We start from the raw sequence: 55498 nt of genomic DNA, 5'->3' as shown, positions 1-55498 counted from the left end.
CTGGTGACCTTGCCCGTGGCGATGTCGTGCAGGTCGGCGCCGCCCTTGCCGCCGACGTAGACCTGCCGGCCGTCGGAGTGCACCGACATCGGCTCCTCCGGGGCCGCCTTGAGGCCGCGCTGGACGAGGTTGACGTAGTCGAGCGAGCCGGTCGCCGGGTCGTAGACGAAGACCGAGCTGTCCTGGATGCCGTAGATGCGGCCCTCGTGCGCGAGCAGACGGTGGGTGAGCGCCTCGAAGTAGGGGACGCCGAGCACCTCCAGCTCGTCCGTGGCCAGGCTGTAGCGGTAGAACGTGCCGGAGGGCCGGCCCGCGAAGTAGACGTAGCCGTCGTGGATCAGGACGGAGACGATGTACTTCTCGCCGGGCGCGGTGGCCTTGACGACCTTGTAGTTCTGCGGCGCGGCCTTCTCCAGGACGATCATTTCGCCGAGCGAGTTCATGCCGCCGGCCACGTGGGTGTCCGAGATGTTCATGCTGGAGACCCAGTCGCGGTCGGCCACCTCCGGCGGCAGGAGCTCCCGCTTCTCCCCGGTCGTCCGGTCGATCGCGATCAGGTGGGCGTTGGAGCCGATGCCGGCGTAGATGTGGGTGTCGTCGGCCTGGATGCTGCGGACGTACGCCTCGCCGGGGGCGGGCTCGCCCAGGTCGCGGCTCGTGCCCGTGGCCGGGTCGTACTCCCAGACGCGGCCGGGCTCCGAGGTGCCCATGTAGACCTTGCCGTCGGGGGAGGCGGCCATGGTCCAGATGTAGTGGTCGGGGTACGCGGCGATCTTGGTGACCTGGCCGGCGACGGTGTCGATCTTGTACAGGTCGGACTTGGCATGGGTGGCGACGTAGACGTCGGTGCCGACCCGGCACATCGCCCAGATGCCGACACCGGTCGGGATGTCGAAATGGGCCGTGACCGCATCCGTCGTCAGGTCGTACGCGCCCACCACGTTGGGTGAGAGGCCGCGTGAGCCGGCGTACAGCACGTTGCCGACGAACTCACCGTTGCCCAGCGGGCTGGCGACGCTGGCGGGGCCCAGGTCGGTGATCGTGCCTTCCGGCTGCGGCGGGGTGGGGGCGAGGGTGGTGCTGTCGGCGCCTGCGGGCTGGGCCGGAAGAGTGGCGGCCGCCGTGGTGGCGGCGGCCGCGAGGAGGAAACGACGGCGGGGGATCATGCGCGGGCTCCCTAGTGAGTTTCGCCGCACGCTATAACGGGCCGGGCCGTAATGTCCAGATCAGCAGAGGCGGAAAAGCTCGGCGGCGTTGCGCCAGGCGACGCGCTCGGCGGTCTCGCCGGTGAGGCCCGCGGCCGCGACCGCTCCGTACGCCGACGACGGGTCGATCAGGGTCGCGTCGGTGCCGAAGAGAAGCTGGGCCGGGTCCACGGCCGCCACCACCTCGGCGATGCGGCCCGCCGGGGCGTGTGACCAGCAGGGCTCCAGGTAGAGGCGGTCGCAGGCGCGGGCGGCCTCGATGGCGTGCCTGAACCCGTCCGCGCCCATGTGCCCGGCGATCACCCGCAGGTCCGGGATGTCCAGGCAGAGCTGGGCCAGGTCGAGCACCGAGGTGCCCCAGGTGTGCACGAGCGCGGGCCGGCCGGTGCCGGCGACCAGGGTCAGCGCGTCGCGCAGTTGCGGGGAGGTGACGGGCGAGCCCGTGTAGTCGGTGTGGATCTTGACGCCGACGAAGTCGCCGCCCGGCAGGTACGCCCGCAGGTCCGCCTCCGCCTCGCGCGGCCGCCGTGGGTTGACGGTGACGTAGCCGAGCAGCCGGCCGGCCGTCTCCGGCTCGGGGTGGCCGTCCCGAGTGCCCGGTCGCGTCTTCAGGTAGGCGGCCAGGGCGCGGTTGCCGGCCGGGGCGTCGTAGATGACGGCCTCGGTGGCGGAGACGATCGCCCGGTCGATGCCATAGCGGTCCATGGTGGCGAAATTGGCCTCGGCCACGTCCATGGTGAAGAACCACGGGCCCCAGTGGGCGTGCACGTCGATGATCACTTCTGGGGCCTCCTCGCGGCCTCGGGACTCAGCAGCCTCCTCGCGTTGCCGCCCGCGACGGCGGCGATCTCCTCGGGCTTCAGGCCGCTGGTGGCCAGGCGGAGGAGGGGGACGAGGGGCTCGTAGTGGGGGGTGCGGGAGCCGTACAGGAGACGGTCCGCGCCGACCTCGGCGGCGGCGAGCTCCAGTGCGTCGGGGGAGTTGAGCAGGCGGGTGGAGGTGTGGAAGCCGGGCTCGTCGGCGGCGGCCACCAGGAAGTCGCCCAGGTGGTAGAAGTGCGTGTCGAGGAAGACCACGGTGGCCCCGATCCCGGCGAACGGCTGCCAGAACCTGCGCACGTCACCGCCGGTGAGCACGACCAGGCCGAGCCTGGCCGCCTGCCGGGCGACGTGCCGGACGGACGGGAAGCCCGCCTCGACGCCCTGCTCCTCCGGGAACAACCGCACGGCCCCGGCCCCGGCCGACGCCAGCCGCTCCAGCTCCCGCCCCGCGCCGACCGGATCCCGCAGGTCCACCGCCCCCACCGGGACGACCTCCACGGAAGCGCCGGTGTCCGGGGCGGCGAGCAGTTCGTCGTTGCCCGAGCGGACGTCGAACAGCGCCGCCCGCAGGCCGGCCACGGCCGCCGCCCGGATCCGGTTCCCGGCCAGCAGCTCGATGACCGACGCGGGGGTGCCGGGCGGTCCGTCGCGGTCCGGGTACGCCCCGAACAACACGTCCACGTCGAGCGTCACCTCCAGCCCGCCCACCAGCCGCCAAGCGTCGAAAGGCATACCGGCCCCATCCTTAATTGCCATGTCCGACATCATGCCATTGACGAACGATGCAAATAAAGTTACGGTCTGGGCCAAAATCGAGCAGCAATGAACGTGAGGTACACCCCATGCTCCGCTCCCTCCTGATCGTCCTGGCGGCGCTGTTACCCGCCTTCCTCACGGGCCCGGTCGCCCAGGCGGCGACCTGCGAGGCGTCGGCGGTGGAAAGGTTCGGCCCGGCGTCGGTCACCGGCGCGATCGTGGGCGCGTCGATCCTCGACGGCCACGCCTACGTCGTCACGCGCGGGCTGAAGCCGCCCGTGCTGGCCGAGATCGACCTGGCGACGAGCAAGGTGGTCAGGAGCGTCACGCTGCCCGACGGCCCGGACACCGGCGCGCCGGAGGGAGGGTGGGCCACCGCCGTCTCCGGCGGCAAGATCTACGTGGGCACCTACCCGGTGCCCGACCTCTACAGCTTCGACCCGGCCACCGGGGACGTGCGGCATCTGCGGTCGTTCGGGAAGAACGGCGGGTTCATCTGGACCCTGACCGCCGCCCCCGACGGCACGCTCTACGCGGGCACCTACCCGGACGGCCGCGTCTGGGAGTACGTGCCGGCCACCGGCGCGGTGCGCGACTTCGGCGTGCTCGCCCCGGGTGAGCGCTACGTCCGGGCGGTCGCCGCCGACGCGGACTACGTGTACGCGGGCCTGCTCGACAAGGGCAAGCTGGTCCGGATCAACCGCGCCGACGGCACGCTCAAGGAGCTGGCCACCGGCCCGACCGGCGTCACCAACATCGTCGAGCACGGCGACCGGGTGCTGGCGACGAGCGGCGCCGTGCTGATCGACGTGGGCAAGGACGGGACCGGCGAGCACCGCGTCACCCTGGACGGCAGCAGCATCGACATGCTGACCGTGGCCGGCGACGGCACCGTCTACGCCACCTCCCGCCCCGACGGCGCCGTGCACCGATACCGCACCGGCGACACCGGGTTCACGAAGATCGCCGAGCCCCCGTCACAGAGCGACGAGACCAGGCTGCTGCACCTCCTCGACGACCACACCCTGCTGGGCTTCGCGGGCAGCGGCGGCATGTGGCGGCTGGACCTGGGCACCGGCGCCTCGGCCTTGACCGACCTGATCGAGGCCGGCCTGCCCGCCGGCCCCGAGAAGCCGCAGAGCATGTTGCTCGTGCCGGGCCGCGCCGTCTACATCGGCGGTCACTTCTCCATGGAGGTACGTGACCTGCGCACAGGCGAGCAGCGCCGGTTCCGGATGCCCGGCGAGCCGAAGGACCTCGTGCAGCATGGCGACAAGATCTACGCCGCCATGTATCCCAGCGGCCAGATCGTCTCCGTCGACCTGCGCACCGACGAGGTGAAGAGCGTCGCCTTCCTCGGTCACGGCCAGCAGCGCCCCTGGGACATCGAGTACGACCGCGTCACCGGCAAGCTCGTCGTCGCCAGCGCCCCGCTCGGCGCCGACCTGAACGGCGCCCTGTCCGTGGTGGACCCCCGCACCGGAAAGACCGACGTCTACGTGGGCGTCCTGCCGGACCAGAGCCTGATGAGCCTCTCGCTCGACCCGCGAGGCGGCCTCGTGTACCTCGGCGGCGACGTACTCGGCGGCGGCGGGACCCCGCCGGTCAAGACGTCCGCGTCCATGGCCGCCTTCGACCTGCGCGCCCGCAAGGTGTTGTGGCAGGTGGATCCGGTGGCCGGGAACCGCACGTTCCAGGACGTCAAGGTCCAGGGCGGGCTGCTGTACGGCGTCTACAAGCGGGTCTCCGGCACCTGGATCGCCATCGACCTGAAGACCAAGGAGATCGTCCGGCAGGGCACGGTGTCCGGGTACGGCGAGCTGACCGCGCACCGGGGCAAGGTGTTCGCGTCCACGTTCTACGGGGGCGGGAACGCGTACGAGCTGGGCACGGAGACGAAGCTCCTGGCCAGCGGGCTCGGCGACGAGTGGTACACGAATCCGCAACTGCACTTCGAGCCGGGCTCCTGGCGGGCGTGGGCGCTCGCGGGCAGGGACCTGGCCAGAATCCGCCTCGACCCCTCCTGCCCACCCGTGACCGTCACCCCGTGACACCAAGGGCCCGGGCCGCCACCGGCTCGGGCCCTTGACCGCTCATTGTCCCTCCAGTTAGGTTTCGGTCTGTGCCGAAATATGTGATCGATGCCCACCGGCTGATCGGCCCCGTGCCGTTCGACGACCTGCCGCCGGACCCCCGCCCCGAGATGGACCGGCTGGGCATCGAGCGCGCATGCGTCACCCACACCCTCAGCCTCTACTCCGACCACCGGGCGGGCAACGAGGCCCTGTTCGCGCTCGACGACCCCCGGCTCATCCCGGTGCCCGTGGTGGTGCCGGGGCCGGCCGAGCCGGAGACGCCGGAGGAGGTGGCGGCATGGGACGTACCGATGATCAGGCTCTGTCCCCAACGCCACCGCTTCGACCTGACAGGTCCCTTCGCGCTGCGCTGGCTGGCCGCGTTCGGCCTGCCCGTCGCCATCGACCTGGACGAGACCTCGCCCGCGCAGCTCAGGCAGCTCGCCGAGCGCCTGCCCGACCTCCGGATCCTGCTCCTGAACCCCGGCTACCGCCGGCTCCGCGCGCTGGCCGAGCTGATGACCGAGGCGCCGAACGTCTGGGCCGAGATCGGCACCGTCAACACCCAGGGCGGCGTCGAATGGCTGGCCGCGAGGTTCGGGGCGGCGCGGCTGGTGTTCGGCACCGGCGCGCCGATCGCCGACGACTGCGGCCCGCGCTTTCTGCTCGACCACCTGGACCTGCCGCCGGACGACGTGGACCGGATCGCCGCCGGGTCGCTGGCGGGGCTGCTGTGATCCTCGACGCCCACGGCCACGTGGGGACCTGGCCCGACTTCCTCATCCCCGGCCCCACCGCCGAGCACCTCCTGGCCACGATGGACCGGATCGGCGTCACCGCGATGGGCATCAGCCACCTGCTCGGCGTCGGCCCGGACGCGGTGCGCGGCAACGAGCTCGCCAAGGAGATCGCCGGCCGCTTCCCCGGCAGGTTCGGCGTCTGGCAGGTCTACAACCCGCACCACCGCACCCCCCTCACCACCGACGGCGTGTGGGGCGTCAAGCTCCACCCCGACGTGCACCAGTGCCGCCTCGACGATCCCGCGTACGAGCCGGTCTGGCAGCTCGGCCTGCCGGTCCTCGCGCACGGCCAGACGGACTCGACGTGGAGCGACCCCGCCCAGTTCGCGGCCGTCGCCGCCCGGCATCCGCACGTGCCGCTGCTCATGGGGCACACCGGGCTGTGGCCGTACGGGTTCGGCCGCGCGGCCCGGCTCGTGGCCGACCATCCGAACGTGTTCCTGGAGACGTGCGGCTCGAAGATGACCGGCCGCTGGATCACCCGGCTGGCCGCGCTGGCGGGGGCGGAGCGGGTGGTGTTCGGCTCGGACGCCTGCTTCCTCGACCTGCGCACGGGCTACGGCCGCGTAGCCCTGGCCCCGCTCACCGACGCCGACCGCACCCTCATCCAGGGCGCCAACCTGGCCCGCATCCTCGGCCTCCCCCTCCCATCCCCGACCCCGCCCGCACTCCCGGCCTCGGCCGCTTCTCCGAGCCTGGCCGCTTTCCCGCCCCCGGACGCTTCTCCACCCCCGGACTCGCCCCCATCAGCCGGCCCACCCGCGAAGGGACGCCTCTCATGACGCTCGCCATCAACGGCGGCACCCCCGTCCGATCCACCCCCTGGCCCGCCTGGCCGCCGCCCCTCGACCCGGACCAGCGCAAGCTGGTGACCGAGGTCCTGGAGAGCGGTCTCTGGGGCGCCACCCAGGGTGGTTCCGTGGTCGCCGACCTGACCGCCGCGTTCGCCCGCCTCAGCGGCGTTCCGCACGGCGTCGCCGTCGGCAACGCCACGCTGGGCCTGTTCGCGGCCCTGCGCGGCCTCGGCGTGGGCAAGGGCGACGAGGTGATCGTGCCCGCGTACACCTTCGTGGCCTCGGCCACCGCCGTCCTCCTGACGGGCGCCACCCCCGTGATCGCCGACGTCGACCGGGACGACCTGCACCTCAGCGCGCGGGCCGTGGCGGACGCCGTGACCGGCAAGACGGTGGCGATCATGCCCGTGCACCTGGCCGGCAGCCCGGCCGACATGGACGCGCTGAACGAGGTGGCCGCCCGCCACGGCCTGGCGGTCGTCGAGGACGCCGCCCAGGCGCACGGCGCCACGTACAAGAACCGCCCGATCGGCGGCCTGGGTGACGCGGGCGTCTACAGCTTCCAGGCGAGCAAGGCCATGACCGCCGGCGAGGGCGGCATGATCGTCTGCCGTGACGAGAGCGTGTGGCGGCGCGTCTGGTCGACCTGCAACGTCGGGCGCGAGCCCGGCGGCGAGTGGTACGGCCACCCCGCCGCCGGCTGGAACCTGCGTCTCACCGAGATCCAGGCCGCACTGCTGCTCCCGTGGCTGGACCGGCTCGACGCGGAGGTCGACCGCAGGAACGCCACCTGCGACGCCCTGGAACACGAGCTGGCCGCCGTCGAAGGGGTGAGCGTGGTGCCCCAGCCGGAGGGCACGACGCGCGACTCGCGCCACCTGCTCATGCTGCGCGTCGACGCCGGCGTGGATCGCGGCTTCCTGCTCGACGCCATGGCCGCCGAGGGTGTTCCGCTCGACGCCGGATACCCGCAGCTCGGCACGATGGCCGCCCTCACCGCCGAGGGCGCCCGCGCCGAGCCGTCCCCGGCCGCCGACGAGGCCGCCAGGACCGTCGTCTGGGTCCGCCAGGCGATGCTCATGGACGAGACCGCCGCCCAGGACGTGGCCGGCGCCCTGGCGAAGGTGCTGGCGGGTAAGCCGACTGCAACAGGCTCTTAACGACGCCGAAACACCTCGGGAGTCCACTGAAGGAGACTCACCGAGAGCGTGAGGCGCACCTAGGGTTCCGCCGGTTCACGGGTCTGGTCCGAGAGGTGCAGGCGGCCTTCCGTACGAGGCCGCTCCACGGCGGGACAAAAGCCCGGGAGGTCAGCCAAGCCTGGCTGCCTTCCGGCCGGGCGTCGATCATTCGGAGCTCGAATGCACTGGCACCCCCGCAAGCTCCACGACACCTACGGCCCGGAGGCCCGCTTCGCCGTCGAGCGCGAGGCCGAGCTGCCGACCACCGCCTGGGACCGCGAGGTGGCCAGGGCTCTGGAGCTGGGCCTGCCGGGCGCCGACTCCATCGTGGACCGGCGCATCCCCACGTTCTCGCGCGGCGAGCTGCCGCACTTCGCCGGCATCAACACCTTCCTCAAGGCGCCGTACGTCGAAGACGTGCGCATGTGCGGCGACTACGACGTGGCGGTGCTCGGAGCCCCGTTCGACGGTGGCACCACCTACCGCCCCGGCACCCGCTTCGGCCCGCAGGGCATCCGCCGGATCTCCGCCCTGTACGGGCCCTACAGCTTCGAACTGGGCGTGGACCTGCGCGAGTCGATCTCGATGGCGGACCTCGGCGACGTCTTCACCATCCCGGGCAACATCGAGAAGACCTTCGACCAGATCTCCAAGGCCGTCTCCCATGTGTACGCCAGTGGCGCCTTCCCCATCGTCCTGGGCGGCGACCACTCGATCGGCTACCCGACGGTACGCGGCGTCGCCGAGCACCTGTCAGGAAATCTCGGGATCATCCACTTCGACCGGCACGTCGACACCCAGGAGACCGACCTCGACGAGCGCATGCACACGACGCCGTGGTTCCACGCCACCGACCTCCCGAACGTCCCTCCGCAGAACCTCGTCCAGATCGGCATCGGCGGCTGGCAGGCGCCCAGACCCGGCGTGAAGGTCGGGCGCGAGCGCGGCACGACGATCATGACGGTCACCGACTGCGTCGAGATGGGCATCGAGGCCGCCGCCGCGCGGGCGCTGGAGGTGGCCTGGCGCGACGCCGAGGCGGTGTGGTTGTCGTTCGACGTGGACTGCCTGGACGCCGCGTTCGTGCCCGGCACGGGGTGGCCGGAGCCGGGCGGGTTCCTGCCGCGCGAGGTGCTCAAGTTCATCCAGATCATCGCCGACGCCGCGCCGCTGGCCGGGATCGAGGTGGTCGAGTGCAGCCCGCCGTACGACAACGCCGACATCACCTCGCTGATCGCCACCCGCGTCATCTGCGACACCCTCGGCTGCCTGGTCCGCTCCGGCCACCTGCCCGCCCAGAGGAAGGAGGCCGCGCCGTGAAACGCCGGCTCCTGCTCGTCGCCCTGCTGACCGCCTGTACGGCCTGCGGCGGCGGCGCCCCGTCCACCCCCACCGCCTCCTCCGGCAAGCCGGTCACCCTCGGCTTCTCCGCCTGGCCCGGCTGGTTCCCCTGGCAGGTCGCCCAGGAGAAGGGCCTGTTCGCCAAGAACGGGGTCGAGGTCGAGCTGAAATACTTCGACAGCTACACCGACAGCCTCACCGCCCTGGCCACCGGGAACATCGACGCCAACAGCCAGACCCTGAACGACACGCTGGCCTCGGTCTCCGGCGGCGCCCAGCAGACGGTCGTGCTGGTGAACGACAACTCCACCGGCAACGACCAGATCATCGCGAAGTCCGGCATCGCGTCCGTGGCCGACCTCAAGGGCAGGACCGTCGCCGCCGAGCAGGGCACCGTGGACCACTACCTGCTGCTGCTCGCCCTGCGCGAGGCGGGTCTCACCCAGGCCGACATCACCTTCAAACCGCTGCCCACGGACGCGGCGGCGGCCGCGTTCAAGGCGGGGCAGGTGGACGCGGCCGGGGTGTTCGCCCCCTTCACCACGACCGCTCTGGAGCTGCCGGGATCCACGGCCATCGCCACCTCCAAGGACTTCCCCGGAGCGATCCCGGATCATCTCGTGGTGTCGAGGGCGTTCGTCGCGTCGCGGCCCGAGGCGGTGCAGGGACTGGTGAAGACCTGGTTCGACACACTGGCCTGGATCGGGGCGAACAAGACCGAGGCCCAGGCGATCATGGCGAAGCGGGCGGGGGTGAGCGAGCGGGCCTACGCCGACTACGACGCCGGGACCACGATCTTCTCGCTGGCCCAGAACCGGGAGGCGTTCAGCACAGGGGCCCTGGAACGGCAGGCCAAGGAGATCGCCGCGTTCCTCACCGAATCGGGGCTCGCGGACACGGCGCCGCCGCTGGACGGGCTCCTCGATCCGCGCTTCGTCCAAGGGGTGTCGTCGTGACGGACCCCGCCAGGCCGAGCCTGGAGATCGCCGGCGGCGCGATGAGCCGCGCCGCCGCCCTGCGGCGGCCGGGGGAGGGTGGCCGGGGGAGCCGGCCGCCGCTGCCCGAGCGAACCCCACGCGAGGCGTCCGGCCGTGGTGGCGGATTGCTGCCGTGGCGCCTGGCCCTGGCCACGCAGGTCGCCGGCGCGCTGAGGCGGGCGGGCGGCCGGCCGTCGCCCGCGCGCTGGAGCGGGCGGGCGTTGCCCGGCCGGACCCGATGGGGCCTGCGGATCCTGGCGGTCGCCGTTCCCCTGGCCCTCTGGGCGGTCGTCAGCTCGATCGGGGTGGTCGACCCCACGTTCCTGCCCTCGCCCGTGGCCGTCGTCCAGGCGTTCGCGGACATGGCGGCCGGCGGCCAGCTCCTGTCCGACGCGGCGGCCAGCCTGGGCAGGGTGGCGGCCGGATTCGGCCTGGCGGTGGCGATCTCGGTGCCGCTGGGGATGGCGATGGGCACGTCCCAGGTCGCCCTGGCGCTCCTGGAACCGGTGATCGGCCTGCTCAGATACCTTCCGGCGTCCGCGTTCATCCCGCTTCTGATCATCTGGCTGGGCCTGGGGGAGCCGTCCAAGATCGCGATCCTGGTCATCGGGGTGGTCTTCTTCAACACGCTCATGACGGCCGACGCCGTCCGCGCCGTGCCGGGCGAGCTGCGCAAGGCCGCCGCCACGCTCGGCGCCACCCCGGGGGAGACGTTGCGCAAGGTCGTGTGGCCGTACGCGCTGCCTGGGATGCTCGACGCGATGCGCGTCAACGCCGCCGCCGCGTGGAACTTCGTGGTCGTCGCCGAGCTCATCGCCGCCGAGTCCGGGCTCGGCTACCGCATCGTCCGCGCCCAGCGCTTCCTGCAGACCGACCGGATCTTCGCCGTGCTCGTCGTGATCGGCCTCATCGGCCTGGCCATAGACGTCGGCCTCCGGCTGGCCCGCGCCCGCGTGGGGAGGTGGGCGCCATGACCCCGGACGCCATGACCCCGGACGGCAGGCCCCCGGACGGCAGGCCCCCGGACGGCAGGCCCCCGGACGGCAGGCCCCCGGACGGCGTGACGCTCGTGTTGCGGGACGTCGTCAAGGAGTACGCGGGACGGAAGGTTCTCGACGGCATCGGCCTGGAGGTGCCGCGTGGCGACTTCCTGTGCATCGTGGGCGCCAGCGGCTCGGGCAAGTCCACGCTGCTCAGCATGATCGCCGGCTTGGAGCCCGTCACCGGCGGCACGATCGAGCTCGACGGCGTCCCGGTGCGCGGCCCCGGCCCGGAGCGCGGGCTGGTCTTCCAGTCGGGAGCCCTGTTCCCGTTCCTCACGGTCGCCGGGAACGTCGGGTTCGGCCTGCGCCTGCTGCCCCTGTCTCCCCCTGAGCGCCGCCGCCGGGTCGAGTGGTACCTCTCGGAAGTGGGCCTGCTGCCGCTGGCGAACTCCTTGCCCAAGGAGTTGTCGGGCGGGCAGCGGCAGCGGGTGGCGATCGCCCGCGCCCTGGCCTGCGAGCCGTCCGTACTGCTGCTGGACGAGCCCTTCGGCGCCCTGGACGTGCAGACCAAAGAGGACATGCAGGTCTTCCTGCACCAGGTCTGGCAGGACACCGGCGCCACGGTCCTCATGGTCACCCACGACGTGGAGGAGGCCGTGCTGCTGGGACGGCGCGTCATCGTCCTGACCTCCGACCCCGGTCGGGTGGCGGCCGAGCTTCCGGTGCCCCTCGCTGACCACCGGCGGCTCGGCCTCAAACGAACCCCGCAGTTCCTCGCCCTCCGCGCCCACGTCGAAGACCTCGTCAGAGGGCGCGCGCGGAGCGGCGCGTGAGAACGCGGGCACCGGACCCGTCCTGTACGCCCCCGGCGGCCACCTCGACCTGGCCCGTCACCACGGCGTCACCCCTCCCGGCCCATGAGCTCCCGTCGGCGGCGCAGCAGGGCCGCGCGCCGGGCATGAGCGCGGACGGTCAGCCCCAGCGACAACACGACGAACGCGGCCCCGGTCACCAGCGCCATCGGCTGGGCGGCGACCGTGGCCACCAGCGCGGTCGTGGCGGCCGACGCGGCCAGGGCGAGCCAGCCGGCGATCACCCGGTCGGTCGCGAACAGCGGCGCCCGGCGCGCGAGCAGCCAGCCCCCGTAGCCCGCCCACGCCAAGCAGAACACCAGGAGCAGGCCGAACGCCAGACGGGTGCGGTCCGGCAGCGGCCCCGGCTCGCTCGACCACAGCGCGGCCACGAACACCGCCCCCGCCGTCCCGGCCACGAGCGCCACCACTCCGCGCACCCGCTTCCCCGGCGCCAGCGCCGGCTCCAGCCGTTCCAGCACCTCCTCGACCGAGCGCCCCGCCTGATCACCCAGGCCCTGGCGCGGCTGATCTCCCGCGTCCTCCCGCGGCTCCCCTTTCGAGCCCTTCATCGGCTCGCCGTCCGGGTCCTCCGGTGGCAGACGACGCTTATCCGTCATGGGTCGGTCCCTTCTCCCTCAGGCGGCGACGGGCTCGGTTGAGCCTGGACTTGACCGTTCCGGCCGGAACCCCGCAGATCTGCGCGCACTCCGCCACCGACAGGTCCTCCAGGTAGTGCAGGACGAGGATCTCCCGCTCGATCACCGGCAGCCCGGCCAGCGCCGTCACCAGCCCCGCCCGGTCCACCACGGCCGCCACCGGATCCTCGGCGACCGGCTCGGGCCGCTCGGCGCGCTCGGCCCTGGCGTACTCCTCGCGCAGCCGGTCCGTCACCGCCCGCCGGGCGATGGTGAACAGCCACGGCGCGAACCGGGCCGGATCACGCAGCCGGGGCAGCCCGCGCACCACGGCCAGCCAGACCTCCTGGGCCACGTCGTCGGCCCGCGACGGGTCCAGCATGCGCCGCACGTACGTCCGCACCGGCTCGTGCCACAGGCGTACCAGCTCGGCCAGCGCCGCGCGCTCGCCCAGCTGGGCGCGCACCACCAGCAGCTCATCGTTCATCCTCAGCCTCCCGTCACCCTGCTCAGTCGGGCGGGAAGGCCGTCGGGTTCACGCCGTCTCGACGATCAGGCAGGCACGCTCGCGGGTGCGGTCGGCGGCGAACCAGGCGCGCTCCGCCGCGAACCACTCGCGCCACCGCGGCTCCAGCGCGGCCCCGTCCCGCTCCAGGACGCGCGCGAGGCGCACCGCCTCGGGGGCCTCCACCCAGACGGTGTACGCCAGCAGGTCCGCGATCGACACCCGCGCCGTGCCCACGCCCTCGATCACGAGCACCGGCGCGACGGGAACCTCGACCCGCTCCTTGTACGCCCCGCGCACCCAGTCGTACCTGCGGAAACCTCCCGGCAGGCCGCGCCGGAGCGGCTGCAGCACCTGCGACTCCAGCGCGTGGAACCAGCCCTGCGGCCCTTCGTCCCACGGCACCGGGAAGTCGTCGCTGTGAATCACCTGGCAGTCCAGCTCCGCCGCCAGCCCCATCGCGTACGTCGTCTTGCCCGCCCCGGCCGGTCCGTCCACGGCCACCAGCCGGACCGGCCCGCAGGAGGGCGGGAGCCGGCGGATGTGCGCAACGGGCGAAACCACCGACCCAGGGTAGATGACCGGAGACGGACGCCTGAGAGAATGTTCTTTCACCCGGACGCAAGTAGGAGGTTGATCTTGCTCGGACCCCTCGCGGACATCGTCGTGCTCGACCTGTCCAGGGCCCTGGCCGGGCCACACGCCGCGCAGATGCTCGGCGATCTGGGCGCTCGGGTGATCAAGGTGGAGCATCCGGACGGAGGCGACGAGTCGCGCGGCTGGGGACCGCCGTTCGTCGGGCCGGATCACGATATTTCCACCTATTTTCTGGCGGCCAATCGCAACAAGCAGTCCATCGCCGTCGATCTCAAATCGGCCGAGGGCAAGCTGCTCATCGAGCGCCTCGTCCGCCAGAGCGACGTCCTCGTCGAGAACTTCCGTACCGGCGTCCTCGACCGCCTCGGCTTCTCCGTCGAGCGCCTCCACGAGCTCAACCCGCGCCTGGTCGTCCTGTCGATCACCGGCTTCGGCCACGACGGCCCCGAAGGCGGGCGGCCGGGCTACGACCAGATCGCCCAGGGGGAAGGCGGCCTGATGTCGCTGACCGGCCCCTCGGCCGAGGAGCCCTACCGGGTCGGCGCCTCCATCGCCGACCTGCTCGCCGGCATCCACGGCGCTTACGGCGTGGCCGGCGCCCTCTATGAGCGCGAGCGCACGGGCAAGGGCCGGGTGGTCCGCACGTCGCTGCTGGCCGCCGTCACCGGCGTGCACTCCTACCACGGCACCGCCTGGACGGTCGGCGGCAAGGTGCCCGGCGCGGGCGGCAACCACCACGCCTCCATCGCCCCCTACGGCGCCTTCCGCTGCGCCGACGGCATGCTGCAGATCGCCGCGGCCAACGACGGGCAGTGGAAGAAGGTCGCCGCACTGCTCGACATTGACTTTAATGAGGCGAAATATGCGACAAATAGGGAAAGGTTTGCGCACCGGGATGAGCTGATCGCCGGCATGGAGAAGGCCCTGGCCGCCCACGACCGCGCCTTCTGGCTGGCCAGGCTGGGGGAGGCGGGCGTGCCCGCGGGCGCCATCAGGTCGCTCGACGAGGTCTACGGCTGGGCGCAGACCCGGTCGCAGGGCCTGGTGGTCGAGGTGGCGCACCCCGTGCTCGGCACGATCGAGCTGCCGGGGCCGCCGCTGCGCTTCGACGGGCTGGAGGGAGCGGAGCACACCGCGCCGCCCGCCCTCGGCCAGGACGGCGACGCCGTGCTCGCCTGGCTGGAAGAACGCGAGCGATGATCCATCATTCGTGGCACCGAGCGACGGGGTTCGTGCGTCAACATTGCAACGCAGGCTGACATCAAGGGAGCGATAGTGAGCCGTCCGGACGCGCGCACACTGATGGAAACGGTCCTCGACAAGGGATCGTGGAAGTCGTGGGACGCTCCGCCCGCCGATCCGGCGGAGCCCGGCTCCTCCTACGCCGACGAGCTGGCCGCGGCCCGCGTCAAGTCCGGCTACGACGAGGCGGTCATCACCGGCGAAGGGCTGCTCGGCGGACGCCGGGTGGCCATCGCGGCCTGCGAGTTCTCGTTCATGGCGGGGTCGATCGGGATGGCGGCGGCCGAGCGGATCACGGCCGCGGTGGAGCGGGCCACCCGCGAGCGGCTGCCGCTGCTCGCCGCGCCCGCCTCGGGCGGCACCCGCATGCAGGAGGGCGCGCTCGCGTTCGTCCAGCTCGTGAAGATCACCGTCGCGATCCAGGCCCACCGGGCGGCCGGCCTGCCCTACCTGGTCTACCTGCGCCATCCGACCACGGGCGGGGTGCTCGCGTCGTGGGGGTCGCTCGGGCAGGTCACCGCGGCCGAGCCGGGGGCGCTGATCGGGTTCCTGGGGCCGCGCGTGTTCGAGTCCCTGCACGGCTATTCGTTCCCCGAAGGCGTCCAGGTCGCCGAGAACCTCCACCGCAACGGCCTGGTCGACGCGGTGGTGGCGGCCGAGGAGGCGCGCGAGGTCGCGATCAGGGCGCTGACCGTGCTCGCCGCCGACCGCTCCGGCATCGTGGCCGGTCCGGCCCCCGAGGAGGACCTGCGGCCCGTGGAGGCGTGGGAGGCGATCACCCGCTCACGCCGCGACGACCGGCCGGGCCTGCGTACGCTGCTCAAGCTCGCCGCCACCGACGTGACCCCGCTCAGCGGCACCGGGACCGGCGAGAAGGAGCCGGGGCTGGTGTTGGCGCTGGCCAGGTTCGGCACCGCGCCGGCCGTGGTGCTCGGCCAGGACCGGCGGCTCCAGCGCGCCAACTCGCCGCTCGGCCCCGCCGGGCTCAGGGTGGCCAGGCGCGGCATGCGGCTGGCCGCCGAGCTGGGCCTGCCGCTCGTCACCGTGATCGACACGGCGGGGGCGGACCTGTCGAAGGGGGCTGAGGAGGGCGGGCTGGCCGCCGAGATCGCCCGCTGCCTGGCCGAGCTGGTCATGCTCGACGCGCCCACCGTCTGCGTGCTGCTCGGTGAGGGCGCGGGCGGCGCCGCGCTGGCGCTGCTGCCCGCCGACCGCGTGTTGTGCGCCCAGCACGCCTGGTTGTCGCCGCTGCCGCCGGAGGGCGCCTCGGCCATCCTCTACCGGTCGGTCGACTTCGCGCCCGAGATCGCCCAGGCCCAGCACATCCGCGCCACCGACCTGCGCCGCGACGGCGTCGTCGACCGGGTCATCCCCGAGTTCCCCGACGCCGCCTACGAGCCCAGGCAGTTCTGCGAGCGGGTGGGGCGGGCACTGGAGTACGAGATCGCCAACCTGATGCGGGTGGACCCGGCCGACCGTGCCGCGGCCCGCCTGTCCCGCTACCGCAACCTGGGAGCCTCCGGCGCCTGAGCCACCACCTCGGGTCCGACCGGGCCTTCGGTGGCCGCCGCGCCGGTGGTCTGCTCGGAGGTTTCGGTGGCCGCCAGGTCGGTGGTCTGCTCGGAGGTGCCGGTGGCCGCCGCGCCGGTGGTCTGCTCGGAGGTTTCGGTGGCCGCCAGGTCGGTGACCCGTCCGGAGGTGCCGGTGGCCGCCAGGGCGGCGGCGAACAGGATGAGCTGGTTGAGCACCTTGAGGAACAGGAGCATGCCGGCGGCGCCCGCGACGACCTGGTAGGCGGGGTTGGCCACGGTCAGGTTGACGTACGCCTGACCCAGGGTCTTGAGAATTTCCAGGCCGAACGTGATCACGAGCGCGGGACCGAGCACCCGGCGCAGCGGCAGCCGCAACCGGGGCGGCGCGCTCAGCAGCGCCATGGCCAGCAGGGTGTTGACGCCCAGCCCGAGCACGAACACGGCCGCGCCGAGCACCCATTGGGCGGGCACGCCGTCCGGGCCCACGGTCAGCACGAGCAACCAGATCAGCAGCCGCTCGGCGGCGAAGGCGACGGCGAGCGACAGCGCGAGCAGCAGTCCGAGGCCGAAGACCACGCCCAGATCGATGAGCTGGCGCAGGAAGAAGTTGCCCGGATACTCCTCCAGCCGCCAGATCGCCCGGCTGGCCGACCGCATCGTGTCCATCCAGAACAGGCCCGTGAGCGGCAGCGCGACGAACGCCACCACGCCGGCCGTGCCCCGGGCGTCCCGCAACGCCTCGACGTCCAGGCGCGGGAAGTTCTCGCTCAGATAGTGCTGCACCGTGGCGATGACCGTCGGGTCGTCCAGCACGCGGCCGAGGATCGCGAAGGCCAGCAGGCCCAGCGCGAAGGTGGCGAAGAAGGCGTAGTAGGTGAGGGAAGCCGATAACCGGCCGCCGTCGGCTTGGTCGTAGCGCACCACGGCGCGCACCAGATGGTCCAGCCAGCCGCATCGGCTGCGGGCTCGCCGCCAGCCGGTGGCCAGGCCCTTGGCCGACCGCTGAATCGCTGCGGTGCCGTTCATGATGAGAGCTCTGCCCTTTCCCGGCGCTCGCATGGGTGCTGAGGGAAGATCGTCGCCCGGGCACGGGAACGGGCCCCCCTCCGCCACCACGCGATCATGAGCGGTTCAGTGGCGCGGCCTGCCCAGGGTGACGAGCAGGTCCTCGTGCAACTGGAACCACACGGCGTGGTAGGACTCGGTGGTGTCCGCCAGGTGATCCAGCTCGCCGGCCCTGGCACGCGTGAGCGCGCCGGTGAGCCGGACCCGATAACGGCCGAACCGCGAGATCAGCGCCGACAACTCCCCGCAGACGGCGTCGGCGCGCCCGTCGAAGTCGATGAACAGGTCGAGGACCCGGGAGTCGTAGGCGGGATCGCTGTGGTCGTTGAGCGCCGCGACGCCGTCGGTGGAGCGCATCTGCCAGGCCGTGCACAGGTCGAGCAGCTCCGGGTTGAGCAGCAGGAAGTCGTCGAACGCCGCCGCCACCGCGCCCCTGGCCCCGGCCGCGTCCAGCTCCTGCGAGATCCGCTCGGCGTCCGCGGCGCGGCCCTCGTCGGTCAGACCCCACCCGCCGAAGTCGCCCGCGACGTGGGTGACCAGGCCGGCCACCCCGAGATCGATGAGCTCGGACTCCGCGTCGGGCTCGGGCAGCCCCGTCGCCTCGGCCACCCGGCCGAGGCCGGCGAACCCGATGCAGCGAAGGGCGTGCAGCACCAGCAGGTCGGTGTCGGTCGGATGAGGAGATTTCGGCACGGCGCCAGGCTACACCGATGATCCGCATGCACGGGGGTGGCGGCTCAGGGGACGGGAACGCGTTCGACCCGGATGGAGAAGACCTCCTCCCGGGGCACCACGACCTCGTAGGCGCCGTGATCGACCATCCAGTAGCCCAGCGCCTCCGCCTTCATCCCGCTGTGCCCGGTGTAGGCGATGTGCAGCCCGTCGTCGTCCTCGTCGAGCACGATGCACGGCTCGCCGCCGAACGCCCCCACCGTGCGGATCAGCACCAGCCACTCCACCTGCGCCCTCGGCACGCTCCGCCGCCAGTAGCCGGCGACGGCCTCGAACCCCTCCACCTCGACCTCGCTGAACAGCACCACCTGATCGTTGTCGGGGCCGAGGGCGGCGGGCAGGGTGTGCTCGCCGAAGCGGGCGACGAAGCCGGAGGCGACCGGCGCGATCTCGTCGCTCATGCGGCGGGCCGCCAGGTCAGCCCGTCGTACGCGGCGAAGGGCCGCTCGCCGTCCTCGCTCACGTGCACGATCTCCGCCCCGGCCGGAATCGGCATCGGCACGGTGTGGAACTGCGGCACCACGTGCTCCGACGAGGTCGTGAACCCGTTGCCGGCGAAGGGTGGCGCGTCGCTCCAGTCACCGCCCATGTGCGGCCCGTACGGGACCGCGTAGGTGTCGACGTCGCGCGCGTGCCAGCGCATCAGGTAGAGCTCGGGCACCTCGGCGAACAGGTCCGACCCGTCGAAGGACAGGTCGAGCCCGTGGTAGAGGGACTCCGGCGTGGTCAACCGCACGCAGTCCTGCACCCGGTAGACGTAGCCCGAGATGACGGTGCGTTTGCCCGAGAGGTAAGGCACGAGCAGACGCGGCGGGACAACCTTCTGCATCTGCGTTCCGCTCACTGTTCTACTTTACGGTCGGTTGACGTCAGAGCACCCGATGTTGGAGGCAGGGGAGGGTGGCTCTGGCCGTCGTGGTCCATTCGTGATCCACCCGCGCCACCTGCACGCCCGGGGCGGTGCCGGCGTCGGCGCGGATCACGCCCAGCGGATCGACCAGCATGCTGCGCCCGACCCCGAACCCGTCGGAGGACTCGGCCGGGTTGGGCGCCTGCCCGACGGCCGCCGTCCACGTCGTGTTCTCCAGCGCGCGCGCCCGGACCAGGGTGACCCAGTGCTCCTCCTTGAGCGGCCCGGAACCCCAGGCGGCGATCACCGCGAACAACTCCGCGCCCCCGTCGACCAGCGCCCTGAACAGCTCGGGGAAGCGCACGTCGTAGCACGTCGCCAGCCCGATCCGGATCCCGGCCAGCTCCACGACCACGGGCTCGGCGCCGGGCGCGACCAGATCCGACTCCTTCGCGCCGAAGGAGTCGAACAGGTGGATCTTCCGGTAAGCCGCCTTCAGCGCGCCCTGCGCGTCGAGGGCCACGGCCGTGTTGCGCACCCGGCCCTCACCGGACTCGAAGACCCCGGCGATCACCGGCAGCCCGTGCTCCCTGGCGGCCTCGGCCAGGCCCGAGACGAACGGCCCGTCCAGGGGCTCGGCCAGGTCGGTGACGCGCCTGCCGTAGCGGGTGAGGGTGGCCTCGGGAAAGATCGCGAGGTCGGCCCCCTCGGCTCTGGCGAGCGCCTCCCTGGCCCTCTTGAGGTTCGTCGACGGGTCAGGGGAGACCGGGATCTGGCAGAGGGCGATTGTGGTCACGGCCCGACTCTAACCGGTTGGGCACCAGTCGAAACCAGGTCAGGCAGCGCCAGGTCCACTCCAGCGGGCCGTACCTGTATCTCGCCAGCCACCAACGGCTGAGCAGGAGCTGCGCGCTCAGCGTCACCACCGTCAGCGCCACCACCGACCATCGGGTGCGGTCGGCGTTGAGCAGCGGCGTGGCCGCGACGATCACCGCGGTGCCGGTGACGTAGTTGGTCAGCGCCATCCGGCCCAGCGGCTCCAGCACCGCCGACGACCAGGGCCGCAGGACGAGCAGCAGGCCCAGTGAGTACGCCGCCGCGCCCGCCAGGGCGGCCACGCTGTAGACGACCCACTCGTTCGTCATCACCCACGCGCCGGTCAGCAGCAAGGTGGCCAGGGCCGTGACCGCGAAGGCCGGCACCAGCAGCCGCCTGGACGGACGCAGCTGCCACAACCCCATGCCGACCAGGAACACCCCGGGAATGAGCAACACGCCGCCGCCGGCCAGGACTCCCCACGTGACCACCACGAGCCCCAGCAGCAGCACCGGCAGGCCGGCGGCCAGGAACGAGGCGGGCAGCAGCACCAGCACGCCGTAGAAGGCGTAGTCGGTCAGCACCTCGCCCTCGTAGAAGGTGTGCTGGAGGTAGCCGAAGCAGAACAGCCAGAACAGCCTGCTCAGCAGCGCCCACCGGCTGTTGCCGCGCAGGAACAGCATGAAGCTGATCCCGAACAGCAGCGAGAAGACGGGGTAGAACCGGCTCTGGACCAGCGCCTCGATCGTCCAGTCGAGCGCCGTCCGCGGCTCGTGGACGGTGTGCTGCCAGGTGTTGACCAGCATGATGCCGCCCACCGCGAAGCCGCGGAGGGCATCGAGCTCACGGATGCGCGTCATAGGAACCAGGTGAACCACCATACGAGGAAACCGGCGCTGATGGCGGTCGCCGCCATCAGCGGCCAGCGGCGGTGGCGGAGCAGGGCCGCGGCGGTCAGCACGGCCGAGCCGCCCGCGATCCAGGTGTAGGCGTCGATCAGGTCGGGGACGCCGACGGCCAGGGCGGTCCCGTTCCGGCCGGCCAGGGTGAGGACGGACTGGACGATGAGCCCGCCGAACGCCACGCCCGACAGGCCGCCGAAGGCCACCAGGCCCCGGCCCTTCAGCGCGCCCGTGAGGAGCTGGATCAGGGACGCCAGCACGAACAGCACGAAGGGCACGGCCAGCCAGGGGGACCGGGAGATCTGGTACGGCGCCCCGGTCACGTGCAGACCGCCCGTCCGCGCACCGGCGCCGTCGAGACAGGGGGCGGCCGGTTGGGCGGCCGGTGAGGCGGTCGGTGGGGCGGCCGGGTCGCCGACGAACGCGACGATCTTGCCCCGGGCGCAGGCGCTGGTCGGGAAGACGGCGTGGGAGGCGCCGGCGAACTCCTCGAAGCGGCCGGCCGGCAGGGCCTCGGCGGCCGGCCTGCTGGTCCTGGGCGGGGTGGTGGGGTCGTACTGGCCGCCCAGGACGTAGACGGGGGCCTTGGTGGTGGCGTTGACGGGCTGGGACTTGGGCAGTTGCCAGGCAGTACAGACCGCCTTATCCGCATTTATGGTGAATGACTTGGAAGTGGAGGTGTTGAACGGGACCTCGTCCTGGCACTGCACCGCGTGATACGACCCGGACGCGTGCGTCATCAGCCCCTCGCCCGCCGCGTCGGCCAGCGGGCGCAACAACTCGTCGTGCCCGTCCGCCAGCGCGGCGACCATCGCCGGCGCCACCTCGGCCACCTCCGCCTCGCGCAGCGCCTCCGCCATGAGCGCGGCCACGTCGTCGCCGCTCAGCCACGCCGTGAACGCCCTGCCGAGCAGCGGATCGGTCGCCGGCACCCGCGCGGGCGTCCTGTTGAGCCTGGCCGTCATGGCGGCGAACGCGTCCCGCACCCCCAGCCGCGCCATCGTGTCGGACAGGTTCCGTCCGGCGTCGTCGTACCAGGCGACCCCCTCCGGCAGGAACGAGTCGAGCACCACCGAGCGCACGCCCTGCGGGTCGGCCGCGGCCGCGGCCAGCATGACCCTGGTCGTGTGGCTGACGCCGAACAGGTTCCAGGAGGGGTAGCCGAGCTGCTGCCGTAACGCGACCACGTCGGCCGCGATCTCCTTTGTCCGGTAGCCCCGCAGGTCGACGCCCTGCTCGCGGAGCCGGTCACGGCACCTGACCGCGGCGGCGGCGACGTCGGCGGGCGGGCGGCGCACCTGCCCGAGCAGCGCCCCGGCCGTCTCGGGACAGCCCAGGGCCGGCCTGGACCAGCCGCTGCCGCGCTGCTCTACCGTCACCACGTCGCGATCGGGGAACATCTCGCTCAGAAGTCCCGTGAGCTGGAGCGACGACGACGCGGGCCCGCCGCCCATGTAGACGATCGGGTCGGGTTTGCGGTCCTTCGCGGCCGAGGTGCGGACCGCGTAGGCGACCTCGATCCGCCGCTCCGGCGCGTCCCTACGCTCGGGAACCACGAGGAAGCCGCAGGAGGTGCGGGGCGGCATGGCGACCGGGCAGGCGGGAGGTCCGGCGTCGGCCGAGGTCACGACGGGGGGAGCGGTCAGGGCGAGAGCGAGCACGACCCGAGTGATCACCAGACGAACACTAATAGTCTGGGACCGTGACCGAACCACTTGTAAGCAGGATGCGCGCCTTCGGCACGACCATTTTCGCCGAGATGAGCGCGCTGGCCGTACAGACCGGGGCGATCAATCTGGGTCAGGGCTTCCCCGACACCGACGGGCCCGCGGCGATGCTCGACCGCGCGGTCCAGGCGATCGGCGCGGGCGCCAACCAGTATCCGCCGGGCCCCGGGCTCCTGGAGCTGCGCCGGGCGGTCTCCGACCACCACGCGGCCCACTACGGGCTGGACTACGACCCGGCGAACGAGATCCTGGTCACGGTGGGCGCCACGGAGGCCATCGCGGCGAGCGTGCTGGCGCTGTGCGAGCCGGGCGACGAGGTGATCGCGTTCGAGCCCTACTACGACTCCTACGCCGCCTCGATCGCGCTGGCCGGAGCCCGGCTCGTCGCCGTCACGATGCGGCCGGTCGAGGGCCGCTTCACCTTCGACCCCGACGAGCTGCGCGCCGCCGTCACCCCGCGGACCAAGGCCATCCTGGTCAACTCGCCGCACAACCCGACGGGCACGGTGTTCACCCGCGCGGAGCTGACCGTCATCGCGGAGTTGTGCCGGGAGCGCGAGCTGATCGCGATCACCGACGAGGTGTACGAGCACCTGACGTTCGACGGGGTCGAGCACATCCCGCTGGCCACGCTGCACGGCATGCGCGAGCGCACCGTCATGATCTCCTCCGCCGGCAAGACGTTCTCGGTGACCGGGTGGAAGACCGGCTGGGTGTGCGCGCCGCCCCCGCTGCTGTTGGCGGTGCAGACGGTCAAGCAGTTCCTCACGTTCACGGCGAGCGCGCCCTGGCAGCTCGCGGTGGCCTTCGGGCTCCGGCACGAGCTGGAGTGGGTGGCGGCGCTGCGGTCCGGGCTGCAGGACAAGCGCGACCGGCTCATGGAGGGGCTGGCGGCGGCCGGGTTCGCCGTGTTGCGGCCGGCGGGGACGTACTTCGTGCAGACCGACATCCGGCCGCTGGGCTTCGAGGACGGTCTTGAGCTCACCCGCCGCCTGCCCGAGCTGGCCGGGGTGGTCGCCATCCCCACGCAGGTCTTCTACGACCATCCCGAGCGGGGGCGGCACTTCGTGCGGTTCGCGTTCTGCAAGAAGGACGAGGTCATCGACGAGGCGGTGACCCGGCTGAAGCGCCTGTCGGCCTGACGCGCCGGGCGCCCGTGGCGGCGAGCGCCGTCGCGGACGGCGCCGGCCACCGCCGGCGCGTCACGGTGTCCGGCCGTCGCGAGCGCGTCACGGCCCGGTCATCGCGGACGCGTCACGTGGCGGGTTCGTCCAGCGGGGTCAGCGCCTCCGTGGCGGCCTCGTGCTCCATCCCGGTCGCCTCCAGCAGATCGACCACCACCGAACGGAGCTGCGCGATGATCACGTGCGCCGAGAACCCGAGCCCGTCGGGCCGTTCCCGCGCCGCCACCGCCAGCAGCGCCTGCCGCGCCAGCGTCGGCTCGCGCCCGGCTCCCAGCTCCAGTTGCAGCAGCAGCGCCGCCTCCGACACCTCCCGCATCGCCTCGGCCAGCGCGGCCGGTGGGGGACTGGCCTCGCCGAGCGCCGCCAGCGTCCGCCTGGCCAGCACCCGGGCGTTGCGGAGCGCCAGGTCCACGGGAACGGCGGCGGTCTCGTAGCGGGCCAGCCGGGCCCGCCGGTGCCAGTGCAGCGGTGAGATCATGATGATCTCCTTGCTGGTCTCCAGCGCCATCCCGAACTCCTCCACCGCCGCCTGCGTGTCGCGCGCCTCCTCCAGCGCGTCGGCGGCCAGCTCCACGTCCCGCTTCTCGATCGCCTCGGCCGCCCGCTCCATCACCGTGGACAGCGCGTCGAGCACCCCGGACAGATGTTTGGCCGCGATCGTGAACGGGCTCGCGGGCAGCAGCGCCACCGCCGCGATCCCGACGATGCCGCCGGTGAGCGCGTCGGCCATCCGGTCCAGCCCGCCGACCCCCTCGCCGGGCACCAGCGTGGCCACCAGCACGGCGGACGACCCGGCCTGCGCCACGAAGAGCGCGCCGCTGTTCAGCAGCACCGCCACGGCCATCGCCAGGCCGACCACCAGCGCGAGCTGCCAGGCGCCCGAGCCGATCTGGGACACCAGCAGGTCGCCGATGCCGACTCCGAGGCTGACGCCCACCACCAGCTCCGCCACCCGGCGCAGCCGCTGACCGAGCCCGACGCCCACGCAGATCAGCACGGAGATCGGGGCGAAGAAGGGGCGGGGGTGGCCGAGCAGTTCGACGGCGACGAACCAGGCCAGCGCGGCTCCGACCGCGCACTGCGCGATGGAGGGCGCCATCAGGCCGAACGTGCCCAGCCGTTCCTTCACATGATCGCCGAGCCTCGTTCGCACCTCTCCACCTTGGCGGATCTATATGACGTTACGGTCACATTTGCCCCGGCAAGGACGTTTTCGTCCCGGCCAAGTTTCCGCTCTCCCGCACGTCAGGGCCGCTGGATCGCCTCCGCCGGTCAGGCGTCCAGGAAGGAGTCGACGGCCCGCAGAAACGCGGCGCGCGCGTTGACGTGGACCAGGTGCCCCACCTCGATCACCACGTACGCGGCCCCCGGGATGCGCGCCGCCAGCCCCTCGGAGTCGAACGGGCTCAGCCGGCCGCCCCCGATCACCAGCGTCGGCGCGGTGATCTTCGCCAGCTCGTCCACCCAGGCGGGATCGGGATGCAGGAGCTGCCGCTCGGTGTCGTGCATCATCCGCCAGTCGAACCCGGTGGAGTCGTCCTCCACGAGCGGCGCCCGCCCTTCGAGCGGGACCGGCGGCGCCGGATCCTCCAGGACGAGCCGCTCGACCCGATCCGGACGGCTCATGGCCAGGTGGTAGCCCACCGCGCCGCCGAGCGAGTGGCCGATCAGCGTGGCCCGGCCGATGCCGAGCCGATCGAGCAACCCGGCGACGTCCTCGGCCATGGCGGGCAGCGGGTACGCGCCCGTGTGGTCGCTGCCCCCGTGGCCGCGCAGGTCGAGGGCGAAGACGTGGTAGCGGTCGGCGAAGTGCTGGGTGACGCCGTTCCAGTCGTTGTGGTTCGCGGTGCGACCGTGGATCAGCACGAGCGGCGGAGCCGTGGGGTCGCCTTCCTCGCGGTATACGAGCTTGATCCCGTTAACGTGCGCTTCGCGAATCACATCCGGCACCCTACCGCCACGACGACGCTCGGCTCGCGTCCCCGGCCGTTCGCACTGAGCGCACCTTGACATCGTCGGCGGAGTTCATGGGCACACATTGACCATGAACCCCGCTGACCGGCTCGGCTAGCGTCGCCAGGGGGCTAGCGAGGAAGGGATATCCGCATGCCGGACCCGATCGAAGTGCGCAAGGTGCCCATCGAGAGCGTCACCGACGCCTCCGGGTTGTCGCGGCTCATCGCCGACGGGGTGATCGAGGCGCACCGCGTGCTCGCCGTCGTCGGCAAGACCGAGGGCAACGGCGGTGTGAACGACTACACGCGCATCCTGGCCGACCGCGCCTTCCGTGAGGTGCTGGCCGAGCATGGGCATCCGGCCCCGGACACCGTTCCGCTGGTGTGGTCGGGCGGCACCGACGGGGTGCTGAGCCCGCACGCCACCATCTTCGCCACCACGGCCGGCGCGCCCGCCTCCGACGAGCCGCGGTTGTCGGTGGGCGTGGCGATGAGCGAGGTGATCCTGCCCGAGGACATCGGGCGGCCCGCCATGGTGGAGAAGGTCGCCGCCGGGGTGCGCGAGGCGATGAAGACCGCCGGCATCGACGATCCGCGTGACGTCCACTACGTGCAGACCAAGACGCCGCTGCTCACCCTGGCCACCATCACCGACGCCAAGAGCCGCGGCCAGGACACCGCCATCGAGGACACAGGCCCCTCCATGGACCTGTCCAACTCCACCACCGCCCTGGGCGTCGCCGTCGCCCTCGGCGAGATCGAGATGCCGCGCGCCGACCAGATCCACAAGGACCTGTCGCTGTATTCGTCGGTGGCCTCCTGCTCCTCCGGCGTGGAGCTGGATCGGGCGCAGATCGTGCTGGTGGGGAACGTACGCGGCATCGGCGGGCGCTACCGCATCGGCCACAGCGTCATGAAGGACGCCCTGGACGCCGACGGCATCTGGGAGGCCATCAGGGACTCCGGCCTGTCCCTGCCCGGCCGCCCGCACCATTCCGACCTCGGGGACCGGCTGGTGAACGTCTTCATGAAGTGCGAGGCCGACCCGTCGGGGCGGGTGCGCGGCCGGCGCAACATCATGCTGGACGACTCCGACGTGCACTGGCACCGGCAGATCAAGGCCACGGTGGGCGGGGTGGCCGCCGCGGTCACGGGTGATCCCGCGGTGTTCGTCTCGGTGGCCGCCGTCCACCAGGGGCCGTCGGGCGGCGGACCCGTGGCGGCCATCGCCGACCTCGGCTAGCTCGCGAGGGGCCCGGTCGGCTCGGCCGGTTTCAGAGGAGCACGGTCAGGCTCCGGCTAGGTCCAGGGGAGCACGGTCAGCTCGGGCCAGGTGCCGGCCCACCGCTCCGCCTTGGCCTCGTAGACGTGCCGCGGGGCCTGGCGGGGATTGGGCCGGACGACGAGGTCGAAGGCGTCGGCCACGCCGTACGGGGCGTGCAGCCGCCACGCGCCGGAGCCTGTGAGCCGGACGCCGAGGCAGCAGGCCGTGGCGGGGAAGGAGCCGATGGCGTCCTCGGCGCTGACGTAGGGCGGGCAGGGCACGCCGAAGCGCCGCTCGTACCAGAGGTGCACGCGAGCCTCGTTGCGGATCTCCACGGGCACGTCGCCGAACACCTCCCGGCCGGCCCTGATGGCCCTGTCCTCGGCTTCCCACGACAGATCGGTGGAGTCGTAATAGATGAGGTCGTAGTCCTTGATGCCGTGCTCGGGGGCCCGGCCGGTCACGTGGTTCCAGATGGTCTGCGCGACCGCGCCCGCCGCGACCCACCAGCCGGGCAGGTCGAGGGCGCGGGCCTGGCGCAGGACGGCGGTCAGGGCCGGGTTGCCGTCCAGCACGGCGCGCACGGCGGGGAGTTGCTCGTCGAGGGGGAGGCGTCCTATCCGCACCAGACCCATGGTGTCACCGGAAGGGTAGCCGGGCGGCTTTCTCTACCTATATAGAGTTCGAGTCATGCGGAGCGATCCACGGATGACCCTGCCCACGCAAGCGGTCCTCCGCGTGCTCCTGAGCGAGCCCGAGCGTGACCGGTACGGGCTGGAGCTGTGCGGGCTGGCCGGGCTGGCCGGCGGCAGCGTCTATCCCATCCTGGCCAGGCTGGAGCGGATCGGCTGGGTGGAGAGCCGCTGGGAGGACCCGGAGAGGCACGTGGAGCAGGGCCGCCCGCGCCGCCGCTACTACCGCCTCACCACCGACGGTGCCGAGCGGAGCCGCGCCGCCATCGCCGGGGCCTACCGCTCGCGCAGGCGACCCGTTCCCGGCCGGCTGTTCCGCCCCGGGCCGGCGGGCGGCGGATCGTGAGCGGCAGGCGGCGAGTCGTGAGCGGGGAGAGGCGAGTCGTGAGCAGCGAAGGGAACGTCGCGAGCGGCGAGGGGACGGCGGACGGCTCGCTCCGGCCGGTGCTGAACGCCGTCGGCGGCACGCTCACCGGTGCGGAGCTGCGGCTGGTCGAGCGGGCTTACCTGGTGGCCGCCTACTGGCACCGGGGCCGGCGGCGATGCAGCGGCGATCCGTACATCACCCATCCGGTCGCCGTGGCCGCGATCCTGGCCGAGCTGGGCATGGGGCACGACCTGCTCTGCGCGGCCCTGCTGCATGACGTGCTGCACGACGTGCTGCCGGGCACCGGTTGCCCGGAGGCGGAGCTGGTGCGCGAGTTCGGGGAGCCGATCGCCGGCCTGGTGCGTGAGCTGGACCCGCTCGATGATCAGTCGTCACGGCCGCAGGACTGGGTCGCCACCACGGACACCCGCGTGCTGACGATCAGGCTGGCGCACCGGCTGCACAACCAGCGGACGATGCGGTTCCTGGCCGAGGAGAAACAGCGGTCGAAGAGCCGGCAGACGCTGGAGCTGTACGCCCCGGTCGCCGGGATGATCGGGTTACGCCAGATCCAGGAGGAGCTCGAAGGGCTGGCCACCGCCACACTGGCCGGGAGCGTGGCCGGTACGGCCGGAAGCGCGGCCGGAAGCGCGGCCGGGAGTCCGGCCGGGAACGCGGCACGGAGCGACGGCGTCCGGGCGTCCTTCCGCCTCATCGCGGTGGGCGCGATCATGCTTCCCGCCGGGGTCCGCGCCCGCTGGCTGGAGGAATGGCTCGGCGAGCTGCACGAGGCCGCCGGCCGCAAGGCGCGGCTCCGGTTCGCGGCCCAGGTCATCCGGAACATGCCACCCCTGGCGGTGACCCTGCGCTCCCGAGGGAGCGGCTACCAGCCGAGGTGGCTCGCGGGTGCGCGCGTTGCGGGGGCCCGCTGCCTGCGGTGGGTGCTGGCCTCGGACCTGCGGGTCTGGAGCGGGCTCGCGCCGCTGCTCGCCTGGCTGGTGCTGAACACCTCCGGCGGGCTCGGCGACGCGCTGGCCATCCTGATCACCATGCCACCGGTGCTCGCCGCCGGGGTGCACACGCTACGAGCCAGACTCGGCATCAAGGCGGGGCATACGGGCAAGGTGGGGCGCGAGGGCAAGGCTGCGCGCGGGGTCAAGGGCGGGTGCGAAGGCGAGGCGGGGGGCGGGGGCGAGGGCGGGCGCGGGTAGTCTCGGACGCTGTGCCGAGCATTCCGCAACCCCTCGACCCGCACGACGACGGCAGCGCCGCCCCCGAGGTGACGGCCGCGCTCGCCGCGTACCAGGCCGGTACGGCCACCGCGGGCGACGTCCTGAACGCCCTGGCCGGAGCCCGCCTCCTCGTGCCCGTGGTCGCGCTGCTGACCGAGTCCGAGGTCGGCGCCCACGGGCTGCGGCAGGAGAAGGAGAGCGAGATGGCGCTGCCCAAGCTCGTCGGGCAGGACGGCAGGCAGGCGGTGCTCGCGTTCACCGGCACGGAGCCGCTGGTCAAGTGGCGGCCCGACGCCCGGCCCATCCAGGCCACCACGCTCCAGGTCTGCCAGGCCGCCGTGCAGGAGCGGGCGGCGGCGGTCGTGGTGGACGTGGCGGGGCCGGTGCAGTTCGTGATCGAGGGGGAGGTGCTGGAGGCGCTCGCCGCGATCGAGTCCGGCACCCTCGACGGGCTCAGCGACGTGACCGTGGCCAGGGTGGAGCCCGCGCGCAAACGCCGCTGGTTCCCCAGAAGAGGCTGAACGCCGCTGTCCGCCCGAGCCGGCCAACCGCCGAGCCCCCGGCCAGGAGTCCGGCGTCTTTCAGACCGGTGTGCGGTGATCGGCCCCGGCGCGCGGAGGCCGCGCACTAAGGTGCGCTCGTGGTCGCACTCATGGCGCTCATCGGGCTGCTCTGCGGACGCGCCATCAGGGCGCTGGCCGACTCCTACGACGACCGCGTCAACCCGGTCCCGGCCTGGCCGCCGGTCATCGAGGTGATGACGGCGGCGGTGGCCGCCCTCGTCGCCTGGCGGCTCGGCGCACCGTACGTCTGCTTCGCCGTCATAGGCGCCGCCCTGGCCGTCATCGACTGGCGTACCTTCCTGCTCCCCGACGCCATCACGCTCCCGGCGTACCCGATCACCGCGCTGGCCCTCGTACCGACCGGAGAGCTGCCCAGGGCGCTGGCCGGCGGGGCGGCGCTGGCCGTGGTCTACGGGCTGCTCTGGCTCCTGCGGCCGGACGCGATGGGCTTCGGCGACGTCAAGCTGGCCGGGCTCATCGGGATGGCGAGCGCGGCCCTGAGCTGGCAGGCGCTGGTTCTCGCCGCCTTCTGCGGGCAGTTGCTCGGTGCCCTCTACGGCCTGGGCCTGCTGCTGACCAGGCGGGGCACCCGGCACACCCAGTTCCCTTTCGGGCCTTTCATGCTGCTCGGCGCGTTCACGACACTTGGTCTCGCCTGGTGAACGAGGGACGTCTCACTCGTTCACACATGGAAGACTTGTACGCATGTTGCGCTGGTTGACCGCCGGAGAGTCCCACGGGCCCGAACTCGTCGCCATCCTCGAAGGCCTGCCGGCCGGGGTCGAGGTGACCACGGCCGCCATCGACGAGGCCCTGCGCCGCCGCAGGCTCGGTTATGGGCGTGGCGCCCGGATGAAGTTCGAGCAGGATCAGGTGACGATCTCGGGTGGCGTACGCCACGGGCGCACGATGGGCAGCCCGGTCGCCATCCGCATCGGCAACACCGAGTGGCCCAAGTGGGAGAAGGTCATGTCGGCCGACCCGGTCGACCCGGCCGAGCTGGAGGGCCTGGCGCGCAACGCCCCCAGGTCCCGTCCGCGCCCCGGCCACGCCGACCTGGCCGGCATGCAGAAATACGGGTTCGACGACGCCAGGCAGGTGCTCGACCGGGCCAGCGCCCGCGAGACCGCGGCCCGCGTCGCGCTCGGCGAGGTCGCCAGGCGCTTCCTCAAGCAGGCGCTCGGCGTCGACATCGTCAGCCACGTCACCGAGATCGGCGGCGCCCGCACCCCGGCCGAGGAGCTGCCGGGGCCGGGCGACCTGGCCAGGATCGACGAGGACCCGGTCAGGTGCTCCGACGCCGCGGGCAGCGCCGCGATGGTCGCCGTGATCGACGAGGCCCACAAGGACGGCGACACGCTCGGCGGCGTCGTCGAGGTCCTCGCCTACGGCCTGCCGCCGGGCCTGGGCAGCTACACGCACTGGGACCGCCGGCTCGACTCCAGGCTCGCCGGAGCGCTCATGGGCATCCAGGCGATCAAGGGCGTCGCGGTCGGCGACGGCTTCGAGACCGCGCGCAGGCCCGGCTCCCGAGCCCACGACGAGATCGAATACACCGCGGACGACGGCGTCAAGCGCATCACCAACCGCGCGGGCGGCGTCGAGGGCGGCATGACCAACGGCGAGATCCTGCGCGTCAGCGCCGCGATGAAGCCCATCTCCACGGTGCCCAGGGCACTGGCCACGATCGACGTCAAGACGGGCGAGGCCGCCAAGGCCCACCACGAGCGCTCCGACGTGTGCGCCGTCCCCGCGGCCGGCATCGTGGCCGAGGCGATGGTCGCGCTGGTGCTGGCCGACGCGGCGATCGAGAAGTTCGGCGGCGACTCCGTGGAGGAGGTCGCCCGCAACCTGTCCGGCTACCTCTCCTCCATGGTGATCAAGTGACGGCCGCGGCCCGGCGGGCCCGCACAGAGCGAGGAATGGTGAGTGGGCAATGAGCATCGTCGTGCTGATCGGGCCGCCCGGGTCCGGCAAGACCACGGTCGGGCGGCTGCTCGCCGAGCGGCTCGGCGTCGCGTTCCGTGACACCGACGCCGACGTGGAGAGGGTGGCGGGCAAGCCCGTCGCCGACGTCTTCGTCGAGGACGGCGAGGCCCGCTTCCGCGAGCTGGAGCACGAGGCCGTGCGTCAGGCGCTGGCCGAGCACGACGGCATCCTGTCGGTGGGCGGCGGCGCCGTCCTGCACGAGGAGACCCAGGCTCTGCTCGGCGGCCACCACGTCGTCTACCTTCAGGTGGGCCTCGCCGACGCGATCCAGCGGGTCGGGCTCGCCTCGGCCAGGCCGCTGCTCGTGCTCAACCCGCGCAGCCAGCTCAAGAAGCTCATGGAGGAGCGGCGGCCGGTCTACGAGCGGCTGGCCGTGATGACCGTGGTGACGGACAAGCGCGAGCCGGAAGAGCTCGCCGACGAGATCGCCCGGGGATTGCGCGCATGACCGCCACCAGGATCACCGTAGGCGGAGACAGCCCGTACGACGTCGTGGTCGGCACCGGCGTGCTGGCCGAGCTGGCCACGCTGCTCAAGCCCGGCGTGCGCACGGTCGCCGTCGTTCATCCGGCGAGCCTGCCCGAGATCTCCCGGCCGGTCTGCGCGGCGCTGACCGAGGCCGGCTACGAGGTGGCCGAGCTGCCGGTGCCCGACGGCGAGGCGGCCAAGACCGTCGAGGTGGCCGCCGGGTTGTGGTCCGCGCTCGGCCGCCACGGCGTCACCCGCTCCGACGCCGTCGTGGGCGTGGGCGGGGGCGCGACGACGGACCTGGCGGGGTTCGTGGCGGGCACGTGGTTGCGCGGCGTACAGGTCGTCCTCGTGCCCACGACCCTGCTGGCCATGGTCGACGCGGCCGTCGGCGGCAAGAACGGCATCGACACCCCCGAAGGCAAGAACCTCGTGGGCACCTTCCTGCCGCCCGCCGGCGTGCTGTGCGAGCTCGGCACGCTGGCGAGCATGCCGAAGGCCGACTACGTGGCGGGGCTGGCCGAGATCATCAAGGGCGGCTTCATCGCCGACCCGGCCATCCTCACGATCATCGAGTCCGACCCCGAGGCCGCCACCAGGCCGGACGGGCCGCACACCCGTGAGCTGATCGAGCGCAAGATCCAGGTCAAGGCCGACGTCGTGGGCGCCGACCTGCGCGAGGCCGGGCTGCGCGAGATCCTCAACTACGGCCACACGCTCGCCCACGCCATCGAACGCGAGGAGCACTACGGCATCCGCCACGGCGAGGCCGTCGCCATCGGCATGGTCTACGCCGCCGAGTTGTCCAGGCTCGCCGGCCGCGCCGACCTGGTCGAACGCACCAGGTCGATCCTCACCGGCGTCGGCCTGCCCACCGCCTACCGCGCCGAGGCGTGGCCGCGCCTGCGCGACCACATGCGCCTCGACAAGAAGAACCGCGGCGCCAAGCAGCGGTTCGTCGTGCTCGACGACCTGGCCAGGCCGGGCCGACTCGAAGACCCCGCGGAAGAGCTGCTCGACGCCGCCTACAAGGAGATCTCCTCATGATCCTCGTCCTGAACGGGCCCAACCTCGGGCGGCTCGGCACCCGCGAGCCCTCCGTCTACGGCGCGGAGACGTACGCGGACCTGGTCGCGCTCTGCCGTGACACCGGCCGGGCGCTCGGCGAGGAGGTCGAGGTGCGCCAGACCGACAGCGAGGCCGAGCTGATCGGCTGGATCCACGAGGCCGCGGACGGCCGCATCCCGGTGGCGCTCAACCCGGCGGCCTTCACCCACTACTCCTACGCGCTGCGCGACGCCATCGCCCAGCGCACGGCCCCGCTCGTCGAGGTGCACATCTCCAACCCGGCGGCCAGGGAGGAGTTTCGGCACACCTCCGTCGTGGCCGGGGTGGCGTCGGGCACGATCGCGGGCTTCGGACTACAGTCATACGTCCTTGCGCTGAACGCTATCGCGGAGATGAAACCCACCTCATGAGGCATTACAAGTCCTTCGTCGCCCTCGGCGACAGCTTCACCGAAGGGCTGAACGACCCCGGTCCCGCCGGGCACTACCGCGGCTGGGCCGACCGGGTGGCCGAGCGGCTCGCCGCCGACGACCCCTCCTTCCGCTACGCGAACCTGGCCGTCCGCGGCAAGCTGCTCGGCCAGATCGTCGCCGAGCAGGTGCCGCGGGCCGTCGAGATGGCGCCCGACCTGGTCAGCCTGTGCGCCGGCGGCAACGACCTGCTCAGACCGGGCAGCGATCCCGACGTCATGGCCAGACAGCTCGCGCGGGCCGTGCGCGACCTGCGGGCGGGCGGGGCCGACGTGCTGCTGTTCACGGGGGTGGACCCGAGGGACACGCCGCTGATGCGGCGGCTGCGCGGGCGGTTCGCCATCTACTACCTGCACGTGCGCTCCATCGCCGACCTCTACGGGTGCAAGCTCGTCGATCAGTGGTCCATGCAGGGGCTGCGCGACTGGCGGGCGTGGAGCGCGGACCGGCTGCACATGAACGAGGACGGCCACCGGCTGGTGGCGGCCCGGGTGCTGGACGTGCTGGGAGTGCCGTTCGACGACTGGCGCAAGGACTGGCCGGAGCGGGCGGTGGATCCGCGGGCGCGGCGGCGCGAGGACGCGCAGTGGCTGCGTGAGCACCTCGTTCCGTGGGTGAGCCGCCGCCTGCGCGGCGTCTCCTCCGGCGACGGCGTCTCTCCCAAGCGTCCCGACCTTTCGCCTTTCTAGCCTCTTACGGCTCAGGCGGCGGGTTCGTCGGACTCCGCCGCCAGGCGCTTCAGGGCCGCCCTGGGGATGGCGGGGTCGGTCGTGCGCCAGAAGGGCGGCAGGGAGCCCAGGAGGAAGCTGCCGTAGCGGGCCGTCGCCAGTCTCGGGTCCAGGACCGCGATCACGCCCTTGTCGTCCTGGGCGCGGAGCAGCCGGCCGGCTCCCTGGGCCAGCAGCAGGGCGGCGTGGTTGGCCGCCACCGCCATGAAGCCGTTGCCGCCCCTGGCCGCCACGTGGCGCTGCCTGGCCGAGGTCAGGGGGTCGTCGGGACGGGGGAACGGGACCCGGTCGATGATGACCAGGCGCAGGGACGGGCCCGGCACGTCGACGCCCTGCCAGAGGGAGAGGGTGCCGAACAGGCAGGTCGGCTCGTCCTCGGCGAACTGCTTGACCAGCAGCATCGTCGAGTCGTCACCCTGGCACAGCAGCGGCACGTCCAGCCGGTCGCGCAGCGCCTCGGTGGCCGCCTTGGCCGCGCGCATCGAGGAGAACAGCCCCAGCGTGCGCCCGCCGGCCGCCTCGATGAGCTCGGTGATCTCGTCGAGGTACTGCTGGGGCAGGCCGTCGCGGCCGGGCTGGGGCAGGTGCTTGGCGACGTACAGGATGCCGGCGCGCGGGTGGTCGAAGGGCGAGCCGACGTCCATGCCCTGCCAGCCCTTGTTGTCGCCGAGCCCCCACTGCGCCGCCAGGCCGTCGAACGTGCCGCCGAGAGCGAGCGTGGCGGAGGTGAGGACCACCGTGCGCTCCCCGAACAGCTTGTCGCGCAACATGCCGCTCACGCTCAGCGGCGCGACCCGCAGCGAGGGCGGGCGCCGGTCGGTGCCGGCGTCGAGCCAGACCACCTCGGCGCGGTCGGCCTCCGCGGCGTGCCCGTAGGCCTCCAGCATGCGCACGGCCGTGTCGTGCACCTCGTCGAGCGCCATGAAGGCCGCCTTGCGCTGCCCCGCCTTGTCGGGGTCGTCCTTGTCGGCGTTACGCGAGCCCAGCGCCGAGATGCAGCGCCAGGCGGTGTCGCGGACGAGCTGGAGGGTGAGCCCGAGCACCTGCGGCAGCTCGTCGATGCGTCCGGGCGGCGCGGCGGCGAGCAGCGCCTTGAGGTCTTCGCCCGCCTCCAGGAGCCGGTCGGCGATGGGCTGCTCGATCAGCCTGCCGACGCGGCGCACCGCCAGCGTCACCGACGCGTCCGAGACCTCGCTGGTCACCACGGAGGTCACCCGGTCGACCAGCTCGTGCGCCTCGTCGACGACCACGACCTCGTGCTCGGGCAGCACCGGAAGGTCGCCCATGGCGTCGATGGCCAGCAGCGCGTGGTTGGTCACCACCACGTCGACCTCGCCCGCCCGCGCTCTGGCCAGCTCCGCGAAGCACTCGGCCCCGCTCGGGCAGCGGGTGGCGCCCAGGCACTCCTGCGCGCTCACCGAGAACTGCCGCCAGGCCGGCTCGCTCACCCCCGGCACCAGCTCGTCGCGGTCGCCGGTCTCGGTCTCCTCGGCCCACTCCTGGATGCGCTGGACCATGCGGCCGGTCGCGCTCACCTCGCGCGGGTCGAAGAGCTGGTCCTGCTCGTCCTCCTCGGGCCAGCCGGCCGTCGCCTTGTAGCGGCACAGGTAGTTGCGCCGGCCCTTGAGGATGGCGAACGTCGGCTCGTGCGGCAGCTCCTTGGCCAGCGCCTCGGACAGCCTCGGCAGGTCGCGGTCGACGAGCTGGCGCTGCAGGGCGATCGTGGCCGTGGAGATCACGACGGGCGTGTCGCTGTCCATCGCGTGCCGGATCGACGGCACGAGGTAGGCCAGTGACTTGCCGGTCCCGGTGCCCGCCTGGACGGCCAGATGCTCCTTGTCGTCGATCGCCTTCTGCACGGCCTGGACCATCGTGATCTGGCCCTGCCGTTCGCTCCCTCCGAGAGCGTTGACCGCGATGCTGAGCAGCTCGTCCACTGACGGGAGATGGGAGTCCGGCACGGCAGTAAACGGTACCCGCATTCCCGAGCCGTCGTGCCGGGACGGCGAGTGATCGGCCAGACGCATCCCGACGTTCGCGGACCCTTTCGCCGACACGCGTGGCACACTGGGCGATCGGAACTCCAACTGGCAAAGCAAAGTTTTACCCGGTGTGACCGAAGGGGTTCCGGGTGTAGGTGGAAAGAACGGTTGTGTAGGGTTTTCCGGGGTTGAGTGGACGAATAAAGGCTGGTTAAAGCAGTATGTCTGCCATGTCGGAAGTTGTCCCGTTGCCGTCGTTCGGCGAAGTCTTCTTCGATGCACGAGGTCAGGAGCGCTGTCTCCGCGTCACGTGGCATGAGGGCACGCTGGTGCTCAGCCTGTGGCGGGGCGAGATGTGCACAGCGAGCTTCCGCATGCCGATGGAGGACGTCGGCAGGCTGCTCGACACCCTCGACGGCGGGTTCGCCGACGCATCGGACGAGCAACCCGCGGTGTCCGCGCCGGATCTCGGCACCGAGGTCATCCCGGGCACCGGCCAGTACCACCGGCCTGCCCAGCACACTCCGCAACCGGACGAGCGGCCCGCGGCCGCCGCCCTGTCGCCCAACGACGTCCTCGTCGCCAGGGGCGCGCCCCCGGCGCACCAGGACAAGCTGGTGGCCTCGTACGGCGACTCGGCCGCTCCCAGGGACGCCGGCGCGGCCTACGGCGACCGGGTGCCCTTCACCGGCCCCCAGTACGTGGAGTCGACCGCGCCGCAGCCGAGATACGCCGGCGACCCCGTCAGTGGCCCGCACCCCTTCAGCGGCCCGCAGTACGCGGGCGATCCGCTGAGCGGCCCGCAGCAGTACGGCGGCGATCCCCTGAGTGGTCCCCAGTACGGCGGCGATCCCCTGAGCGGCCCGCAGCAGTACGGTGGCGACCCCTTGAGCGGCCCGCAGCAGTACGGCGGTGACCCGCTGGGCGGCCCGAAGTACGCCGGTGACCCGCTGAGCGGCCCGCACTACGCCCAGCCCGACCCCTTCACCGGCCCTCAGTACGTCGTCGGCGAGAACGAGCCCGTCTACCAGTTCCCCGGCGGTGACCAGCGCCGGCAGCCGCCGCTCAGCACCGACCCGCTCGGCTTCCCGTCCCAGGCCGCGGAGCCCTACCCGGCGCCCGCTCCGGCGCCCGACCCCTACCCGCAGTACCAGCCCGATGCCTCCTACGGCAGGCGCGCCGACAGTTACCAGCAGGACGGCTACCAGCAGCAGGACGGCTACCAGCAGGCCGACGCCTACCAGCAGCCGCCGCAGCTCCAGCAGCAGGCACCGAGCACGGCCGGTCTCGGCACCCCCATGCACGGCATCCCGGGCGCGGGCCGGCGGCTCTCGGCGCCGCAGACCCCTCAGCAACCACCCCAGCGGCAACCCGGCCCGGACCACTACCAGGGCTATCAGAGCCCGCCCAACCCCGTGGACCCGCTGCTGGCCCTCGGCCGGCAGGAGCAGTATCCGCCGCAGGGCTCCGACGACCTGTCCCGCCCCTATGTCGGTGACCCCATGTTCTCCACCGGTGAACGTCTCCGCCCCGACCAGCCGGACTACCACGACAGGAGCGACCGCCGGGAGTGGTGACCGCCCGCCGCCGGCACGGCGGGCACATCCGGCGCGAGATGCCCGTGCCGGGAAGCACAGCGGGGACAATCGTGTTCGGAGATGATGGATCCAGACGCACGAGCGCGCCGAGACGACCGGAGCACGGCCGGCCCGGCCGCCGAGCGGGCTGGGCAGCCGGGCAGCGCGGATCCGCGAGGCCCGGCGCGTCGCGGTGATCGGGCGTCCCACGTCCCCTGAGCCGATGACGCCGGGGTGATCGGGCCGGGCGGGGGGAGGAACGTCGGTGAATCCGACCATGGGCCTGCAGTTGCTGCTGGTGGCCGGTGGCGCGATCGGGGTGGCGGCCATCGCGCGGCGCAAGGGCTGGCCGGCCCCGCTGCTGCTGGTGGCCGCCGGGCTGCTGGTCTCGCCGCTGGTCCCGGCCGTGCCGCTCCAGCCGGACCTGGTGCTGTTCGTGTTCCTGCCGCCGCTGCTCTACTCCGCCGCCCTCGACAGCTCCTACCTGCGGCTTCGTGACGTCAAACGGGCCGTCGGGCTGCTCTCGATCGGCCTGGTGCTCTTCACCACCGCCGTCGTGGGCCTGGTCGTCCACCTGCTGCTGCCCGATCTCCCGCTCGCGCTGGCGTTCGCGCTCGGCGCCATCATCGCCCCGCCCGACGCCGTGGCCGCCGTCGCGGTCGGCCGGCGGCTCGGCCTGCCGCGCACGTCGCTGACGATCCTCATCGGCGAGAGCCTGTTCAACGACGCCACGGCGCTGACGGCCTACCGCGTGGCCATCGGCGCGGCCGTGGGCGGCACCGTGAGCCTGCTCGACAGCGTCGGCCAGTTCTTATTCGCCACCGTGGGCGGCGTGGCGGTCGGGCTGGCGCTGGCGTTCGTGTTCGCGTGGATCTTCGAGCGCACGCGCGACTCGCTGGTCGAGAACACGCTGATGTTGCTGATCCCGTTCGCCGCCTATCTCATCGCCGAGTCCGTGCACGTCTCCGGCCTGTTCGGGGCCGAGTCGGTGCACGCCTCCGGCGTCATCGCGGTGGTGATCGTCGGCCTCTATCTGGGCAATCGCATGCATCTGCGCGGGTTCGGCACCCGGCTGGTGTCCGACGCGGTGTGGAAGGTCACCGACTTCTTCCTCGAATCCATCGTGTTCCTGCTGATCGGCCTGCAACTCGTCACCGTGATCGAGGGCATCACCGGCTACAGCCCGTGGCAGGTGGCCGGCTACGCGGCCGCGGTGCTCGGGGTGACGATCGCCAGCAGGTTCGCCTGGGTGTTCACCGTCACGTCGCTGATCCGCCTGCTGCGAAGGGGCGAGGGGCAGCCGACCCGTGCGCAGACGGTGATACTCGGCTGGGCGGGCATGCGCGGCGTGGTGTCGCTGGCGGCGGCGTTCGCCATCCCGCCGGGGATCCCCGAGCGCGATCGCGCCATGGTGCTCTTCCTGACGTTCACCACCGTGATCGGCACGCTGCTCATCCAGGGCACCACGTTCCCCGCGCTGATCAGGCGGCTGCGGGTGTCGAGCGAGCAGGAGCAGTACGAAGACCGCCTCGCCGAGGCCGCGGCCCAGCAGGCGGCGCTGGAGGCGGGCCTGGCCGAGCTGGAGCGGCTGGTGCTGGAGCAGGACGGCGAGCCGGACGAGATCCAGAAGCAGGTCATCGACCAGCTCAGGGAGAAGTCGTGGCGGCGCTCGCTGACCGCCTGGGAACGCCTCGGCGGCGGCACGGGAGCGGGTGGCACTGAGACCCCGAGCGCCCTCTACCGCCGGTTGCGCCGCGACATGCTGGAGGCCGAACGCCAGGTGTTCGTCCGCCTGCGCGACGAGCGCCGCCTCGACGACGAGGTCCTGCGCGAGGTGATGGCCCAGCTCGACTTCGAGGAGGCCATCCTGGAACGCTAGGCCCGGGAACGCGAGGCCCTGGAAACGCCGCGCCCGGGAACGCCAGCCCTGGAAACGCCGCGCCCTGGAACGTCAGGCGCGGGCGTCGCGCGAGCGGGCCGGGGCCGTCAGCCCATCGCGCTGTCCGTGAAGCACCATCGCCAGTCCTCGCCCGGCTCGTAGGACTGGATCACCGGATGGGAGCTGGTGTGGAAGTGCTGGGTGGCGTGCTTGCCCGGCGAGGAGTCGCAACACCCGATGTGCCCGCACTCCAGGCACCGCCGCAGGTGCACCCACCGGCCCCCGGCCGCCAGGCACTCCTCGCAGCCCTCGGGCGTCTTCGGGGCCGGGTCGCCCGCCTGGGAAAGATGCTCGCACATTGCCATGAGGGAAATCCTAGGGGCACAGAGTCGACCCGATTTCGGCCACCCTCTTGTCGGCTGCCGGGCGAACGTGGACATTGTGCTCATCAGGGGAGTGACATAGGCCACACAATCCCACGGAGCCGAGCGTGCTTGAGGTACGCAACCTCGAGGTCGTGTACGACGACGTGATGCTCGTGCTGCGCGGCGTGAGCCTCAGCGTCCCGCCAGGAGCGATCGTCGCGCTGCTCGGCGCGAACGGCGCGGGCAAGAGCACGTTGTTGCGGGCCCTGTCGGGGCTGCTGGACGTGCACGACGGCGAGATCACCAAGGGCGTCGTCACGCTCGAAGGCGAGCCCATCCACCACCTCAAACCCGCCCAGATCGTCCGCCGTGGCGTGAGCCAGGTGATGGAGGGCCGCCGCATCCTGGCCGAGCTCACCGTGGAGGAGAATCTCAGGGTCGGCGGCCACACCTCGGGCGTGTCGCACCTGGACCGCGTCTACGGCCTCTTCCCCCTGCTGCGCGAGCGCCGCAAGAGCGTGTCGGGCTACCTGTCGGGCGGCGAGCAGCAGATGCTGGCCGTCGGCCGCGCCCTCATGGCGGGCCCGAAGTACCTGCTGCTCGACGAGCCCAGCCTGGGCCTGGCGCCGTCGCTGGTCGGGCAGGTGCGCGACCTCATCGTCGAGATCAACCGCCAGGGCACCACGGTCCTGCTGGTCGAGCAGAACGCCACCATGGCCCTGTCCATCGCCTCCCACGGCTACGTGATGGAGACCGGCAAGATCGTCATGGACAAGCCGTCGGGGGAGTTGCTCGCCGACGAGGACATCAAGGAGTTCTACCTGGGGGCCGTCCGGTCCTTCCGCGAGGTCAAGCACTACAAGCGGAGGAAACGATGGCTCTCCTGACGTTCGAGGACGTGCACCTGAGCTTCGCCGGCGTCAAGGCCGTCGACGGGGTCTCGTTCGAGGTCCGCCAGGCGGAGCTGCTGGCGATCATCGGGCCGAACGGGGCGGGCAAGACCTCGATCTTCAACGTGCTGTCGGGCGTCTACCGGCCCGACCGCGGGCGGGTCACGTTCCTGGGCGCGGACCTGCTGGCCAGGCGGCCGCACGAGATCGCCGCGATGGGCCTGGCCAGGACGTTCCAGAACGTCGAGCTGTTCCACAACCTGACCGTCCTGGACAACCTCATGCTCGGCCGCCACCACCACTTCCGCTACGGCGCCGCGGCGGCGCTCCTGTGGTACGGCCGCGCCAGGCGCGCCGAGCTGGCCGCCCGCGCCCGGATCGAGGACCTCATCGACTTCCTCGAACTGGAGGCCTGGCGGCGTCACCCCGTGCGGCTGCTCCCGTACGGGATCCAGAAGCGCGTCGAGCTGGGGCGGGCGCTGGCCATGGAGCCGCGGCTGCTCCTGCTGGACGAGCCCGTGGCCGGCATGAACCTGGAGGAGACCGAGGACATGGCCAGGTACGTGCTGGACATCCGTGACGAGCTGGGCATCCCCGTGGTGCTCGTGGACCACGACATGGGGCTGGTCATGGACCTGGCCGACCGGGTGCTCGTGCTCGACTTCGGCCGCCCGGTCGCCCTCGGCAGCCCGGCCGAGGTGCAACGGGACCCCAAGGTGATCGAGGCGTACCTGGGAGGGACCGCATGACCGCCGAGACCATCGTCACCAGGGTGCGCGACCGCGCGACGAGCACGCCGGGGGCCGTCGCCCTGCGGCACAAGGATCTCGGCATCTGGCAGGAGGTCACCTGGGCGGCGTACTGGACGCAGGTCGAGCTGTTCGCGCACGCCCTGCTCGCGCTCGGCGTGGCGCCCGGCGACCGGATCGCCGTGCACTCCGAGAACCGCCCCGAGTGGCTCTTCGCCGACCTCGGCACCGTCGCCGTCAGGGGCGTCACCGTCGGCCTCTACCCGACGAACCCGCCCGCCGAGGTCGCCTACCTGCTCGCCGACTCCGGCGCCACGATCCTGCTCGCCGAGGACCAGGAGCAGGTCGACAAGGCGCTCAAGGTCCTCGGCGAGTGCCCCGGCCTGCGGCGCATCGTCTACCTGGAGCCGCGAGGCATCCGGGGACGCTACGACGACGACGTCCTGATGTCGTGGCCGGAGCTGCTCGCCCTCGGGGCCGGGCACCGGGCCGGGCACCCCGGCGCCGTGGCCGAGCGGATGGCCGCCGCCCGTGCGTCCGACGTGATGACGCTCATCTACACCTCCGGCACCACGGGGCCGCCCAAGGGCGTCATGCTGACCGTGGGCAACGTCGAGTTCGCCGTCGCCACGCTCGCCGTGGGCGGCGGATTCACCTCCCCGCCGCCCTCCGAACGCGACCTCGCCCTGTCCTACCTGCCGCTGTGCCACGTCGCCGAGCGGGCGTTCACCGTCTGGTTCAACGCGGCGGCCGGCGTGCAGGTGAACTTCGCCGAGTCCATCGACACCGTCCAGGCCAACCTGCGCGAGGTGCAGCCGACGATCCTGTTCGGGGTGCCGCGGATCTGGGAGAAGGTGCTCGCCCAGGTGGACATCAGGCTGGAGTCGGCCTCGCCGCTCAAGCGGGTGATCACCCGGTTCTGGTTGCGGGTGGCGGACCGGGTGGGCGACGAGCTGGTGCGCACGGGCGGCAGGCACACGGCGGGGACGCGGCTGGCGTACGGGCTGGGATGGGTGTTCTGCTACCGCTCGCTGCGCGAGCGGCTGGGGATGCGGCGGGTGCGCTACGCCGCCTCCGGGGCCGCGCCGATCGCGCCCGCCGTGCTCAAGTTCTACATGGGGATCGGCGTGCCCATGCACGAGGTGTACGGCATGAGCGAGAACACCGCCATCGCCACCGCCAACCGCCCCGGCCGGGTACGCCTCGGCACCGTCGGCGAGCCGCACCCCGGCATCGAGCTGAAGGTCGACGACGCCACCGGCGAGATCATGACCCGGCATCCGGGGAACTTCACCGGCTACTGGGGCAACCCGCGCGCCACGGCCGACGTGCTGGACGAGGACGGCTGGCTGCACACCGGCGACGTGGGCGAGTTCGTCGGCACGCACCTGCGGATCACCGACCGGATGAAGGACATCATCATCACGGCCGGCGGCAAGAACATCGCGCCCAGCGAGATCGAGAACGCGCTCAAGGCGTCCCCGTACCTGAAGGAGGCCGTCGTGCTCGGCGACCAGCGGCCGTACCTGGTGGCCCTCATCGGCATCGAGCCGGACACGGTGGGGGAGTGGGCGCGGCGGCACGGCCTGGCATACACGACTTATCGCGATTTGTCGGAGAAGCCGGAAACGCGGGAGCTGGTCCAGGGGATCGTGACCGAGGTGAACACCCGGTTCGCGCGGGTCGAGCAGGTCAGGCGGTTCACGTTCCTGCCGAAGGAGCTCGACCACGAGGACGGCGAGCTGACCGCCACCCAGAAGGTCAAGCGCGCCGCGATAGCCAAGCTCTTCGAGGACCTGGTCGAAGGGATGTACGCCCGGTGAAGGGGCTGCTCGAATCCGTCATCAGAGGTCTGGGCAACGGCTCGGTCTACGCGCTGCTCGCGCTCGGATTCGTGATCATCTACAAGGCCACGCGGGTGATCAGCTTCGCCCAGCCCGCGCTGATGCTGGCCGGGGCCGTGGCGGTCAGCTACCTGGCCGAGGTGACCGGCTTCTACTCCGCCGTGTTGCTGGCGGCGCTGCTCATCGCCGGCGTGGCGCTCGGCATCGAGCGGGTGGCGATCAGGCCGATGGTGGGCCGGCCCGTCTTCGTCGTGGCGATCATCACGCTCGGCATCGACGTGGTCGTGCGCGTGGTGGTGAACGGCTTCATCGGCCGCGACGTGCGCCAGGTCGGGGACCCGTGGGGGTTCACCCAGGTCTCGCTCGGCCCGCTGGTCGTGCAGTCGCGCTGGCTGGCCATGATGCTGGTCACCGCCGTGCTGGTCGCGCTGCTGTTCGCCTTCTTCCGCTACACCCGATACGGGCTCGCGATGCGCGCGGCGGCCTTCGACCAGGAGATCGCGCTGGCCCAGGGGGTCTCGGTGGGGGCTGTCTTCGCGCTGTCGTGGGGGCTGGCCGGGTTCCTGGCCGCCATCGCCGGGATGTTCGTCGGCACCGGGCAGGGCATCGAGCAGATGACCTGGGTGATCGCGCTGAAGGCGCTGCCGGCCATCATCGTGGGCGGGCTCGACTCGCTCGGCGGCGCCGTGGCGGGCGGGCTCGTGGTGGGGGTGGTGGAGTCGCTGTTCCAGTCCTACCAGGGGCAGGTCGCGCCCTGGCTGGGGCAGAACTTCGCGGTCGTGTCGCCGTACGTGGTGATGCTGATCGTGTTGCTGGTCAGGCCGTACGGGCTGTTCGGGACCCGGGAGGTCGAGCGGGTATGACCGACACGCGCGAGGCGGCGGCTCCGGCCGCCCCCGGCATACCGACCGGCCGGTCTCGGAGGGTGCGCGGCCGGCCGCTGCTCTACACCTCCTACGCCCAGGACATGGCGCTGCTCGACACCCGGGCCAAACGGGTGTGGACGGGGCTGCTGGTGGTGCTGGCGTTCGGGCTGGCGGTGCTGCTGCAGGACCGGTCGCTGGAGGTGCTGGCCGGCGCGTACGTACTGGCCATCGGCGCCATCGGGCTCAACATCGTCACCGGCTACGCGGGCCAGGTCTCGCTCGGCCACGCCTTCTTCGTCGCCATCGGCGCCTACACCGCCGCCGCCCTGTCCGGCCCGGTCTCCGGCGAGAACCTCGGCTACGGGATCGCCGAGATCTGGATCTGGCTGCCCGCGGCCGGGCTCGTCGCCGCGGCGGCCGGGGTGCTGGTGGCGCCGCTGGCGAGCCGGCTGCGCGGCCTCTACCTGGCCGTCGTCACGCTCGGCCTGGTCTTCCTGGGCGAGCACGTCTTCAAGGAGTGGAAGGAGCTGACCGGCGGCCCCGGGGTGGGCCGGGAGGCGGCGGTCCCGCACCTGTTCGGTGTCCGCCTCGATCAGGACGGGCCCTTCGGCACCAAGGAGCAGACGCTCTACGCGCTGATGCTCGTGCTGCTGATCGTCTTCGCCGTGGCGGCGCGCAACCTGGCACGCTCGCGCGTCGGCCGGGCCTTCGCCGCCATCCGTGACAGGGACATCGCGGCCGAGGTCATCGGGGTGCCGCTGACCCGGTACAAGGTGCTCGCGTTCGGCATCTCCTCGTTCTACGCGGGGTGCGCGGGCGGGCTGCTCTACACGATCTCGGGGTACGTCGAGCCGGGGTCGTTCAACCTGCTGCTGTCGGTGCAGTTCATCGCGATGGTGCTGATCGGCGGCGTGGCCACCGTGTCCGGGGCGATCGCCGGGGCGCTGTTCATCTCGCTGCTGCAGCCGGTGACCCGGTCGTTGCCGGCGCTGGTGCCGTTCATCAGCGGGGACACCACGCAGACGCCGAACGTGTTCCAGGTCGAGACCGTGCTGTACGGCCTGCTGATCGTGGTGTTCCTCATCTTCGAGCCGCGGGGGCTGTTCGGCCTCTGGGTTCGGGTGCGCAACTACTGGAAGTCCTGGCCTTTCTCGTACTAGGAAGGGATTTTTGATGAAGAGTCGCTCTTTGGCGGGGTTCGTCGCCATGGTGGCCCTTCTGTCCGCGTGCGGCGTCTTCCGGGGGGACGACGAGGGCAGCAAGGGCGGCGCCCAGGCTCCAGGTGTCACCACCGAGCCCTGCCCCGCCGCGGTCGACACCAAGAAGGGCTGCATCTATCTCGGCACGATCTCCGACCTCACCTCCGGCCCCTTCGCCGCGCTCGCGGTGCCGATCACCGAGGCCCAGAAGGCGTTCTGGGCCCGGGTCAACAAGGCCGGCGGCGTCGGCGGCAAGTACGAGGTGGACGTCACCAAGTACGTCAAGGACAACAAGTACAACCCGGAGGTGCACCGGCAGGTCTACAACGAGATCAAGGACCAGGTGCTCGCGCTGGCCCAGACGCTCGGCTCGCCCACGACCGCGGCCATCCTCGGCGACCTCAAGGCCGGCAACATCGTCGCGGCCCCCGCCTCCTGGACCTCGGCCTGGGAGTTCGAGGACGTGATGATCGAGACCGGGACCAACTACTGCGCGGAGGCGATGAACTCCGTCGACTACGCCGTGGAGACGTACAAGCCGAAGAGCGTCATGGCCGTGCACCTGGCGGGCGACTACGGCGCGGACGCCGCAGCCGGAGCCAAGGAGGCCGCGGCGAAGAACGGCCTGACGTTCACCAACGTCGAGACGCCCTCGGGCGCGACCGAGCAGGGCCGGGCCATCACGGAGATCACCTCGAAGAAGCCCGACCTGGTCATCCTCACCACCGGACCGGCCGACGCCGCCACGATCGTCGGGCAGGCGGCGGCGGCCGGCTACAAGGGGCGCTTCATCGGCACCGGCCCCACCTGGAACCCGGCCCTGCTGAAGTCCCCGGCCGCGCCGGCGCTGCGGGCCCTGTACGAGCAGTCGGCCCCCGGCAAGCCGTGGGGCGCCGACACGCCCGGCCACCAGGCGATGCGCGCGGCGCTGCCCGGGGTGACGCCGAACGACGGCTACACCTCCGGATGGGCGTGGGCGTATCCGATGAAGGCCGCCCTGGACAAGATGGTGGCCGGCGGCGACGTGAGCCGGGCCGGCCTGCTCGCGGCGGTCAAGACGCTGTCGACCGTGGACTACGAGGGGATGTTGCCGCCGGAGGCGGGTAACTTCGCGCAGGCCACGAGCGCGGCGGTGTTCCGGCAGAGCCTGATCAACAAGGTCGACGACAAGGCGCCCACGGGCGTCGCCATCGTCAAGGACCTCTTCACCGGGCCCACCGCCCAGGGGTACACGTTCGACGGCCCCTGCTTCGCCAAGCTCTGACCAGGCACTCCGTGAGCGGCGCGAACGACATCTCGCCGCTCACGGAACGTCCGGGGACGTGTCGTCAGCAGCGCCGACGCCGGTGTCCGGGGACGTGTCCTCAGCAGCGCCGAAGCCGGTGTCCGGGGACGTGTCCTCAGCAGCGCCGAAGCCGGTGTCCGGGGACGTGTCCTCAGCAGCGCCGAAGCCGGTGTCCGGCCGATCGCCGTCCGGCTCGGCGCTCTCCCGCGGCGCGGGCCGGCAGTTCTCGCCGCAGCCCCCGAACCGCGAGGAGTCGAGCGGCGCGAACGACGGCGCCGGGCTGCCCGCCAGCGCGGCCGTCATCGTCTCCTTCCAGATCGGCCCCGGAATGCTCGCCCCGGCCACCAGCCCGTAGTAGCGCCCGCCGATGGTCACCCCGGTCAGCTTGTGCTTCTGAGCACCGCGCGGATCCCCGAGACTCACCGCGGCGGCCAGATTCGGCGTGAACCCGGCGAACCACGCCGTCGCGTAGTCGTCCGTGGTGCCCGTCTTACCGGCCGCCGGGCGCCCGATGCCGCCGACGTCGCGCATCGTGCCCTTGGTGAACACCCCCGACAACACGTGCGCCGCCGCGTCCGCCACCCCTTCGTCGAGCGCCTGGCGGCATTGGGGCTGGTAACGGGTGGCCTTGCCGTTCCGGTCGACGATCCGGGTGATCGCCATCGGCGCGCAGTAGCGTCCCCGGGCGGCGATGGCGGCATAGGCGGCGGCCACCGTCACCGGGTCCATCTCGTTGATGCCGAGCGTGAACGTCTCGAACTCCCGCAACTTCTTCCCGTCCGAGCGGCGGATGCCCAGCGACATGGCCGTCTCGACGGTGGAACAGAGCCCGACCCGCCGCTCCAGCTCCATGAAGAACGTGTTCACCGACCCCCAGGTGCCGGTCCGCAACGTCTTCCAGCCGGGAGTGCCCTCGTCGTTGGTGACGGTGTGGGCCGGGTCGCCGACGTTCTCGTTCGCGCAGTTCTTGAACGTCGCGTAGCCCGGCGCCCGGTAACCGGCCCCGACGTCGAACCCGTCGTCCACCTTCATGCCCTGCTTCAACGCGCTGATCAGGGTGAACGTCTTGAACGTGGAGCCCGCCTGGAAGCCGGTCCCGCCGCCGTGCGCGGCGTCGGCGGCCAGGTTGTAGGAGATCTCGTTCCTGGCCGCGTTCGAGCCGTAGGTCCTGCTGGCCGCCATGGCCTTGATCGCGCCGGTGCCCGGGTGGACCAGGGCCTCGGCCGCGGCCGGCCCGTCGGAGGCGTGCACCCACCGCCCGATCGCCCGGTCGGCCGCGGCCTGCATGGCGGGGTCGATCGTGGTCCTGATCGTCAGGCCGCCGCGGTTGAGCATCGCCAGCCGGGCCTTGGCCGTACGGCCGAAGGCGGGGTTGCCGAGGATCTCCTGGCGTACGTACAGGCAGAAGTAGGGATGGCTGCTGGCTTCGCAGCCTCCGGGGATCTTCGTCCCCTTGTAGCCGAGCTTGGCGGCCTTGGCCCGCTCCGCCTGGTCCGGGGTGATCCGGCCCAGCTCGGCCATCCGGTTCAGGACGATGTCACGGCGGCCGCGCAGCCGCTCGCGCTGCTTCGCGCCCAGGTTGGGGTCGGTGGCGTTCGGGTCCTGCACGGCGCCGGCCAGGGTGGCGGCCTGCGCCAGGGTGAGCTTCCCGGCCGTGACGCCGAAGAAGCGCTTGGCCGCCGCCTCCACGCCGTAGGCGCCCGCGCCGAAGTACGCGATATTCAGATATTTCTCAAGAATCTGGTCCTTGGTGTACTTCTCCTCGACCCCCATGGCGTACCGCAACTCGTTGAGCTTGCGCGCGTAGCTGGCCTCCAGCGCCGCGTCCCGCTCCTCGTCGCTGCCGGCCGCGTTGAGCAGCACCTGCTTGACGTACTGCTGGGTGATGCTCGATCCGCCCTGGCTGACCTTGCCCGCCCGCAGGTTCTTGGCCAGCGCGCGCACGGTGCCCTCGATGTCGATCGCGCCGTGCTCGTAGAACCGGTAGTCCTCGATCGCCACGATCGCCGTCTTCATGATCTCGGAGATCTCGGCCAAGCCCACGACCTGGCGGTACTCCTCGTAGAACCGGGCGATCTCCTTGCCGTCGCGGTCCTGCACGATCGTGACCTCGGCCGGCGGCGGCTCGACCAGGTCGGCCGGTTCCAGGCCCACCTCGCTCGCCGCCGCCATGAGCCCGAACCCCGCGCCCCCCACGGCGGGGAAGACGATCCCCGCCGTGAGCACGCCCGCCGCCGCCCCCGCGACGGCCAGGCGTACGATCTTCATCCCCCGACGTGCCATCAGAGCCGGCCGAGCCCGCGTGCCAGGATGGTGGCGGTGCCGGCGATGGCCTTCTCGCTCGCGGCGGTGTCCGAGGTCGTGCGGGTGGTGTAGACCGCCATGATGATCGGGGCCGCCGACTTGGCGGGCCAGACCACGGCGACGTCGTTGGCGAGCCCGGCGGTGAGGTTGCTGCCCGACTTGTCGCCGACGGTCCAGGTCTTGGGCAGGCCGGCGCGGATGCGGGAGCCGCCGGTCTGGCTCGCCAGCATCCAGCCGATCAGCCGCTCGCGGTCCTTGGCGCCCAGCGCGTCGCCCACCGTCACGGCGCGCAGGTCGCGGCCCAGGAACGCGGGCGTGGTGGTGTCACGCCGCTCCTTGGGGGTCCAGTCGTTGAGCTCGGTCTCCCAGCGGTCGAGCCGGGAGACCGGGTCCTTCAGCGTGCGGAAGTAGCGGGTCAGGCCGGCGGGCCCGCCGATCTGCTTCAGCACCATGTTGCCCGCCGTGTTGTCGCTCACGGTGATCGCCGCCTCGCAGAGCTGCGCGACGGTCAGCCCGTCCTTGACGTGGTCCTTGGTGACGGGGGAGTTCTCCTTCACCTCGGCCTGCGTCCACGTCACGACCTTGTCCATCAGGCCGGGCGCGGAGGTGCGGGCCTTGTGCAGCACCGCCGCGCAGGCCATCGCCTTGAACGTGGACAGCAGCGGGAAACGCTGCCCCGACCGGTACCCGACCGTCTTCCCCGTCGCGGTGTCGATCGCGAACGCGCCGATGTGCCCCTTGATCGTGGCCTCCAGCTCGCGCAGCTCCTTCGTGACCCGAGCCTGTCCCGAGGGTGCCCGCACCGTCTCGGCCGTCGCGGAGACCGGGCCCGCCGCGATCGTGCCCCCCGTCAGAAGGGAGATCGTCATCGCGGTCGCTGCCATGAGGCGGCCCTGTCGCATGTGCACGTCCTTGCCTGTCGTCCGTCAGAAGGCAGGAGCAAACCAGATGCGATCAGCTGATGTCTAATAGCGATATTGCCAACGGACCGATATCCATTACCGCATCACCGCAGGCCGGCGCATCAACACGAGCAGTCCCGCGATCATCAGCCCACCCGCGTGCCGGCACGGCATGGCCACGATGCCCGGCGATCGCAAAGGTTCGGTCACGTCGCGCGGGCGATCGCTTGGGTAGGGTCGAGGCATGCGTCTGACCAAGAGCCGGTTCCTGCCCCTCGCCGTCTTCGCCGTCTGCGTCTTCGCCGCCGGTTGCGGTGAGGTCAACCAGACCATCGACAAGGCCCAGGCGTGCCTGGAGGCGCCCAAGATCGTCGCCGACCTCGGCGCGCAGATCAGCAAGCTGACCAACGATCCCGCCGCCATGGACAAGGCACTCGACGACACCGCGGCCGAGCTCGGCACCCTGGCCGACAAGGCCTCCAACACCACGCTCAAGGAGGCCACCGACAACCTGGCCGCGACGCTGAGCGGCCTCACCGTCAAGGACGCCGGCGACGCCGTGGACGCCGCCCAGAAGGTCGCCACCGACAGCGCCGCCTACCTGGAGCAGGTGGCCAAGGCCTGCAGTTGAGCCACCGAGCAAAAAGATCCATTTCTGCGCTGATTCGACTATCTTCTTCGTGACAGCAGTGGCAGTCGCTGTTTAGGGAGTGTGCCGTGCAGGATGGGTTCGATGCCGCCTTCCATGAGGTGGCGGGAGAATTCGAGCAGGCCTCGGCCCGGTTACGCGAGGCCTATGGTGAGCTGAGCGAGCTGAGCCACACCGCCCGATCCGCCGACGGGATGGTGGCGGTGACCGTCGGCCTGCACGGTCAGGTGCGGGCCATCACGCTCGATCCGCGGGTCTACCGCAAGCTGACGCCCTCCCATCTCGCCGACGCCATCATGGATCAGATCGGCAAGGCGACGAGCGAGGTGTCGGACCGGATGCGCACACTGGTGGAGCCCATGCTGCCGGGCGGGCTGCCGTACGACGACATCTTCGGCGAGGACGTGAGCTTGGAGGCCTTCTTCCCGAAGCCGCAGCCGTGATCGGGCCGGGGGAGGGCTACGTCGCCGCCCCGAGCGAGATCCGCCGGCGCGGTGGCCAGGCCGCGGACGAGGCGGCCTTCGTCGAGGAGGTCCGCGACGACGTGCGGGAGGCCTTCGCGGCGGCGGGCCGGCCGATGGGGCACGACCAGTACGGCGCCGAGCTGGAGAAGCACTACCCCCAGCTCAAGAGCCAGATTTTCGACGCGTTCGAGGATTACATCGAGGAGCTGGACGGCCTGCACACCGGGCTGCGCACCAGTGCGGCCCGCTACGAGGACGTGGACGATCCGCACTACCAGAAGCCGGGGCAGGACTGATCGCCGGTGTGGCTCGACGGGGTGCCGATCCACGAGGCCGTACGGCCCTGGATCGGGTGGGCGGTCGGCATGGACTGGCCGGAGGGGGACGAGACGGCGCTGTTCCAGCTGGCCGACGACCTGGCGCTGGCCTTCCGCCGGATCAGCGAGGGGGTCACCGGTGATGGGCGGCTCGCCGGGGGAGCGGCCGCCGGATCCGAGCGCGGCGACTGGGACGGGGAGGCGCTCCGGAGCTTCCTGAAGCGGGTGGAGCACGGCACCGGCGGTCGCCGGGAGGAGCTGCTCAAGCGCCTGGCGGGGTTGGCGCTGGCCTGCAACGACCTGGGCGTGCAGCTTCAGTACACCAAGCGGATGATCAAGCTCTCGGTGCTGCTGCTGATCGTGCAGCTCCTCTGGCTGCTGTGGGCGATGTTGTCGCCCGCGTCGGGGGTGGCGTGGGCGGCGGCGGGCGCCCGGGCGCAGGTGACCAGGAAGACGATCCGGCAGCTGGCTAAGAGGCTGCTGTTCAACATCGGATTCTTCTCGCTGCTGATGGGCGGGATGGACCTCTATGTGCAGGCGACCCAGTCCCGGCGTGACGAGATCGACTGGGAGCAGGCGGGATGGGCGGCGCTGTCCGGCGCCCTCACCGGCGCTCTGCTGACCGTGACCACGGGACTGCTGCCGCCCAAGTCGATCCTGGCGCTCATGGGGCACTCCGCAGTCGCGGGCGGTGGGGCCACGCTCGCCACCCAGCTGCTGAGCGGGCAGCCGATCGACTGGACGGCGGTCGCGAAGGGCACGTCGGCCGGAGGGCTGGGCGGCGCGGACGCGCACTGGGCGAGCTGGAATCCCGGGGCCGCCCGGCACGCGGAGCCGGGCGCGCCCGGTCCGGGGCTGCGGGGCGATCCCACGGCCCCGCCACCGGACCCGGCGAGCGCGGCACACCCGCCCCGTGATCCGCACGGTGCCGGCCCCCGGGCTGAGGGGCCGGACACCAGCCTGGCGAGCGCGCCGCCGCGGGCGGGGGATCCGTCCGTACGATCCGACGGCACCCTTCACCTCCGCACCGACCCCAGGCCGGAGCCGCCCGCCGGCCAGGGTCACATCTCGCTGGAAACCCCGCGGCTGAGAGGCGCTGAGAGCGGGCCTCGCCCGGAAGGCACGTCCAGACCGGAGCACACGTCCCGGCCGGAGGGATCGTCCCGGCCGGAAGGCACGCGCCGACCCGAGAGCGGGGGCCGGCCCGAGGGTGGCGGTAGGCCGGAGAGCGCCCACAGGTCGGACGGCTCGGGCCGGACAGAGGACGCGCACAGGTCAGACCCCGCCGTGCGGCGGGAGGACGGCGGGCAGACCACCCGTCCCAGGGACGCCGCGCCCTCGGTCCGCGACCCGCGCCTCGACTACGCGGCCCCCGATCCTCGCCTCCCCGTCCGCGACCCGCGCCTCGACTACGCGGTCTCCAACCCGGCCGACGCGGCAGGGCCGGGTCCGCGTGCGGCTCAGGCCCCGGACGCCCACACCACCTCGGGCCCGGACGCCACGCGCCCGACCTCCGAGCTGGAGGGATCGGGCACCCGCCCCTCTTCCGAGCACGCCGGAACGGGCCCGGCCGCTCCGCGCAACCGCATCGACCAGCTCATCAACCGCCCGCCCGACCAGCCGACCCTTGTCCTGACCGGCCGGCCCGCCGCCGACGCTCCCGCCGCGCTGCACGACGCCGCTCCCGCCGCGCTGCACGACGCCGCTCCCGCCGCGCGGCACGACGCCGCTCCCGCCGCGCTGCACGACGCCGCGGGTTCGTACGGTGGCCACCACGGTGCGCCGGACGTGCAGGCCCCGCCGCATCCGGCTCACCGGCCGCCCCCGCCCGGGCTCATGGACGCCGTCGCGCGGCTGGGCGAGAACAGCGGCGTGCCGCTCGGCGGCGGCGTCTCCGCGCGCCGGGTCCGCATCTTCGATTTCGACGGCGGCGAGTGGGTGCTCAAGGAGGTCAAGACCAAGAAGGAGGCCGACGCCGAGGTGGCCGGCTCGATCCTCGGCGAGCGGCTCGGCGCCAACGTGCCTCCGATCTACCGGGTCGACGACACCACGGTCGTGATGCCGTACGTCGGCACGGGCATGGTGATGATAGGGATGACGCCGCCGTCGGGCCTGGCGGCCAAGCTGCTCGGCCTCCTCCACGTCCTCGACATCGACGCGGACGCGAACTTTCGGAACATCGTCATGGACGAGCACGGCGAGCCGTGGGGCATCGACATGTCGGCGGCCTTCACCGAGCTTCCCCTCAGCGCAAGGGGCAGAATGGCCCATGTGACGAACAGCCCGTTCGCCGATCACTGGGTCTCCAGGAAGTGGAACGGGATCATCCCCGTAGACTTCGCGTTCATCCCGAACGCCCTGACCCGCGCGGACGTGGCGCGGCTCAGCGCCCAGATCCAGTCCGCGCGGCCGTACTTTGAGGGTCTGGGCCGTCCCGACTGGTTCAACGGGGTCTGGGAACGGTGGTCGGAGATCGCCAAGAACGCCAGGGGAACCAGGTCAATCTTCGAGGAGGAGTGAGCGTGCTGCAGATGAGAGAGGCCCGAACCGGCAGAATCCTCGGCACGATCGAGCTGACCCCGGCGGGCGAGGTCGTCGCCAGTACGGAGGAACTGCGCCAGATGTTCGAGCAGACGATGTTCTACCGGGAGCTGAGCGTCGCGGAGACCTACGAGTGGTACACGGGCTGGACCAACGGTTACGTGGAGTTCGTCCCCGTCGGTTAGGCAATCCCGGCATCTCTAGGGGAAATAGGGGCGAATTACCGTTTTTCCTATGGAACCCGACCCGCGCTTCACGTTGGCCAACGAACGCACCTTCCTCACCTGGCTGAGCACGGCGTTGGCGCTCAGCGCGGGCGGTGTGGCCATGGCGGCGGTCCCGGCCGACGTGTTCGTGCCGTGGATCCGCACCGCGATGGCCGTCATCCTCGTCACACTCTCCGCGCTGGCCGCGGGCATGGCCTACCCGCGCTGGCGCAACATCCAGCGCGCCCTGCGCCGGCAGGCGCCGCTGCCGCCGCCCGCGCTCGCGGCCGTCTTCGGCTACGGGGTGGCCGCCGTGGCGGTGATCGCCCTGGTCCTCATCATCCTGTCGGCCTGAGCCATGGCCGGTGCGGAGGAGATCTGGGACCGGGGGCTGCAGAGCGAGCGCACTCGGCTGGCCTGGGTGCGCACCGCCGTGGCCCTGGCGACCGGCGGGCTCGGCGCGGCGGGGTTGTCGGCCAGGCACGGCCTGCCGGCGCTCGCCGTCCTCGTCTTCGCGCTGGCCGCGCTCTGCGGCGGGGCGCTGCTCATCAGGACGGGCGCGCGTTTCCGCCGCGTGCAGGCGGCGCTGCACGGCGGCACGCCGCTCAGCCCGGGACTGGACGTGCTGATCGCCTGGATCGGCACCCTCGGCGTGGTCGCGGGTGCCTTCACCTTTGTGTTCACCGTGCGATGAGATGGGTTGCGGGATCCGGAGCAGTGGGCGGACACTCAGAGTAAGGGGGTGAACCTCAATGGTGGAGGAACACAGGACCGTGCCCTTCGAGTGCCGCAACTGCTGGCATGTCTGGGAAGAGGAATACCTGGTCAGGCGGGTCGACGACCGTCACGGCAACGAGCGGGAGGTCTGGTTGCAGGGCGGTCTGCCCGTGCCGCCGCCCGCGGCGGGCATCATCTGCCCGCACTGCGGCTGCCAGCAGGCCACCACGTTCCCGGACGGCTATCTGGCCCGTCATCCGGAGCTGATCCCGCCCGCCGAGCCGGCCGGGCCCGACGCCACACCGCTGCTCAGTCCCGTGCGGAAATCGCTGTACGGCCGCCTAACCTGACACTTGGTGAGCATTTCCTAGCTAACAGTGTCACAAGGGCCG

57 protein-coding genes and 1 riboswitch (1 of these 58 running past the window's edge) are annotated in these 55498 nt (G+C 72.0%); of the genes, 37 read left to right on the top strand and 20 right to left on the bottom strand.

Annotated elements, in window-relative coordinates; translation table 11 throughout:
• The 3 genes in view from ACWD0F_RS21005 to ACWD0F_RS20995 are tightly spaced (at most 60 nt apart) and all read right to left on the bottom strand, a layout consistent with a single transcriptional unit that may run on beyond the window.
• Positions 1-1166 carry the 5' portion of a PQQ-binding-like beta-propeller repeat protein gene (locus tag ACWD0F_RS21005; RefSeq protein WP_449877811.1) on the bottom strand. 796 nt of this gene lie to the left of the window's left edge, so 1166 of the gene's 1962 nt are visible here — the first part of the coding sequence; its start codon is at positions 1164-1166; the stop codon falls past the left edge of the window.
• 60 nt (positions 1167-1226) lie between these two features.
• The gene (locus ACWD0F_RS21000) at positions 1227-1985 is read right to left on the bottom strand and encodes an amidohydrolase family protein (protein ID WP_449877809.1); all 759 of its coding nucleotides are present in this window, start codon (positions 1983-1985) and stop codon (positions 1227-1229) included.
• Positions 1982-2758, bottom strand: coding sequence for an amidohydrolase family protein (locus ACWD0F_RS20995; RefSeq protein WP_449877807.1), 777 nt, complete (start codon positions 2756-2758; stop codon positions 1982-1984). The genes ACWD0F_RS21000 and ACWD0F_RS20995 overlap by 4 nt, the downstream gene beginning before the upstream one ends.
• A 110-nt stretch (positions 2759-2868) precedes the next feature.
• Here ACWD0F_RS20995 and ACWD0F_RS20990 point away from each other — a divergent pair, with 110 nt between their 5' ends.
• The 8 genes from ACWD0F_RS20990 (at position 2869) to ACWD0F_RS20955 (ending at position 11766) form a co-directional block, all read left to right on the top strand.
• A complete protein-coding gene (locus ACWD0F_RS20990; protein WP_449877805.1) occupies positions 2869-4833 on the top strand; it encodes an outer membrane protein assembly factor BamB family protein in 1965 nt (654 codons plus the stop codon).
• Between the two features lie 71 nt (positions 4834-4904).
• Positions 4905-5594 carry an amidohydrolase family protein gene (locus ACWD0F_RS20985; RefSeq protein ID WP_449877803.1) on the top strand — a complete coding sequence of 230 codons (690 nt, stop codon included), beginning with the start codon at positions 4905-4907 and terminating at the stop codon, positions 5592-5594.
• Complete coding sequence (locus ACWD0F_RS20980) at positions 5591-6439, top strand: amidohydrolase family protein (RefSeq protein ID WP_449877801.1); 849 nt, start codon at positions 5591-5593, stop codon at positions 6437-6439. Before ACWD0F_RS20985 ends, ACWD0F_RS20980 begins: the two co-directional genes overlap by 4 nt.
• Positions 6436-7611, top strand: a complete 1176-nt coding sequence (locus ACWD0F_RS20975) for a DegT/DnrJ/EryC1/StrS family aminotransferase (RefSeq protein WP_449877799.1) — start codon at positions 6436-6438, stop codon at positions 7609-7611. The genes ACWD0F_RS20980 and ACWD0F_RS20975 overlap by 4 nt, the downstream gene beginning before the upstream one ends.
• 48 nt (positions 7612-7659) lie before the next feature.
• A riboswitch (guanidine-I (ykkC/yxkD leader) is annotated at positions 7660-7762 on the top strand.
• Between the two features lie 50 nt (positions 7763-7812).
• A complete protein-coding gene (locus tag ACWD0F_RS20970; RefSeq protein WP_449877797.1) occupies positions 7813-8952 on the top strand; it encodes an agmatinase family protein in 1140 nt (379 codons plus the stop codon).
• Positions 8949-9929, top strand: coding sequence for an ABC transporter substrate-binding protein (locus ACWD0F_RS20965; RefSeq protein ID WP_449877796.1), 981 nt, complete (start codon positions 8949-8951; stop codon positions 9927-9929). Before ACWD0F_RS20970 ends, ACWD0F_RS20965 begins: the two co-directional genes overlap by 4 nt.
• Positions 9926-10924: an ABC transporter permease gene (locus ACWD0F_RS20960; RefSeq protein ID WP_449877794.1), complete on the top strand. Its 999-nt coding sequence runs from the start codon at positions 9926-9928 to the stop codon at positions 10922-10924. The genes ACWD0F_RS20965 and ACWD0F_RS20960 overlap by 4 nt, the downstream gene beginning before the upstream one ends.
• On the top strand, positions 10921-11766 hold the full coding sequence (locus tag ACWD0F_RS20955; protein WP_449877792.1) for an ABC transporter ATP-binding protein: 846 nt from the start codon (positions 10921-10923) through the stop codon (positions 11764-11766). The genes ACWD0F_RS20960 and ACWD0F_RS20955 overlap by 4 nt, the downstream gene beginning before the upstream one ends.
• A 68-nt stretch (positions 11767-11834) precedes the next feature.
• On the opposite strand, the gene ACWD0F_RS20950 is transcribed toward ACWD0F_RS20955, so the two are convergent.
• From ACWD0F_RS20950 to ACWD0F_RS20940, 3 genes are read right to left on the bottom strand one after another with little or no spacing between them, the layout of a single operon-like run.
• Complete coding sequence (locus ACWD0F_RS20950) at positions 11835-12404, bottom strand: hypothetical protein (RefSeq protein ID WP_449877790.1); 570 nt, start codon at positions 12402-12404, stop codon at positions 11835-11837.
• Positions 12394-12909, bottom strand: a complete 516-nt coding sequence (locus tag ACWD0F_RS20945) for an RNA polymerase sigma factor (RefSeq protein ID WP_449877788.1) — start codon at positions 12907-12909, stop codon at positions 12394-12396. The genes ACWD0F_RS20950 and ACWD0F_RS20945 overlap by 11 nt, the downstream gene beginning before the upstream one ends.
• 48 nt (positions 12910-12957) lie before the next feature.
• On the bottom strand, positions 12958-13491 hold the full coding sequence (locus ACWD0F_RS20940) for a uridine kinase family protein (RefSeq protein ID WP_449877786.1): 534 nt from the start codon (positions 13489-13491) through the stop codon (positions 12958-12960).
• Between the two features lie 39 nt (positions 13492-13530).
• Between ACWD0F_RS20940 and ACWD0F_RS20935 the strand changes: the two genes are divergently transcribed.
• Both ACWD0F_RS20935 and ACWD0F_RS20930 read left to right on the top strand, forming a co-directional pair.
• The gene (locus ACWD0F_RS20935) at positions 13531-14724 is read left to right on the top strand and encodes a CaiB/BaiF CoA transferase family protein (RefSeq protein ID WP_449877784.1); all 1194 of its coding nucleotides are present in this window, start codon (positions 13531-13533) and stop codon (positions 14722-14724) included.
• A gap of 102 nt (positions 14725-14826) precedes the next feature.
• Entirely contained in the window at positions 14827-16296 is a 1470-nt protein-coding gene (locus ACWD0F_RS20930; RefSeq protein ID WP_449877834.1) for a carboxyl transferase domain-containing protein, read from the top strand.
• Here the strand turns inward: ACWD0F_RS20930 and ACWD0F_RS20925 are convergent.
• From ACWD0F_RS20925 to ACWD0F_RS20895, 7 genes are all read right to left on the bottom strand, one after another.
• Positions 16266-17324, bottom strand: a complete 1059-nt coding sequence (locus ACWD0F_RS20925) for a YihY/virulence factor BrkB family protein (protein WP_449877782.1) — start codon at positions 17322-17324, stop codon at positions 16266-16268. The genes ACWD0F_RS20930 and ACWD0F_RS20925 overlap by 31 nt on opposite strands.
• Positions 17325-17429: 105 nt before the next feature.
• Complete coding sequence (locus ACWD0F_RS20920) at positions 17430-18056, bottom strand: transcriptional regulator (protein WP_449877780.1); 627 nt, start codon at positions 18054-18056, stop codon at positions 17430-17432.
• A gap of 44 nt (positions 18057-18100) precedes the next feature.
• Positions 18101-18496, bottom strand: a complete 396-nt coding sequence (locus ACWD0F_RS20915) for a hypothetical protein (RefSeq protein WP_449877778.1) — start codon at positions 18494-18496, stop codon at positions 18101-18103.
• The gene (locus tag ACWD0F_RS20910; RefSeq protein ID WP_449877776.1) at positions 18493-18939 is read right to left on the bottom strand and encodes a hypothetical protein; all 447 of its coding nucleotides are present in this window, start codon (positions 18937-18939) and stop codon (positions 18493-18495) included. The genes ACWD0F_RS20915 and ACWD0F_RS20910 overlap by 4 nt, the downstream gene beginning before the upstream one ends.
• 25 nt (positions 18940-18964) lie before the next feature.
• Positions 18965-19741, bottom strand: coding sequence for a carbon-nitrogen hydrolase family protein (locus ACWD0F_RS20905; protein WP_449877774.1), 777 nt, complete (start codon positions 19739-19741; stop codon positions 18965-18967).
• Positions 19701-20621 (bottom strand): DUF418 domain-containing protein, encoded by a 921-nt coding sequence (locus tag ACWD0F_RS20900; protein ID WP_449877772.1) that lies wholly within the window; start codon positions 20619-20621, stop codon positions 19701-19703. Before ACWD0F_RS20900 ends, ACWD0F_RS20905 begins: the two co-directional genes overlap by 41 nt.
• Positions 20618-22339 (bottom strand): alpha/beta fold hydrolase, encoded by a 1722-nt coding sequence (locus ACWD0F_RS20895; protein ID WP_449877770.1) that lies wholly within the window; start codon positions 22337-22339, stop codon positions 20618-20620. The genes ACWD0F_RS20900 and ACWD0F_RS20895 overlap by 4 nt, the downstream gene beginning before the upstream one ends.
• 26 nt (positions 22340-22365) lie before the next feature.
• Between ACWD0F_RS20895 and ACWD0F_RS20890 the strand changes: the two genes are divergently transcribed.
• Positions 22366-23532, top strand: coding sequence for a pyridoxal phosphate-dependent aminotransferase (locus tag ACWD0F_RS20890; protein WP_449877768.1), 1167 nt, complete (start codon positions 22366-22368; stop codon positions 23530-23532).
• Between the two features lie 112 nt (positions 23533-23644).
• Here ACWD0F_RS20890 and ACWD0F_RS20885 read toward each other — a convergent pair whose 3' ends face one another.
• Together ACWD0F_RS20885 and ACWD0F_RS20880 are read right to left on the bottom strand one after the other, a co-directional pair.
• Positions 23645-24727 carry an FUSC family protein gene (locus tag ACWD0F_RS20885; protein ID WP_449877766.1) on the bottom strand — a complete coding sequence of 361 codons (1083 nt, stop codon included), beginning with the start codon at positions 24725-24727 and terminating at the stop codon, positions 23645-23647.
• A 119-nt stretch (positions 24728-24846) separates the two neighbouring features.
• The gene (locus ACWD0F_RS20880) at positions 24847-25515 is read right to left on the bottom strand and encodes an alpha/beta fold hydrolase (protein WP_449877764.1); all 669 of its coding nucleotides are present in this window, start codon (positions 25513-25515) and stop codon (positions 24847-24849) included.
• Between the two features lie 165 nt (positions 25516-25680).
• Here ACWD0F_RS20880 and bar point away from each other — a divergent pair, with 165 nt between their 5' ends.
• Positions 25681-26772: a barbiturase gene (gene bar, locus ACWD0F_RS20875; protein WP_449877762.1), complete on the top strand. Its 1092-nt coding sequence runs from the start codon at positions 25681-25683 to the stop codon at positions 26770-26772.
• A 56-nt stretch (positions 26773-26828) separates the two neighbouring features.
• Here the strand turns inward: bar and ACWD0F_RS20870 are convergent, their stop codons facing one another.
• Positions 26829-27428 carry a nucleotidyltransferase family protein gene (locus ACWD0F_RS20870; RefSeq protein ID WP_449877760.1) on the bottom strand — a complete coding sequence of 200 codons (600 nt, stop codon included), beginning with the start codon at positions 27426-27428 and terminating at the stop codon, positions 26829-26831.
• Between the two features lie 55 nt (positions 27429-27483).
• Here ACWD0F_RS20870 and ACWD0F_RS20865 point away from each other — a divergent pair, with 55 nt between their 5' ends.
• The 9 genes from ACWD0F_RS20865 to ACWD0F_RS20825 all read left to right on the top strand — a co-directional run bounded on the left by ACWD0F_RS20865 (position 27484) and on the right by ACWD0F_RS20825 (position 34331).
• Positions 27484-27831 carry a PadR family transcriptional regulator gene (locus ACWD0F_RS20865; RefSeq protein ID WP_449877758.1) on the top strand — a complete coding sequence of 116 codons (348 nt, stop codon included), beginning with the start codon at positions 27484-27486 and terminating at the stop codon, positions 27829-27831.
• A gap of 38 nt (positions 27832-27869) precedes the next feature.
• Complete coding sequence (locus ACWD0F_RS20860) at positions 27870-29063, top strand: HD domain-containing protein (RefSeq protein WP_449877756.1); 1194 nt, start codon at positions 27870-27872, stop codon at positions 29061-29063.
• A gap of 11 nt (positions 29064-29074) precedes the next feature.
• Positions 29075-29605, top strand: coding sequence for an SseB family protein (locus ACWD0F_RS20855; RefSeq protein ID WP_449877754.1), 531 nt, complete (start codon positions 29075-29077; stop codon positions 29603-29605).
• 119 nt (positions 29606-29724) lie between these two features.
• A complete protein-coding gene (locus tag ACWD0F_RS20850; protein WP_449877752.1) occupies positions 29725-30309 on the top strand; it encodes a prepilin peptidase in 585 nt (194 codons plus the stop codon).
• 43 nt (positions 30310-30352) lie between these two features.
• Entirely contained in the window at positions 30353-31534 is a 1182-nt protein-coding gene (aroC, locus tag ACWD0F_RS20845; protein WP_449877750.1) for a chorismate synthase, read from the top strand.
• A gap of 49 nt (positions 31535-31583) precedes the next feature.
• A complete protein-coding gene (locus tag ACWD0F_RS20840; protein WP_449877748.1) occupies positions 31584-32084 on the top strand; it encodes a shikimate kinase in 501 nt (166 codons plus the stop codon).
• Positions 32081-33151: a 3-dehydroquinate synthase gene (aroB, locus tag ACWD0F_RS20835; RefSeq protein ID WP_449877746.1), complete on the top strand. Its 1071-nt coding sequence runs from the start codon at positions 32081-32083 to the stop codon at positions 33149-33151. The genes ACWD0F_RS20840 and aroB overlap by 4 nt, the downstream gene beginning before the upstream one ends.
• Positions 33148-33582, top strand: coding sequence for a type II 3-dehydroquinate dehydratase (aroQ, locus tag ACWD0F_RS20830; RefSeq protein ID WP_449877744.1), 435 nt, complete (start codon positions 33148-33150; stop codon positions 33580-33582). Before aroB ends, aroQ begins: the two co-directional genes overlap by 4 nt.
• Positions 33579-34331: an SGNH/GDSL hydrolase family protein gene (locus ACWD0F_RS20825; protein ID WP_449877742.1), complete on the top strand. Its 753-nt coding sequence runs from the start codon at positions 33579-33581 to the stop codon at positions 34329-34331. The genes aroQ and ACWD0F_RS20825 overlap by 4 nt, the downstream gene beginning before the upstream one ends.
• 11 nt (positions 34332-34342) lie before the next feature.
• Here the strand turns inward: ACWD0F_RS20825 and ACWD0F_RS20820 are convergent, their stop codons facing one another.
• Complete coding sequence (locus tag ACWD0F_RS20820; RefSeq protein WP_449877740.1) at positions 34343-36352, bottom strand: ATP-dependent DNA helicase; 2010 nt, start codon at positions 36350-36352, stop codon at positions 34343-34345.
• A 230-nt stretch (positions 36353-36582) separates the two neighbouring features.
• Between ACWD0F_RS20820 and ACWD0F_RS20815 the strand changes: the two genes are divergently transcribed.
• Positions 36583-37929, top strand: coding sequence for a hypothetical protein (locus tag ACWD0F_RS20815; RefSeq protein WP_449877738.1), 1347 nt, complete (start codon positions 36583-36585; stop codon positions 37927-37929).
• A 265-nt stretch (positions 37930-38194) separates the two neighbouring features.
• The gene (locus tag ACWD0F_RS20810) at positions 38195-39808 is read left to right on the top strand and encodes a Na+/H+ antiporter (RefSeq protein WP_449877736.1); all 1614 of its coding nucleotides are present in this window, start codon (positions 38195-38197) and stop codon (positions 39806-39808) included.
• Positions 39809-39915: 107 nt separating this feature from the next.
• On the opposite strand, the gene ACWD0F_RS20805 is transcribed toward ACWD0F_RS20810, so the two are convergent.
• Positions 39916-40173 carry a UBP-type zinc finger domain-containing protein gene (locus tag ACWD0F_RS20805; RefSeq protein WP_449877734.1) on the bottom strand — a complete coding sequence of 86 codons (258 nt, stop codon included), beginning with the start codon at positions 40171-40173 and terminating at the stop codon, positions 39916-39918.
• A gap of 125 nt (positions 40174-40298) precedes the next feature.
• On the opposite strand from ACWD0F_RS20805, the gene ACWD0F_RS20800 reads away from it, so the two are divergent.
• From ACWD0F_RS20800 to ACWD0F_RS20775, 6 genes are read left to right on the top strand one after another with little or no spacing between them, the layout of a single operon-like run.
• A complete protein-coding gene (locus tag ACWD0F_RS20800) occupies positions 40299-41060 on the top strand; it encodes an ABC transporter ATP-binding protein (protein ID WP_449877732.1) in 762 nt (253 codons plus the stop codon).
• A complete protein-coding gene (locus tag ACWD0F_RS20795) occupies positions 41048-41812 on the top strand; it encodes an ABC transporter ATP-binding protein (RefSeq protein ID WP_449877730.1) in 765 nt (254 codons plus the stop codon). The genes ACWD0F_RS20800 and ACWD0F_RS20795 overlap by 13 nt, the downstream gene beginning before the upstream one ends.
• Positions 41809-43635 (top strand): AMP-dependent synthetase/ligase, encoded by a 1827-nt coding sequence (locus ACWD0F_RS20790; protein ID WP_449877728.1) that lies wholly within the window; start codon positions 41809-41811, stop codon positions 43633-43635. Before ACWD0F_RS20795 ends, ACWD0F_RS20790 begins: the two co-directional genes overlap by 4 nt.
• Positions 43632-44519, top strand: coding sequence for a branched-chain amino acid ABC transporter permease (locus tag ACWD0F_RS20785; RefSeq protein ID WP_449877726.1), 888 nt, complete (start codon positions 43632-43634; stop codon positions 44517-44519). Before ACWD0F_RS20790 ends, ACWD0F_RS20785 begins: the two co-directional genes overlap by 4 nt.
• Complete coding sequence (locus ACWD0F_RS20780; RefSeq protein WP_449877724.1) at positions 44516-45682, top strand: branched-chain amino acid ABC transporter permease; 1167 nt, start codon at positions 44516-44518, stop codon at positions 45680-45682. Before ACWD0F_RS20785 ends, ACWD0F_RS20780 begins: the two co-directional genes overlap by 4 nt.
• A gap of 13 nt (positions 45683-45695) precedes the next feature.
• A complete protein-coding gene (locus ACWD0F_RS20775) occupies positions 45696-46985 on the top strand; it encodes an ABC transporter substrate-binding protein (protein WP_449877722.1) in 1290 nt (429 codons plus the stop codon).
• A 39-nt stretch (positions 46986-47024) separates the two neighbouring features.
• Here the strand turns inward: ACWD0F_RS20775 and ACWD0F_RS20770 are convergent, their stop codons facing one another.
• On the bottom strand, positions 47025-49274 hold the full coding sequence (locus ACWD0F_RS20770; RefSeq protein ID WP_449877720.1) for a transglycosylase domain-containing protein: 2250 nt from the start codon (positions 49272-49274) through the stop codon (positions 47025-47027).
• A 14-nt stretch (positions 49275-49288) separates the two neighbouring features.
• Positions 49289-50212 carry a class A beta-lactamase gene (gene bla / locus ACWD0F_RS20765; RefSeq protein WP_449877718.1) on the bottom strand — a complete coding sequence of 308 codons (924 nt, stop codon included), beginning with the start codon at positions 50210-50212 and terminating at the stop codon, positions 49289-49291.
• Between the two features lie 244 nt (positions 50213-50456).
• Between bla and ACWD0F_RS20760 the strand changes: the two genes are divergently transcribed.
• The 8 genes from ACWD0F_RS20760 (at position 50457) to ACWD0F_RS20725 (ending at position 55456) form a co-directional block, all read left to right on the top strand.
• On the top strand, positions 50457-50843 hold the full coding sequence (locus tag ACWD0F_RS20760; protein ID WP_449877716.1) for a hypothetical protein: 387 nt from the start codon (positions 50457-50459) through the stop codon (positions 50841-50843).
• An 86-nt stretch (positions 50844-50929) separates the two neighbouring features.
• Positions 50930-51304, top strand: a complete 375-nt coding sequence (locus tag ACWD0F_RS20755; protein ID WP_449877714.1) for a YbaB/EbfC family nucleoid-associated protein — start codon at positions 50930-50932, stop codon at positions 51302-51304.
• Positions 51301-51621 (top strand): hypothetical protein, encoded by a 321-nt coding sequence (locus ACWD0F_RS20750; protein WP_449877712.1) that lies wholly within the window; start codon positions 51301-51303, stop codon positions 51619-51621. Before ACWD0F_RS20755 ends, ACWD0F_RS20750 begins: the two co-directional genes overlap by 4 nt.
• A gap of 6 nt (positions 51622-51627) precedes the next feature.
• The gene (locus ACWD0F_RS20745; protein WP_449877710.1) at positions 51628-54162 is read left to right on the top strand and encodes a WXG100-like domain-containing protein; all 2535 of its coding nucleotides are present in this window, start codon (positions 51628-51630) and stop codon (positions 54160-54162) included.
• 2 nt (positions 54163-54164) lie between these two features.
• On the top strand, positions 54165-54368 hold the full coding sequence (locus ACWD0F_RS20740) for a hypothetical protein (protein ID WP_449877708.1): 204 nt from the start codon (positions 54165-54167) through the stop codon (positions 54366-54368).
• A 49-nt stretch (positions 54369-54417) separates the two neighbouring features.
• On the top strand, positions 54418-54744 hold the full coding sequence (locus ACWD0F_RS20735) for a YidH family protein (RefSeq protein ID WP_449877706.1): 327 nt from the start codon (positions 54418-54420) through the stop codon (positions 54742-54744).
• A 3-nt stretch (positions 54745-54747) separates the two neighbouring features.
• The gene (locus ACWD0F_RS20730) at positions 54748-55083 is read left to right on the top strand and encodes a DUF202 domain-containing protein (RefSeq protein WP_449877704.1); all 336 of its coding nucleotides are present in this window, start codon (positions 54748-54750) and stop codon (positions 55081-55083) included.
• Positions 55084-55141: 58 nt separating this feature from the next.
• A complete protein-coding gene (locus ACWD0F_RS20725) occupies positions 55142-55456 on the top strand; it encodes a hypothetical protein (protein ID WP_449877702.1) in 315 nt (104 codons plus the stop codon).
• Positions 55457-55498 lie beyond the last annotated feature (42 nt).

The organism is Nonomuraea sp. NPDC002799, assembly GCF_053592075.1.
The sequence above is the reverse complement of the archived record's forward strand: the minus strand, read 5'-3'. Positions and strand labels throughout refer to the sequence as shown.

Excerpts from the sequence above, each read along its gene's own strand:
- ACWD0F_RS20995 (WP_449877807.1), bottom strand. The coding sequence starts at position 2,758 with ATGCCTTTCGACGCTTGGCGGCTGGTGGGCGGGCTGGAGGTGACGCTC.
- ACWD0F_RS20990 (WP_449877805.1), top strand. The coding sequence starts at position 2,869 with ATGCTCCGCTCCCTCCTGATCGTCCTGGCGGCGCTGTTACCCGCCTTC.
- ACWD0F_RS20975 (WP_449877799.1), top strand. The coding sequence starts at position 6,436 with ATGACGCTCGCCATCAACGGCGGCACCCCCGTCCGATCCACCCCCTGG.
- ACWD0F_RS20970 (WP_449877797.1), top strand. The coding sequence starts at position 7,813 with ATGCACTGGCACCCCCGCAAGCTCCACGACACCTACGGCCCGGAGGCC.
- ACWD0F_RS20955 (WP_449877792.1), top strand. The coding sequence starts at position 10,921 with ATGACCCCGGACGCCATGACCCCGGACGGCAGGCCCCCGGACGGCAGG.
- ACWD0F_RS20950 (WP_449877790.1), bottom strand. The coding sequence starts at position 12,404 with ATGACGGATAAGCGTCGTCTGCCACCGGAGGACCCGGACGGCGAGCCG.
- ACWD0F_RS20945 (WP_449877788.1), bottom strand. The coding sequence starts at position 12,909 with ATGAACGATGAGCTGCTGGTGGTGCGCGCCCAGCTGGGCGAGCGCGCG.
- ACWD0F_RS20935 (WP_449877784.1), top strand. The coding sequence starts at position 13,531 with ATGTTCTTTCACCCGGACGCAAGTAGGAGGTTGATCTTGCTCGGACCC.
- ACWD0F_RS20930 (WP_449877834.1), top strand. The coding sequence starts at position 14,827 with ATGGAAACGGTCCTCGACAAGGGATCGTGGAAGTCGTGGGACGCTCCG.
- ACWD0F_RS20925 (WP_449877782.1), bottom strand. The coding sequence starts at position 17,324 with ATGAACGGCACCGCAGCGATTCAGCGGTCGGCCAAGGGCCTGGCCACC.
- ACWD0F_RS20915 (WP_449877778.1), bottom strand. The coding sequence starts at position 18,496 with ATGAGCGACGAGATCGCGCCGGTCGCCTCCGGCTTCGTCGCCCGCTTC.
- ACWD0F_RS20900 (WP_449877772.1), bottom strand. The coding sequence starts at position 20,621 with ATGACGCGCATCCGTGAGCTCGATGCCCTCCGCGGCTTCGCGGTGGGC.
- bar (WP_449877762.1), top strand. The coding sequence starts at position 25,681 with ATGCCGGACCCGATCGAAGTGCGCAAGGTGCCCATCGAGAGCGTCACC.
- ACWD0F_RS20870 (WP_449877760.1), bottom strand. The coding sequence starts at position 27,428 with ATGGGTCTGGTGCGGATAGGACGCCTCCCCCTCGACGAGCAACTCCCC.
- ACWD0F_RS20865 (WP_449877758.1), top strand. The coding sequence starts at position 27,484 with ATGCGGAGCGATCCACGGATGACCCTGCCCACGCAAGCGGTCCTCCGC.
- aroC (WP_449877750.1), top strand. The coding sequence starts at position 30,353 with ATGTTGCGCTGGTTGACCGCCGGAGAGTCCCACGGGCCCGAACTCGTC.
- ACWD0F_RS20840 (WP_449877748.1), top strand. The coding sequence starts at position 31,584 with ATGAGCATCGTCGTGCTGATCGGGCCGCCCGGGTCCGGCAAGACCACG.
- aroB (WP_449877746.1), top strand. The coding sequence starts at position 32,081 with ATGACCGCCACCAGGATCACCGTAGGCGGAGACAGCCCGTACGACGTC.
- aroQ (WP_449877744.1), top strand. The coding sequence starts at position 33,148 with ATGATCCTCGTCCTGAACGGGCCCAACCTCGGGCGGCTCGGCACCCGC.
- ACWD0F_RS20825 (WP_449877742.1), top strand. The coding sequence starts at position 33,579 with ATGAGGCATTACAAGTCCTTCGTCGCCCTCGGCGACAGCTTCACCGAA.
- ACWD0F_RS20820 (WP_449877740.1), bottom strand. The coding sequence starts at position 36,352 with ATGCGGGTACCGTTTACTGCCGTGCCGGACTCCCATCTCCCGTCAGTG.
- ACWD0F_RS20815 (WP_449877738.1), top strand. The coding sequence starts at position 36,583 with ATGTCGGAAGTTGTCCCGTTGCCGTCGTTCGGCGAAGTCTTCTTCGAT.
- ACWD0F_RS20805 (WP_449877734.1), bottom strand. The coding sequence starts at position 40,173 with ATGGCAATGTGCGAGCATCTTTCCCAGGCGGGCGACCCGGCCCCGAAG.
- ACWD0F_RS20795 (WP_449877730.1), top strand. The coding sequence starts at position 41,048 with ATGGCTCTCCTGACGTTCGAGGACGTGCACCTGAGCTTCGCCGGCGTC.
- ACWD0F_RS20790 (WP_449877728.1), top strand. The coding sequence starts at position 41,809 with ATGACCGCCGAGACCATCGTCACCAGGGTGCGCGACCGCGCGACGAGC.
- ACWD0F_RS20780 (WP_449877724.1), top strand. The coding sequence starts at position 44,516 with ATGACCGACACGCGCGAGGCGGCGGCTCCGGCCGCCCCCGGCATACCG.
- ACWD0F_RS20775 (WP_449877722.1), top strand. The coding sequence starts at position 45,696 with ATGAAGAGTCGCTCTTTGGCGGGGTTCGTCGCCATGGTGGCCCTTCTG.
- ACWD0F_RS20770 (WP_449877720.1), bottom strand. The coding sequence starts at position 49,274 with ATGAAGATCGTACGCCTGGCCGTCGCGGGGGCGGCGGCGGGCGTGCTC.
- bla (WP_449877718.1), bottom strand. The coding sequence starts at position 50,212 with ATGCGACAGGGCCGCCTCATGGCAGCGACCGCGATGACGATCTCCCTT.
- ACWD0F_RS20760 (WP_449877716.1), top strand. The coding sequence starts at position 50,457 with ATGCGTCTGACCAAGAGCCGGTTCCTGCCCCTCGCCGTCTTCGCCGTC.
- ACWD0F_RS20735 (WP_449877706.1), top strand. The coding sequence starts at position 54,418 with ATGGAACCCGACCCGCGCTTCACGTTGGCCAACGAACGCACCTTCCTC.
- ACWD0F_RS20730 (WP_449877704.1), top strand. The coding sequence starts at position 54,748 with ATGGCCGGTGCGGAGGAGATCTGGGACCGGGGGCTGCAGAGCGAGCGC.
- ACWD0F_RS20725 (WP_449877702.1), top strand. The coding sequence starts at position 55,142 with ATGGTGGAGGAACACAGGACCGTGCCCTTCGAGTGCCGCAACTGCTGG.